This window comes from Paracoccus sp. (in: a-proteobacteria) (assembly GCF_039808215.1).
Taxonomy (GTDB): domain Bacteria; phylum Pseudomonadota; class Alphaproteobacteria; order Rhodobacterales; family Rhodobacteraceae; genus Paracoccus.
In genome coordinates this window covers 1-54,701 of sequence record NZ_JBDHSP010000014.1, presented here as the reverse complement: position 1 = coordinate 54,701, position 54,701 = coordinate 1, and the positions used below count along the sequence as shown (strand labels likewise).

Annotated in this window: 53 protein-coding genes (1 of these 53 running past the window's edge); 26 read left to right on the top strand and 27 right to left on the bottom strand. The window is 69.2% G+C overall.

All coding sequences use genetic code 11. The annotated features are described in order from the left end of the window. The 5 genes in view from tmk to WMK75_RS07300 are tightly spaced (at most 12 nt apart) and all read left to right on the top strand, a layout consistent with a single transcriptional unit that may run on beyond the window. Nucleotides 1-160, top strand: partial view of a dTMP kinase gene (gene tmk / locus WMK75_RS07320; RefSeq protein ID WP_347267015.1) — the 3' portion only. 440 nt of this gene lie to the left of the window's left edge; 160 of the gene's 600 nt are visible here — the last part of the coding sequence; its start codon lies beyond the left edge, outside the window; the stop codon is at nt 158-160. Next, nucleotides 157-1,239: a DNA polymerase III subunit delta' gene (locus tag WMK75_RS07315; protein WP_347267014.1), complete on the top strand. Its 1,083-nt coding sequence runs from the start codon at nt 157-159 to the stop codon at nt 1,237-1,239. Before tmk ends, WMK75_RS07315 begins: the two co-directional genes overlap by 4 nt. A gap of 12 nt (nt 1,240-1,251) precedes the next feature. Continuing rightward, nucleotides 1,252-2,049: a TatD family hydrolase gene (locus tag WMK75_RS07310; RefSeq protein WP_347267013.1), complete on the top strand. Its 798-nt coding sequence runs from the start codon at nt 1,252-1,254 to the stop codon at nt 2,047-2,049. Then, nucleotides 2,046-2,846 carry an MBL fold metallo-hydrolase gene (locus WMK75_RS07305; RefSeq protein WP_347267012.1) on the top strand — a complete coding sequence of 267 codons (801 nt, stop codon included), beginning with the start codon at nt 2,046-2,048 and terminating at the stop codon, nt 2,844-2,846. Before WMK75_RS07310 ends, WMK75_RS07305 begins: the two co-directional genes overlap by 4 nt. Continuing rightward, nucleotides 2,843-3,787 carry an AEC family transporter gene (locus tag WMK75_RS07300; protein WP_347267011.1) on the top strand — a complete coding sequence of 315 codons (945 nt, stop codon included), beginning with the start codon at nt 2,843-2,845 and terminating at the stop codon, nt 3,785-3,787. The genes WMK75_RS07305 and WMK75_RS07300 overlap by 4 nt, the downstream gene beginning before the upstream one ends. On the opposite strand, the gene WMK75_RS07295 is transcribed toward WMK75_RS07300, so the two are convergent. From WMK75_RS07295 to WMK75_RS07270, 6 genes are all read right to left on the bottom strand, one after another. Continuing rightward, complete coding sequence (locus tag WMK75_RS07295; RefSeq protein ID WP_347267010.1) at nt 3,784-4,737, bottom strand: ABC transporter permease; 954 nt, start codon at nt 4,735-4,737, stop codon at nt 3,784-3,786. The genes WMK75_RS07300 and WMK75_RS07295 overlap by 4 nt on opposite strands. A 4-nt stretch (nt 4,738-4,741) precedes the next feature. Continuing rightward, nucleotides 4,742-6,043 (bottom strand): ABC transporter permease, encoded by a 1,302-nt coding sequence (locus tag WMK75_RS07290; RefSeq protein ID WP_347267009.1) that lies wholly within the window; start codon nt 6,041-6,043, stop codon nt 4,742-4,744. 70 nt (nt 6,044-6,113) lie between these two features. Next, the gene (locus WMK75_RS07285; protein WP_347267008.1) at nt 6,114-7,196 is read right to left on the bottom strand and encodes an ABC transporter substrate-binding protein; all 1,083 of its coding nucleotides are present in this window, start codon (nt 7,194-7,196) and stop codon (nt 6,114-6,116) included. A 99-nt stretch (nt 7,197-7,295) separates the two neighbouring features. Then, entirely contained in the window at nt 7,296-8,378 is a 1,083-nt protein-coding gene (locus WMK75_RS07280) for an ABC transporter substrate-binding protein (protein ID WP_347267007.1), read from the bottom strand. Nucleotides 8,379-8,414: 36 nt separating this feature from the next. After that, nucleotides 8,415-9,557 (bottom strand): ABC transporter ATP-binding protein, encoded by a 1,143-nt coding sequence (locus tag WMK75_RS07275; protein ID WP_347267006.1) that lies wholly within the window; start codon nt 9,555-9,557, stop codon nt 8,415-8,417. A gap of 57 nt (nt 9,558-9,614) precedes the next feature. Next, nucleotides 9,615-10,058, bottom strand: a complete 444-nt coding sequence (locus WMK75_RS07270) for an Lrp/AsnC family transcriptional regulator (protein ID WP_347267005.1) — start codon at nt 10,056-10,058, stop codon at nt 9,615-9,617. A gap of 108 nt (nt 10,059-10,166) precedes the next feature. Here WMK75_RS07270 and rocF point away from each other — a divergent pair, with 108 nt between their 5' ends. Genes rocF through WMK75_RS07245 form a run of 5 tightly spaced genes read left to right on the top strand, consistent with a single transcriptional unit; the run spans nt 10,167 to nt 15,543 of the window. Further along, nucleotides 10,167-11,093 carry an arginase gene (gene rocF, locus WMK75_RS07265; protein WP_347267004.1) on the top strand — a complete coding sequence of 309 codons (927 nt, stop codon included), beginning with the start codon at nt 10,167-10,169 and terminating at the stop codon, nt 11,091-11,093. Between the two features lie 8 nt (nt 11,094-11,101). Continuing rightward, nucleotides 11,102-12,151 (top strand): ornithine cyclodeaminase, encoded by a 1,050-nt coding sequence (locus tag WMK75_RS07260; RefSeq protein WP_347267003.1) that lies wholly within the window; start codon nt 11,102-11,104, stop codon nt 12,149-12,151. A 60-nt stretch (nt 12,152-12,211) separates the two neighbouring features. Continuing rightward, the gene (gene menC / locus WMK75_RS07255; protein WP_347267002.1) at nt 12,212-13,339 is read left to right on the top strand and encodes an o-succinylbenzoate synthase; all 1,128 of its coding nucleotides are present in this window, start codon (nt 12,212-12,214) and stop codon (nt 13,337-13,339) included. Beyond that, nucleotides 13,336-14,040 carry a GNAT family N-acetyltransferase gene (locus WMK75_RS07250; RefSeq protein WP_347267001.1) on the top strand — a complete coding sequence of 235 codons (705 nt, stop codon included), beginning with the start codon at nt 13,336-13,338 and terminating at the stop codon, nt 14,038-14,040. The genes menC and WMK75_RS07250 overlap by 4 nt, the downstream gene beginning before the upstream one ends. Before the next feature lie 42 nt (nt 14,041-14,082). Beyond that, nucleotides 14,083-15,543: an amino acid permease gene (locus WMK75_RS07245; RefSeq protein WP_347267000.1), complete on the top strand. Its 1,461-nt coding sequence runs from the start codon at nt 14,083-14,085 to the stop codon at nt 15,541-15,543. On the opposite strand, the gene xylB is transcribed toward WMK75_RS07245, so the two are convergent. Then, complete coding sequence (xylB, locus tag WMK75_RS07240) at nt 15,540-16,994, bottom strand: xylulokinase (RefSeq protein ID WP_347266999.1); 1,455 nt, start codon at nt 16,992-16,994, stop codon at nt 15,540-15,542. The genes WMK75_RS07245 and xylB overlap by 4 nt on opposite strands. A 34-nt stretch (nt 16,995-17,028) precedes the next feature. Next, the gene (locus WMK75_RS07235) at nt 17,029-17,493 is read right to left on the bottom strand and encodes a GatB/YqeY domain-containing protein (protein WP_347266998.1); all 465 of its coding nucleotides are present in this window, start codon (nt 17,491-17,493) and stop codon (nt 17,029-17,031) included. A 152-nt stretch (nt 17,494-17,645) separates the two neighbouring features. Here WMK75_RS07235 and carA point away from each other — a divergent pair, with 152 nt between their 5' ends. Beyond that, nucleotides 17,646-18,794, top strand: coding sequence for a glutamine-hydrolyzing carbamoyl-phosphate synthase small subunit (carA, locus tag WMK75_RS07230; protein WP_347266997.1), 1,149 nt, complete (start codon nt 17,646-17,648; stop codon nt 18,792-18,794). A 30-nt stretch (nt 18,795-18,824) separates the two neighbouring features. Here the strand turns inward: carA and WMK75_RS07225 are convergent, their stop codons facing one another. Continuing rightward, nucleotides 18,825-19,661, bottom strand: a complete 837-nt coding sequence (locus WMK75_RS07225; protein ID WP_347266996.1) for an IS5 family transposase — start codon at nt 19,659-19,661, stop codon at nt 18,825-18,827. Between the two features lie 198 nt (nt 19,662-19,859). On the opposite strand from WMK75_RS07225, the gene WMK75_RS07220 reads away from it, so the two are divergent. After that, nucleotides 19,860-21,953 (top strand): glycosyltransferase, encoded by a 2,094-nt coding sequence (locus WMK75_RS07220; RefSeq protein WP_347266995.1) that lies wholly within the window; start codon nt 19,860-19,862, stop codon nt 21,951-21,953. Nucleotides 21,954-21,968: 15 nt separating this feature from the next. On the opposite strand, the gene WMK75_RS07215 is transcribed toward WMK75_RS07220, so the two are convergent. Further along, nucleotides 21,969-24,776 (bottom strand): glutamine-synthetase adenylyltransferase, encoded by a 2,808-nt coding sequence (locus WMK75_RS07215; protein WP_347266994.1) that lies wholly within the window; start codon nt 24,774-24,776, stop codon nt 21,969-21,971. Nucleotides 24,777-25,001: 225 nt separating this feature from the next. On the opposite strand from WMK75_RS07215, the gene WMK75_RS07210 reads away from it, so the two are divergent. The 3 genes from WMK75_RS07210 to ilvN all read left to right on the top strand — a co-directional run bounded on the left by WMK75_RS07210 (nt 25,002) and on the right by ilvN (nt 28,342). After that, a complete protein-coding gene (locus WMK75_RS07210) occupies nt 25,002-25,850 on the top strand; it encodes an arginyltransferase (protein WP_347266993.1) in 849 nt (282 codons plus the stop codon). A gap of 154 nt (nt 25,851-26,004) precedes the next feature. Further along, nucleotides 26,005-27,759: an acetolactate synthase 3 large subunit gene (locus WMK75_RS07205; protein ID WP_347266992.1), complete on the top strand. Its 1,755-nt coding sequence runs from the start codon at nt 26,005-26,007 to the stop codon at nt 27,757-27,759. Nucleotides 27,760-27,781: 22 nt separating this feature from the next. Then, nucleotides 27,782-28,342: an acetolactate synthase small subunit gene (gene ilvN / locus WMK75_RS07200; RefSeq protein WP_347266991.1), complete on the top strand. Its 561-nt coding sequence runs from the start codon at nt 27,782-27,784 to the stop codon at nt 28,340-28,342. A gap of 7 nt (nt 28,343-28,349) precedes the next feature. On the opposite strand, the gene WMK75_RS07195 is transcribed toward ilvN, so the two are convergent. Together WMK75_RS07195 and WMK75_RS07190 are read right to left on the bottom strand one after the other, a co-directional pair. Beyond that, a complete protein-coding gene (locus WMK75_RS07195; RefSeq protein ID WP_347266990.1) occupies nt 28,350-28,691 on the bottom strand; it encodes a hypothetical protein in 342 nt (113 codons plus the stop codon). A gap of 236 nt (nt 28,692-28,927) precedes the next feature. Then, nucleotides 28,928-29,656, bottom strand: a complete 729-nt coding sequence (locus tag WMK75_RS07190) for a M48 family metalloprotease (protein WP_347266989.1) — start codon at nt 29,654-29,656, stop codon at nt 28,928-28,930. Nucleotides 29,657-29,779: 123 nt separating this feature from the next. Between WMK75_RS07190 and WMK75_RS07185 the strand changes: the two genes are divergently transcribed. After that, nucleotides 29,780-30,031: a hypothetical protein gene (locus WMK75_RS07185; protein ID WP_347266988.1), complete on the top strand. Its 252-nt coding sequence runs from the start codon at nt 29,780-29,782 to the stop codon at nt 30,029-30,031. On the opposite strand, the gene WMK75_RS07180 is transcribed toward WMK75_RS07185, so the two are convergent. Next, nucleotides 30,028-30,279: a DUF167 domain-containing protein gene (locus tag WMK75_RS07180; RefSeq protein ID WP_347266987.1), complete on the bottom strand. Its 252-nt coding sequence runs from the start codon at nt 30,277-30,279 to the stop codon at nt 30,028-30,030. The genes WMK75_RS07185 and WMK75_RS07180 overlap by 4 nt on opposite strands. A gap of 98 nt (nt 30,280-30,377) precedes the next feature. Between WMK75_RS07180 and WMK75_RS07175 the strand changes: the two genes are divergently transcribed. Both WMK75_RS07175 and WMK75_RS07170 read left to right on the top strand, forming a co-directional pair. Then, on the top strand, nt 30,378-30,944 hold the full coding sequence (locus tag WMK75_RS07175) for a nitroreductase (RefSeq protein ID WP_347266986.1): 567 nt from the start codon (nt 30,378-30,380) through the stop codon (nt 30,942-30,944). Continuing rightward, complete coding sequence (locus WMK75_RS07170; RefSeq protein ID WP_347267025.1) at nt 30,944-31,630, top strand: EI24 domain-containing protein; 687 nt, start codon at nt 30,944-30,946, stop codon at nt 31,628-31,630. Before WMK75_RS07175 ends, WMK75_RS07170 begins: the two co-directional genes overlap by 1 nt. A gap of 70 nt (nt 31,631-31,700) precedes the next feature. Here WMK75_RS07170 and WMK75_RS07165 read toward each other — a convergent pair whose 3' ends face one another. The 6 genes from WMK75_RS07165 to WMK75_RS07140 all read right to left on the bottom strand — a co-directional run bounded on the left by WMK75_RS07165 (nt 31,701) and on the right by WMK75_RS07140 (nt 37,250). Beyond that, on the bottom strand, nt 31,701-32,735 hold the full coding sequence (locus tag WMK75_RS07165) for an SPOR domain-containing protein (RefSeq protein WP_347266985.1): 1,035 nt from the start codon (nt 32,733-32,735) through the stop codon (nt 31,701-31,703). Between the two features lie 70 nt (nt 32,736-32,805). Further along, nucleotides 32,806-33,438 carry a uracil phosphoribosyltransferase gene (gene upp, locus WMK75_RS07160; protein ID WP_347266984.1) on the bottom strand — a complete coding sequence of 211 codons (633 nt, stop codon included), beginning with the start codon at nt 33,436-33,438 and terminating at the stop codon, nt 32,806-32,808. Beyond that, on the bottom strand, nt 33,435-34,403 hold the full coding sequence (locus WMK75_RS07155; protein ID WP_347266983.1) for an adenosine deaminase: 969 nt from the start codon (nt 34,401-34,403) through the stop codon (nt 33,435-33,437). The genes upp and WMK75_RS07155 overlap by 4 nt, the downstream gene beginning before the upstream one ends. Next, nucleotides 34,400-35,584 carry a phosphopentomutase gene (locus tag WMK75_RS07150; RefSeq protein ID WP_347266982.1) on the bottom strand — a complete coding sequence of 395 codons (1,185 nt, stop codon included), beginning with the start codon at nt 35,582-35,584 and terminating at the stop codon, nt 34,400-34,402. The genes WMK75_RS07155 and WMK75_RS07150 overlap by 4 nt, the downstream gene beginning before the upstream one ends. After that, nucleotides 35,581-36,858 carry a thymidine phosphorylase gene (locus WMK75_RS07145; protein ID WP_347266981.1) on the bottom strand — a complete coding sequence of 426 codons (1,278 nt, stop codon included), beginning with the start codon at nt 36,856-36,858 and terminating at the stop codon, nt 35,581-35,583. Before WMK75_RS07145 ends, WMK75_RS07150 begins: the two co-directional genes overlap by 4 nt. Beyond that, nucleotides 36,855-37,250, bottom strand: a complete 396-nt coding sequence (locus tag WMK75_RS07140) for a cytidine deaminase (RefSeq protein WP_347266980.1) — start codon at nt 37,248-37,250, stop codon at nt 36,855-36,857. Before WMK75_RS07140 ends, WMK75_RS07145 begins: the two co-directional genes overlap by 4 nt. A 150-nt stretch (nt 37,251-37,400) precedes the next feature. Here WMK75_RS07140 and WMK75_RS07135 point away from each other — a divergent pair, with 150 nt between their 5' ends. Next, nucleotides 37,401-39,680, top strand: coding sequence for an NADP-dependent malic enzyme (locus WMK75_RS07135; RefSeq protein WP_347266979.1), 2,280 nt, complete (start codon nt 37,401-37,403; stop codon nt 39,678-39,680). A gap of 222 nt (nt 39,681-39,902) precedes the next feature. After that, nucleotides 39,903-41,816 carry a propionyl-CoA synthetase gene (locus WMK75_RS07130; protein WP_347266978.1) on the top strand — a complete coding sequence of 638 codons (1,914 nt, stop codon included), beginning with the start codon at nt 39,903-39,905 and terminating at the stop codon, nt 41,814-41,816. Nucleotides 41,817-41,895: 79 nt separating this feature from the next. Here WMK75_RS07130 and WMK75_RS07125 read toward each other — a convergent pair whose 3' ends face one another. Further along, nucleotides 41,896-42,321, bottom strand: coding sequence for a MarR family transcriptional regulator (locus WMK75_RS07125; RefSeq protein ID WP_347266977.1), 426 nt, complete (start codon nt 42,319-42,321; stop codon nt 41,896-41,898). A gap of 80 nt (nt 42,322-42,401) precedes the next feature. On the opposite strand from WMK75_RS07125, the gene WMK75_RS07120 reads away from it, so the two are divergent. Further along, nucleotides 42,402-42,854 (top strand): hypothetical protein, encoded by a 453-nt coding sequence (locus WMK75_RS07120; RefSeq protein WP_347266976.1) that lies wholly within the window; start codon nt 42,402-42,404, stop codon nt 42,852-42,854. Between the two features lie 384 nt (nt 42,855-43,238). Here WMK75_RS07120 and WMK75_RS07115 read toward each other — a convergent pair whose 3' ends face one another. Continuing rightward, nucleotides 43,239-45,278, bottom strand: coding sequence for an OmpA family protein (locus WMK75_RS07115; RefSeq protein ID WP_347266975.1), 2,040 nt, complete (start codon nt 45,276-45,278; stop codon nt 43,239-43,241). Between the two features lie 62 nt (nt 45,279-45,340). Then, nucleotides 45,341-46,297, bottom strand: coding sequence for a 4-hydroxybenzoate octaprenyltransferase (gene ubiA, locus WMK75_RS07110; protein WP_347266974.1), 957 nt, complete (start codon nt 46,295-46,297; stop codon nt 45,341-45,343). Between the two features lie 15 nt (nt 46,298-46,312). Between ubiA and WMK75_RS07105 the strand changes: the two genes are divergently transcribed. Beyond that, nucleotides 46,313-47,032, top strand: a complete 720-nt coding sequence (locus WMK75_RS07105) for a 16S rRNA (uracil(1498)-N(3))-methyltransferase (protein ID WP_347266973.1) — start codon at nt 46,313-46,315, stop codon at nt 47,030-47,032. A gap of 235 nt (nt 47,033-47,267) precedes the next feature. Beyond that, complete coding sequence (locus WMK75_RS07100; protein WP_347266972.1) at nt 47,268-47,462, top strand: DUF1127 domain-containing protein; 195 nt, start codon at nt 47,268-47,270, stop codon at nt 47,460-47,462. Nucleotides 47,463-47,592: 130 nt separating this feature from the next. Here the strand turns inward: WMK75_RS07100 and WMK75_RS07095 are convergent, their stop codons facing one another. Both WMK75_RS07095 and msrA read right to left on the bottom strand, forming a co-directional pair. Then, nucleotides 47,593-48,462, bottom strand: a complete 870-nt coding sequence (locus WMK75_RS07095; RefSeq protein WP_347266971.1) for a 50S ribosomal protein L11 methyltransferase — start codon at nt 48,460-48,462, stop codon at nt 47,593-47,595. Then, nucleotides 48,463-49,047, bottom strand: a complete 585-nt coding sequence (msrA, locus tag WMK75_RS07090; RefSeq protein WP_347266970.1) for a peptide-methionine (S)-S-oxide reductase MsrA — start codon at nt 49,045-49,047, stop codon at nt 48,463-48,465. It abuts the gene before it with no gap. A gap of 138 nt (nt 49,048-49,185) precedes the next feature. Between msrA and WMK75_RS07085 the strand changes: the two genes are divergently transcribed. Further along, nucleotides 49,186-50,169 (top strand): P1 family peptidase, encoded by a 984-nt coding sequence (locus tag WMK75_RS07085; RefSeq protein WP_347266969.1) that lies wholly within the window; start codon nt 49,186-49,188, stop codon nt 50,167-50,169. A gap of 253 nt (nt 50,170-50,422) precedes the next feature. Further along, nucleotides 50,423-51,895, top strand: a complete 1,473-nt coding sequence (locus tag WMK75_RS07080) for an NAD-dependent succinate-semialdehyde dehydrogenase (protein WP_347266968.1) — start codon at nt 50,423-50,425, stop codon at nt 51,893-51,895. 42 nt (nt 51,896-51,937) lie between these two features. Here WMK75_RS07080 and WMK75_RS07075 read toward each other — a convergent pair whose 3' ends face one another. After that, nucleotides 51,938-52,681, bottom strand: coding sequence for a cell cycle transcriptional regulator TrcR (locus WMK75_RS07075; protein WP_347266967.1), 744 nt, complete (start codon nt 52,679-52,681; stop codon nt 51,938-51,940). 309 nt (nt 52,682-52,990) lie between these two features. On the opposite strand from WMK75_RS07075, the gene WMK75_RS07070 reads away from it, so the two are divergent. Beyond that, a complete protein-coding gene (locus WMK75_RS07070) occupies nt 52,991-53,254 on the top strand; it encodes a hypothetical protein (protein WP_347266966.1) in 264 nt (87 codons plus the stop codon). A gap of 44 nt (nt 53,255-53,298) precedes the next feature. Here the strand turns inward: WMK75_RS07070 and WMK75_RS07065 are convergent, their stop codons facing one another. Further along, the gene (locus tag WMK75_RS07065) at nt 53,299-54,291 is read right to left on the bottom strand and encodes an NAD(P)H-quinone oxidoreductase (RefSeq protein WP_347266965.1); all 993 of its coding nucleotides are present in this window, start codon (nt 54,289-54,291) and stop codon (nt 53,299-53,301) included. Continuing rightward, on the bottom strand, nt 54,288-54,701 hold a 414-nt coding region (locus WMK75_RS07060; RefSeq protein ID WP_347266964.1), incomplete at its 5' end, for a COQ9 family protein. The genes WMK75_RS07065 and WMK75_RS07060, both read right to left, overlap by 4 nt.

Sequence of the window (54,701 nt, the reverse complement as noted above, 5' to 3'; positions counted from 1 at the left end):
CACCGAGCTGCGCTTCGAGACCATGGGGCTGGCGTTCCAGCGCCGGCTTCGTGACGGCTTTCTTGCGCTGGCCCGAGAATTCCCCGATCGTGTGCGGATCATCGACGGCAGCGGCAGCGAGGACAAGGTCGCCGCCCGCGTCCTTGCCGCCCTGCCATGAGCGACGCGTCCCTGCCCGAACCCGACCGCGTTCCCGGCGCCCCGCACCCGCGCGAGGCGGCGCGGGTGATCGGCCAGGACGCGGCGATTGCCGGTTTCCTGACCGCGGCGGCGGCGCAACGGCTGCATCACGCATGGCTGATCACCGGGCCGCGCGGCACCGGCAAGGCGACCCTGGCCTGGGGGATTGCCAAATGGCTGCTGGCCGGCGGCGGTCCCGACGATCTTGGCGTCGAGGCGGATCTTCCGGTGGTGCGTCGCATCCGCGCCCTGTCCGAACCGCGGCTCATGCTGATCCGGCGGCCGCTGGACGACAAGAGCCAGCGCCTGCGCGCCGAGATCACCGTGGACGAGATCCGCCGCCTGCAGGGCTTCTTTCACCTGAGCGCCGCCGAGGGCGGGCGGCGCGTCGCCATCATCGACGCCGCCGACGAGATGAACCCGGCCGCCGCCAATGCGCTGCTGAAACTGCTTGAGGAGCCGCCGGCGCAGGCGGTGATCCTGATGGTTGCGCATCAGCCGGCGGGACTTTTGCCCACCATCCGCTCGCGCTGCCGCGAGCTGCGCCTGCAGCCGCTGCAGGGCGACGACCTGGGCCGGGTGCTGGCCGATCTGGGGGTCGCGGCGGAAACGGACCAACTGGCCGCGCTCGCCCGCGGCTCGGTCGGCGAGGCGCTGCGCCTGGCCGGCCAGGACGGGCTTGCCGTCTATCGCCGCCTGCTGGCGCTGATGGCGGACTATCCCCGCCTGGACCGCCGCGCCATCGCGGAACTGGCAGAACTTGCCGGCGGCCGCCCCGGCGCCGAGGGCGATCCCTTCGATCTGGTCGTCACCCTGATCGACCGGCTGCTATCGCGCGCCGCCACGACCGGCCTGCTGGGCGCGCCCAGCCCGCAGGCCTCTGGCGACGAGGCGCAGATCCTGGCGCGGCTGGCGCCCGACGCCGCGGCGGCACGGCACTGGGCCGAGGCGCAGGCCCGGCTTTCCGCCTGCGCCCGCGCCGGACGAGCGGTCAACCTTGACCCTGCCGCGCTGGTCATGGATATGCTGATCGGACTTGCGAACCAGCCCGCGCCGTAACGGGATCCCGCCATGACCGACCGCCCCCTTCCTGCGCTGGTGGACAGCCACTGCCACCTCGACTTTCCGGATTTCGCCGGCGAGCAGGCCGATCTGGTCGCGCGCGCGCAGGCCGCCGGGGTCACGCGCATGGTCACCATCTGCACGCGGCTGCGGCTTGAGCCGGCGGTGCGTGCCATCGCCGAGGCGCATCCCGAGGTCTTCTACGCCGCCGGCACGCACCCCATGCACGCCGCCGAGGAGCCGCTGGCCACGGTCGAGGACCTGGTGGCGCTGGCCCGGCATCCGAAATTCGTCGGCATCGGCGAGAGCGGCCTTGACTATCACTACACCGCCGAAAGCGCGGCGATCCAGGCCGAGAGCCTGCGCATCCATATCGAGGCAGCGCGCCGGACCGGCCTGCCGCTGATCATCCACTCCCGCGACGCCGATGCCGACATGGCCCGCATCCTGCAGGGCGAACATGCGGCCGGGGCGTTTTCCTGCGTCATGCATTGCTATACCAGCGGCGCGCAACTGGCCCGCACCGCGCTGGACCTGGGGTTCTATTTGTCGATGTCGGGGATCGCGGTCTTTCCCCGCTCGGCCGAGATCCGCGAGATCTTTGCCGCCGCGCCGCGCGATCGCATCCTGGTCGAGACGGATGCCCCCTATCTGGCGCCGCCGCCGCATCGCGGCCGGCGCAACGAACCGGCCTATGTTGCCCAGACCGCGCGGCTGGGCGCCGAGGCCCTGGGCCTGCCCTTCGAGGAATTCGCCGCCCAGACCACCGCCAATTTCGACCGGCTGTTTTCCCGGGCCGCGGCATGATCCGCGCCACCATCCTGGGCTGCGGCTCCTCGGGCGGCGTGCCGCGCCTGGGCAACCGCTGGGGCGAATGCGACCCGCAGGACCCGCGCAACCGCCGCCGGCGCTGTTCGCTGCTGGTCGAACGCATCGGGGCGCAGGGCCGCACGCGGGCGCTGATCGACACCGGCCCGGACCTGGTGGCGCAGCTTCTGGATGCCGGGGTGGGCGAGCTGGACGCCGTGGCCTATACCCATGCCCATGCCGACCACATCCACGGCATCGACGACCTGCGCCAGATCGTCTTCAACATGCGCCGCATCATGCCGGTCTGCGCCGATGCGGCCACAGCCGCGGTGCTGTGCCGCCGTTTTGGCTATATCTTTGAAATGCCCGAAGGCTCCTCCTATCCTCCGGTCTGCGAGATCGTGCCGATCGAGGGACCCTTCGCGGTGAACGGTGCCGGCGGGACCATCGGCCTCAGCCCGTTCCGGGTCGAGCATGGCGACATCGACGCGCTGGGGTTTCGCATCTCGGGCGGCGGGGAGAGCCTGGTCTATCTGCCCGATGTCCGCCACATCCCGGCGCAGTCCTGGCCGGTGATCCAGGGCTGCGACGTGTTCATCTGCGACGCGTTGCGCCGCACGCCGCATCCCAGCCACGCGCATCTGGCGCTGACGCTGGACTGGATCGCACGCTCGGGCTGCCGGCTGGGCATCATCACCAACATGCATATCGACCTGGACTACAGCGACGTGATGCGGGAAACGCCTGCCAACGTCATCCCCGCCCATGACGGATTGCAGATCGAGCTTTCATGACCATCCTGTTCGAGGTCATCCTGCCGGTGTTCATCGTCATCGGCTTTGGCTATCTGGCGGTCTGGCGCAAGCTGTTCTCGGAGCTTGCGGTCGACGGGCTGATGCGCTTTGCGCAGAATTTCGCCGTGCCGGTGCTGCTGTTCGTCAATGTCGCGCGGCTGGATCTGGCCCAGGACATCAACCCCGGCATGTGGCTGGCCTTCTATGTCGGGGCCTTCCTGTCCTATGCCATCGGCTGGGCGCTGTCGCTATACTGGCTGCGCCGCCCGCCCGAGGATGCGGTGGCCATCGGTTTCGCCTGCCTGTTCTCGAACTCGCTGCTGCTGGGCGTGCCGATCATGGAGCGCGCCTATGGCAGCGCGGCGCTGGCGGGCAATATCGCCATCATCGCCATCCATTCGCCGCTGCTTTACACCTTCGGCATCACCATGATGGAGATCACCCGCGCGCGCGGCCAAAGCGTCCCGGCCGGGCGGGTAGCGCTGCGCGCGCTGTCGGGGGTGCTGCAGACGCCGCTGATCATCGGCATCCTTTGCGGCGCGGTGATGAACCTCGCGACGCGCGCCGGCCTGGTCATGCCCGAGGGATTCTGGGCCGCGGCAGACATGATGGCGCGCGCCGCCCTGCCGGCGGCGCTGTTCGGGCTGGGGGGCGTGCTGTGCCGCTATCGTCCCGAGGGCGACAGCACCGCCATCGCCGTCTGTTGCGCCTGTTCGCTGATCGTGCATCCGGTCACCACTTGGGGGCTGGGGCAGCTCTTGCAGTTGCCGGTGGCGCCGCTGCGCTCGGCGGTGATCACCGCCAGCATGGCGCCGGGGGTGAACGCCTATCTCTTTGCCGCGATCTATGGCGTGGCCATGCGCGTCACCGCCTCGGCGGTGCTGGTGGGCACGCTTGCCTCGATGCTGACGATCTGGTTCTGGATCTCGGTCCTGCCCTAGCGCGGGGTCAGCCCGCGCAGCCGTTCCGAGCGCCGGCGCAGCATCTCGACCGTGGTCAGCAGCGCCACCGAGAAGATCACCAGCAGCGTCGCCACCGCCAGGATCGCCGGCGAGATCTGTTCGCGGATGCCGTTCCACATCTGCCGCGGGATCGTCTGCTGGTCGGGGCCGGCGATGAACAGCACCGCCACCACCTCGTCGAAGGAGGTGACGAAGGCGAACAGCGCCCCCGAGATCACCCCGGGCAGGATCAGCGGCATGGTGACGCGAAAGAAGGTCGTGCGCGGATTGGCGCCCAAGCTGGCCGCCGCCCGGTTCAGCGACTGGTCAAAGCCGATCAGCGTCGCCGTCACCGTGATGATGACAAAGGGAATGCCCAGCGTGGCATGGGCCAGGATCACCCCCGGATAGGTGCCCGCCAGCCGGCCGCAGGACGGGTTCAGCCCGAACCAGGACAGCGGCTCGCAGGGGTTGGAATAGAAGAAGAACATCCCCGTGGCGGTGATGATGATCGGCACAATCATCGGCGAGATCAGCACCGCCATGATGATGCGCCGGTAGGGCATCTCGGAACGCGACAGGCCCAGCGCCGCCAGCGTGCCCAGCGTCGTGGCCAGGATGGTGGCCGAAATGCCGATGATCAGCGAGGATTTCGCCGCCTGCACCCATTTCGCATTGCGCCAGACATCCGCCCACCAGGCGCCGTCGCGCGGTGCGTCGGGCTGGGCCATGCCGAAGGTCAGCAGGCTGTCATACCAGCGCAGAGAATAGCCGTCGGGGTCGAAAGCCAGCATCTTTGGGGTGAAGGTGAAATAGGGCTCGGCGTTGAAGCTGAGCGGGATCACCACCACGATCGGCGCGATCAGGAAGAAGAAGATCGCGGCGCAGATCGCCAGATAGGCATAGTGCCAGGCCCGCTCAAGCCTTGAGGCATAGGTCGGAAGCGCCATGTGATCACCCCAGTTTCAGATTGTCGATGCCGACGAGACGGTCATAGACCCAGTAAAGGATCAGCACACCGCCCAGCAGCAGCGCCGCCAGCGCCGCCGCCATGGACCAGTTCAGCGTCTTGGTCATGTGCATGGCGATCATGTTCGAGATCAGCTGCCCCGAGGCGCCGCCGACCAGCGCCGGCGTGATGTAATAGCCGACCGCCAGGATGAACACCAAAAGCGCCCCCGCCCCCAGTCCGGGCAGGGTCTGCGGGAAATAGATGCGCCGGAAGGCGGTCCAGCTGGTCGCCCCCAGGCTGCGCGCCGCGCGCACATAGGACGGGTTGATCGTGCGCATCACCGAATAAAGCGGCAGGATCATGAAGGGCAGCAGGATATGGGTCATGGCGATGATGGTGCCGGTGCGGTTGAACATCATCTGCAGCCGCTGGTCGTTGCCGATCACCCCCAGCCAGACCAGGATGTCGTTCACCACCCCCTGCTGCTGCAGCAGCACCATCCAGGCGGTGGTTCTGACCAGCAGCGAGGTCCAGAACGGCAGCAGCACCAGGATCATCAGCAGGTTCGATTTCCGCATCGGCAGCGTCGCCAGCAGATGCGCGATCGGAAAGCCCAGCACGAAGGTGGTGGCGGTGATGACCAGCGACAGCCAGAAGGTGCGCATGAACAGCATCACATAGATGCGCTCGCCCTCGGGGGCGGCAACGATCCGGCCCTCGGCGTCGCGGCTGCGGTCCAGGGCGGCAAGGTAGAAGTTCGCGGTATATGGCGTCGAGGCCTCGCGCATCACCGACCACAGCCGCGGGTCTTCCCATTTCGGATCCATGGCGACGATCGCCTCGCGGTAGGGCGGGTCGATGCCGCCCTTGGCCTTGCGCCCGGCCGAGGTGAACAGCGAGCGCGTGCCCGGCATGTCATAGTTGATGCGCGTGCCGACCACGCCGATGGTGCGCGCCTCGGCCGAGGCGGTCAGGTCGGCGGCCAGCGCCCCCCAGGCGGCCTCGTCGGGTTCGGTGCCGCGCGGATTGGCCTCGAACCAGGCCGAAAGCTGCGGCATGTTGGCGGAAAAACCGTCGTTCTTGACCGAGCGCTGCAGCATCTGCCCGATCGGCACCACGAAGGTGATCAGCACGAACAGCAAGAGCGGCAGCACCAGCAGGAAGGCACGCCGCCGCGCCCGGCGCGAACTGCGCGCCAGCGCCCGGGCCAGGGGTTGCCCGTCGGCGGTGCGCAGCGTTCCCCGGGTCTCGACGCCGGCGGCTTCGGTGACGATGGCGGCATGGGGGTCCAGCGCATTTGACATGTCGGATCCTTCGTCGGTCAGGAGGCACGGCTTGCGCCCGCGGCCGGTCGGGCCGGCCGCAGGCAGGATGTCACGAGCCGGCCAGCCAGGCGTTGAAGCGCTCGTTCAGCTCGGCGTCATGGTCGGCCCAGAATACCGGATCGTCCATGACCGCGGTCTTCATATGCGCCTCGCTGGTAGGCATATGCGGCGCCATCTCGGTCTTGCCGTCCTGGAACAGCCCGACCAGCGCCGCGGAACTGCTGCGCGCCGGGCCATAGGCGATGTATTTCGCCTGGTCGGCCAACCGCTGCGTGTCGGTGGCGAATTTCAGATATTCCAGCGCCGCCTCGGGATTGGGCGAGCCCTTGGGAATGGCGAACATGTCCATGTCCATGTATTGCCCGTCCCAGATGATCTCGAAGGGCTTGCCCTCACCCACCATGGCGTCGAAGAAGCGGCCGTTATAGCCGGTGGCCATCACCACCTCGCCATCGGCCAGCAGCTGCACCGGCTGCGCGCCGGCCTCCCACCAGACGACATCGTTCTTGATCGCGTCCAGCCTGGCAAAGGCGCGGTCCACGCCTTCGGGGGTGGCCAGCGTCTCATAGATCTGGTCGGCGGGCACCCCGTCGGCGATCAGCGCCAGATACAGCGTGCGCTTGGGGTTCTTGGGCAGTCCGCGCTTGCCCGGAAATTTCGCCGTGTCGAAGAAATCCCTGGCCGTCGCGGGCTTTTCGCCGGGGTATTTGCTGGCGTCGAAGGCGATCACCGTGCCCCAGAAGATATTGGCCACCGCGCAATCCTGCAGCGCGCCGGGGATGAAATCCTTGGAAGCCGGCGTGCCGTCGGGCGCCGGCGGCAGCGTGTCGGGGTCGATCTGGACCAGCGCGCCCTCGTCGCACAGCCGGATGGCGTCCGACACCTCGATGTCAAAGACATCGCCGGTGATGTTGCCGGCCTCGATCTGCGCCTTCAAGGGCGTCGCCGGGTTGTCGGCGGCCAGCATGTTCACCTTGATGCCGGTCTGTTCGGAAAAGGGCGTGTTATAGGCCTCGATCTGGGATCTCTCATAGGCGCCACCCCATGAGACGACGTTGACCTCCTTGTTCTGCGCCTGGGCGGCCAGCCCCAGGCTGCACAGGGCCGAAGTCAGGATCAGGGTTGATCTCATCATGTTCTCCCGTTGGTGGTCCGGTGCGTTGACCGGTCGGCTGCCCGTTTTCGGGCTTGTGCCTGCCGCGGCGGGACCGGCCCGCCGCGGCGGATCGCATCAGTTCGCCGCCAGCCAGGCGGTGAAGCGCTCCTGCAGTTCCGAATCGTGATCGACCCAGAAATCGAGATTCGAGGCGAGCGCGTTCTTCATGTTGTCGGCAAAGGTGGGCAGGTTCGGCCCCATGGGCGTGTCGGTGCCCTCGATATTGCCGACCAGCGCCGCGGCCGATTTGCGCGGCGGGCCGTAGCTGATGAACTCGGCGGCGCGGGCCTGCTGCTCGGGCGCGGTCGAGAAGGTGATGAATTCCTTCGCGGCCTCGGCGTTCGGGGCGCCCTTGGGCATCACCCAGCCCTCCATCTCATAGATCTGCCCGTCCCAGGCGGTCTTGAAGGGCTTGCCCTCTTTCAGCGCCGCGTCGAAGATCCGGCCGTTGAAGGCGAAGGCCATGCTGACCTCGCCATCGGCGAGGAACTGCGGCGGCTGCGCGCCGGCCTCCCACCAGATCACGTCCTTCTTGATCTGGTCGAGTTTGGCAAAGGCGCGGTCCACGCCCTCGGGGGTGGCCAGCACCTCATAGACCTGGTCTGCGGGCACGCCATCGGCCATCAGCGCATATTCCAGGTTGAACTTGGCGCCCTTGCGCATGGTGCGCTTGCCGGGGAACTTGGCGGTGTCGAAGAAGTCCGCCGGGCCCGCGGGCTTGGCATCGGGGAACTTGCTGTCGTCATAGGCAAGGATCATCGAATAGACATCCGTCGCCACGAAACATTCCGTCACCGCACCGGGGATGAAGTCATCCGCGGCCGCGGCGCCGTCGGGGGCGGCGGCCAGGATCGCCGGGTCGATGGTTTCCAGCAGACCCTCGTCGCACAGCCGCACCGCGTCGGCATATTCGACCGAGGCCACGTCGACCGAGACATTGCCGGCCTCGACCTGGGCCTTGACCGGGGTCGCCGGGTTGTCGGCATCCGAGACCGAGACCTTGATGCCGGTCTTTTCCTCGAAGGGCCGGGCATAGGCCTGCACCTGGCTGGCGCCATAGGCGCCGCCCCAGCTGAGCAGGTTCAGCTGCTTGTCCTGCGCCTGGGCCACCGTCGCCACGGCAATCAGCGCCGTGGACAGGATCAACATGCGTTTCATCTTCACTCCCTGGTTTGTCGTTCTTGGTTGCGGTCTTCAGACCGGATCGAGGGCGCGGGCATCCTCGGGATGCCAGCCGATCCGGATCGTCTGGCCGGGCGACAGTTTCACCTGGCCAAGCGTATTGCGGTATTTCATCACGAAATCGTCCTGGCCCGCGACATGCAGCCGGGCGCGCAGGATGTCGCCCATGTAGATCACGTCGCGCACCCTGGCCTCGATCGTATGGGCGTCGCGCGGCATCAGCTCGGGCTTGAACTCGACGCGCTCGGGCCGGATCGAGACCGTGGTCTGCTGCCCGCTTTCGCGGATGTTGACGGCGGTGGCGTCGATCAGATCGCCATTGCCCAGCCGCACCAGCGCCTTGTCGCCCTGCAGCTGCTCGATCGAGCCCCGCAGCGCGTTGTTCTCGCCGATGAAGCCGGCGACAAAGCTGTTTTCGGGCTGTTCATACAGGACCGGCGGCGGCGCCAGCTGCTGGATGCGGCCGTCGTTGAACACCGCGACGCGGTCCGACATGGTCAGCGCCTCGCCCTGGTCGTGGGTGACATAGACCACGGTGATGCCCAGCCGGTCGTGCAGCGCCTTGATCTCGAACTGCATGTGCTCGCGCAGCTGCTTGTCCAGCGCGCCCAGCGGCTCATCCATCAGCACCAGCTTGGGGTCGAAGACCAGCGCCCGGGCCAGCGCGATGCGCTGCTGCTGCCCGCCCGACATCTGCGCCGGCCGGCGGCTGCGGAACTTGCCCATCTGCACCATGTCGAGCGCACGCATGATGCGCTCCTCGCGCTCGGCCTTGCCCATGCCGCGCACTTCCAGCGGAAAGGACAGGTTCTCGCCCACGCTCATATGCGGGAAAAGCGCATAGTTCTGGAACACCATGCCGATGCCGCGCTTGTGCGGCGGCACGTCGTTGATGTTGCTGCCGTCAAGGCGGATCTCGCCATGGGTCGCGGTTTCGAATCCCGCCAGCATCATCAGGCAGGTGGTCTTGCCCGACCCCGAGGGGCCGAGCATGGTCAGAAACTCGCCCTTGCCGATGACAAGGTTCAGGTCCTTGACCACAAGTGTCTGACCGTCATAGCTTTTCTGGACATGGTCAAAGACTACGAACGCGTCGTCGCCGGGGTCTGCTGTCACGATGCGGGCTCCCTGTAACTGTCGGTTCTTGTTCCGCATCCTCAGTTAATCGGCGCCCGCGCACGATTGCAACTGGCGAGTTGCGGCAGGGCCCGATCAGGCCGCGCCCCGCCGGCCCCCGGCGCGCCGGGTCGAGAGCAGGAGACTGGTTTCCGATGTCATCACCCCCTCCATGTTGCGGATGCGGCGGATGACCTCGTCCAGATCGGCCAACGAGCCGGTGGCCAGTTCGACGATCAGATCCCAGCGGCCATTGGTCGAATGCACCGCGACCACCGCCGGGATGCCGGTCAGCCGTGCCATGATGCGCTCGCCGCCCCGGCCCTCGATGCCGATCATCATCAGCCCGCGCACCGGCGCCTCGGACACATCGGCGCGGGTCAGCACGCTGAAGCCCGCGATCTCGCCCGCGGCCTGCAGCCGCTCGAGCCGGGCGCGCACGGTGGCGCGGCTGACGCGCAGCCGTGCAGCCAGGTCCGAGATTGCGGCGCGGCCGTCGCGGCGCAGCTCGGCGATCAGCCCCAGATCGAGATCGTCCATAATGGTGGATCCATTGATCAATTTGCGCGAGATCCTGCCCATTTTAGTCAGTCACGCGCTTGCAGTCACCACAAATCGGCATGACCCTGCAGCATGAAGGAGATGAAGATGAGCAAAGTTTCCCTTATCGGCGCCCCGGTCGACTCCGGCCAGCGCCGCCCGGGCTGCCTGATGGGGCCGGCGGCCTATCGCGTCGCCGGCATCGCCCAGAGCCTGCGCGATCTCGGCCATCAGGTCGCGGATCTGGGCGATGTCGAGCCGCGGGCGCAGGCAGCGGCCAGCTGCGCCAATCCCGCCGTCGACCAGCTTGACGCCACGCGCGGCTGGACCGCGGCGCTGCGCGCCGGCGTCGCGGAGGCGCTGGATGCGGGCGCCATGCCGGTGGTGCTGGGCGGCGACCACAGCCTGGCGCTGGGCTCGGTCGCAGGTGCCGCGGAACATGCGGCGCGCGCCGGCCGGCCGCTGTTCCTGCTGTGGCTGGACGCGCATAGCGACTTTCACACACCGCTGACCACCGAGACCGGCAATCTGCACGGCACCCCGGTGGCCTATGTCGCCGGGCGCGAGGGTTTCGACGCCTTCCCGCCCTTCCCCGGCCCGCTGCCGGCCGAGCGCATCTGCCTGTTCGGCATCCGCAGCGTGGACGGCGCGGAACATGCGGCGCTGCTGCGCTATGACATCGCGATGAACGACATGCGCGTGCTGGACGAACGCGGCGTCATCGCGCCCTTGCGCGAATTCCTTGACCGGGTGCGCGCGGCGGGCGGCATGCTGCATGTCAGCCTGGACGTGGATTTCCTCGACCCCTCGATCGCGCCGGCGGTCGGCACCACGGTGCCGGGTGGCGCCACCTTCCGCGAGGCGCATCTGGTCTGCGAGCTTTTGCACGAATCCGGGCTGATGACCTCGCTTGATCTGGTCGAGTTGAACCCGTTCCTGGACGATCGCGGGCGCACGGCGCGGCTGATGGTCGATCTGGCCGGCTCGCTGTTCGGCAAGAAGGTCTTCGATCGCCCGACCCGCAGCTTTCAATGAGTGACGCCATGCAAAAACCCTCGCAGACCGCCCTCGTCCCCTTTGTCAGCGTCGAGAACATGATGCGCCTGGTGCTGCATGTCGGCATCGAGCGGCTGCTGGTCGAACTGGCGGCCGAGATCGAGGCGGATTTCGCCCGCTGGCCGAAATTCGACAAGACGCCGCGCCTGGCCAGCCATTCCGACATCGGGGTGATCGAGCTGATGCCGACCTCGGACGGCGAAACCTATGGCTTCAAATATGTCAACGGCCATCCCGCGAACATGCGCAAGGGGCTGCAGACGGTGACCGCCTTCGGCCTGCTGGCCGATGTCGCCACCGGCTATCCGCTGATGCTGTCGGAAATGACCATCCTGACCGCGCTGCGCACTGCGGCGACCAGCGCCATGGCGTCGAAATGGCTGGCGCCCAGCGGCGCAAGCGTGATGGCGATGATCGGCAACGGCGCCCAGGCCGAGTTCCAGGCCCTGGCCTTCAAGGCGATCTGCGGCATTGCAGAGGTGCGGCTTTTCGACATCGACCCGGCCGCGACCGAGAAATGCGCCCGCAACCTTGCGGGCCGCGGGCTGAACGTCGTGCCCTGCAAAACCGCCGAAGCGGCGATCCTTGGCGCAGAGGTCATCACCACCTGCACCGCCGACAAGCAATATGCCACCATCCTGAGCGACAACATGGTGGGCGCGGGCGTGCATATCAACGCCGTCGGCGGCGACTGCCCGGGCAAGACCGAACTGCATCCGGGCATCCTGAGGCGCGCCGGCATCTTTGTCGAATACACCCCCCAGACCCGCATCGAGGGCGAGATCCAGCAGCTTTCCCCCGACCATCCGGTGACCGAGCTGTGGCAGGTGATCGCAGGCCAGGCGCCGGGACGGCGGGACGGCCGCGAAATCACCCTGTTCGACAGCGTGGGCTTTGCCATCGAGGATTTCAGCGCGCTGCGCTATGTGCATTCGCGGCTGCGCCCCTCGGGGCTGTTCCAGGATCTGGACATGATCGCCGATCCCGACGATCCGCGCGACCTTTTCGGCATGATCCTGCGCGCCGAAACCGTCTGAAGGGGGTTGCAGCCGGGGCACGTTCGCCGCAAACCCCGCGCCGAACCACCGGAGACCCCCATGCCCGCCCTGTTTCCCGGCATCCGCATCGAGGCGGCCGAGCTGCGCATCGTCCGCCTGCCGCTGCTGACGCCCTTTGTCATCTCGACCGGCACCATGGCCGAGAAGGTGTTTCCGCTCTTGACGCTGAAGGCCGAGGGGCTGGAGGGCTACGGCGAGGGCGTCATGGACCTGCTGCCCGACTATCTCGAGGAGACCCAGGCCGCCGCCCTGCCCTTCCTGCGCCAGGCGGTGTTGCCGCAACTGCTGGGCCGGTGCCTTGCCGCTCCGGCGGAGCTGGCCGCGATCCTTGCCCCCTGGCGCGGGCATCGCATGGCCAAGGCCATGGTCGAGATGGCGCTGTGGGATCTCTGGGCCAAGGCGCTGCGCCTGCCGCTTTCGGCGCTGCTGGGCGGAGTGCGCGACGCGGTCGAGGTCGGCGTCAGCCTGGGCATCGCCGATGTCGCGACCACGCTGACGCGCGTCGCCGCCGCCGAGGCCGAAGGCTATCGCCGCATCAAGCTGAAGATCCGCCGCGGCCACGACCTGGACCTGCTGGCCGCGGTGCGGGCCCAGTTTCCGAACGCCAGGCTGACGGTGGACGCCAATACCGACTATCGGCTGGGGGACATGGCGCGGCTTCGGGCGATGGACGGCTTTGGGCTGGACTATATCGAACAGCCGCTGGCGCATGACGACATCCTGGACCACGCGCAGGTGCAGGCGCAGCTGGCGACGGCGATCTGCCTTGACGAAAGCATCCGCTCGGCCGTGGATGCGCGCAAGGCGCTGGTTGCCGGGGCGGCAAGGGTCATCAACATCAAGGTCGGCCGCGTCGGCGGCTTTGCCGAGGCGCGCGCCATCCACGACCTCTGCGCCGCCTTCGATGTGCCGGTCTGGTGCGGCGGCATGCTGGAATCGGGCATCGGCCGGGCGCAGAACATCCATCTTGCGACGCTGCCGAATTTCTGCAGGCCGGGCGACACCTCCTCGGCCAGCCGCTATTTCGCCCGCGACATCATCCAGGAACCGCTCGAGGCCGAGGCCGGGCTGATGGCGGTGCCCCGGCACGGGCCCGGACTTGGCGTGACGCTGGACCGCGGCTTTCTGGACCGCGTCACCGCCAGTTGCGAAAGCCTGCGCGCATGAAGGACGTGATCCTGCGCGAATTGCGCGGCCTTGACGAGCTGCGCCACGCAGAGGCGCTGCAGCGCGCGGTCTGGGGCCAGGACGATCCGGCCGACAATGCCGACCTGATGCTGGCCATCCAGCACGAGGGCGGGCTGGTCGCCGGCGCCTTTCGGGACGGGCACATGCTGGGCTTTCTGCTGGCCTTTCCCAGCGCCACGCCCGGGGTGCAGCATTCGCACCGCCTGGGCATCGTGCCGCAGGCGCAGGGCATGCGGCTGGGGCTGGCGCTGAAATGGTTCCAGCGCGACTGGTGCCTGGCGCGCGCCATCACGCATGTGCGCTGGACCTTTGACCCGCTGCGCGCCGTCAATGCCGGCCTGAACGTCGCGGCGCTGGGCGGGGTCGCGAACCGCTACCTGCCGGATTTCTATGGCCCGATGGCGGGGATCAACGCCGGCCTGGCCTCGGACCGGATCGTGCTGGACTGGCATCTGCGCGATGCCGGCGTCGCCGCCCGCGCCGCCGGCCAGCCGCCCGCACCGCCCCCGGCCGGGCCCGGGGTGGCGATCCCGCGCGACATCGCCGCGCTCATGCGCGACGACCCCGCCGCGGCCCGCGCCGCGCGCATGGCGCTGCGCCACGACTTGCAGGCCGCCTTCGCCCGCGGGCAAAGGATCGCCGGTTTCGACCGCGCCCGCGCCCGCTACCTGCTGGCCTGAGGCACGAATTTCACCAACACGCACATGACCACAGGACCCGACATGAACAGCGCGCCCAGCCTTGGCCAGCGCATCCTGCGCAGAAAACCCCTGGAAGATTTCGCCTGCCCCGCGCGCGGTGACGGCGCGCCGCGCCTGCAGCGCTCGCTCAGCCTGTTTCAGCTGACCATGTTCGGCGTCGGCGCCACCATCGGCACCGGCATCTTCTTTGTGCTGGCCGAACAGGTGCCGGTGGCGGGCCCGGCGGTGCTGGTCTCGTTCCTGATCGCCGGCGTGGCCGCCGGGCTGACCGCGCTGTGCTATGCCGAGATGAGCTCGATGATCCCGGTCTCGGGTTCGAGCTATTCCTATGCCTATGCCACGCTGGGCGAAGGCGTGGCCTTTCTGGTCGCGGCCTGCCTGATCATGGAATACGGCGTCTCGGCCGGCGCCGTCGCCGTGGGCTGGAGCGAATATCTGCACAACCTGCTTCTGACCACCACCGGGCTTGAGCTGCCGCGCGCGCTTCTGGTGGCGCCGCTGGTGGCCGAGGGCTATTCGCTGCACCCTGGCGGCGAGGGGCTGATCAACCTGCCCGCCGCGGTCCTGGTGTTTCTGTGCTGCATCCTGCTTTTGCGCGGCCCGCGCGAATCGGCGCGCGCCAATGGCATCATCGTGGTGCTGAAGCTTGCGGTGCTGGCGATCTTTGTCGCCCTGGCACTGACCGCTTTCGACAGCGGCAATTTCGCCCCCTTCTCGCCCAACGGGCTGGCGGGGATCAGCGCCGCCGCGGGGTCGATCTTCTTCACCTTCATCGGGCTCGACACGGTTTCGACCGCAGCCGAGGAAATCGAGGACCCGCGCCGCAACCTGCCGCGCGCCATCATCCTGGCGCTGCTGATCGTGCTGGGCTTTTATGTGCTGGTGGCGGTGGCGGCGCTGGGCGCGCAGTCGCAGGGCATGTTCGAGGGCCAGGAGGCCGGGCTGGCGGTGATCCTGCACAATGTCACCGGATCGCACCTGCCCTCGGTGATCCTGTCGGCGGGAGCGGTGATCTCGGTGTTCTCGGTGACGCTGGTGGTGCTTTACGGCCAGACGCGGGTGCTGTTCGCGATGGCGCGCGACGGCATGCTGCCGGGGATCTTCTGCCGGGTGAACCCGCGCAGCATGACGCCGACCGCGAACACGCTGATCGTGTCCTGCGCCGTCGCGGCCATCGCCGCCTTCATGCCCTCGGACGTGCTGTGGGACCTGACCAGCATGGGCACGCTGGTTGCCTTCTCGGTGGTCTCGGCCGGGGTGATCATCCTGCGTTATCGCCAGCCCGAGGCGCCGCGCGGCTTTCGCGTGCCGCTGTTTCCGCTGCTGCCGGTGCTCAGCATCCTCGCCTGCCTCTACCTGATCTCCAGCCTGTCGCTGATCGTGTTCAAGCTGGCGGGGATCTGGGCCTTCCTGGCGGCGGTGATGTATCTGTCCTATTCCGCGCGCAATTCGGCGCTGGAGCGCGGCCGGGCAGGCGCCTAGCGCCGCGCGAGGCCGCGCAGCGCCGGCCAGGCGGCGCGATATGCGGCGTGGCGTTCGGCGTAGCGCGCCGCCAGCGCCGGGTCGGGCGCGATCTCGGCCGAGATCCGCGGCGGCGCGAATGTCCGCGCCGACAGATCGCCGCTGACGCAGGCCGCCGCCAGCCGCGCCGCGCCCAGCGCCGCACCCGGCGCCTCGCCCTCGGGTTCCAGCAGCGTGATGCCGCTGGCCGAGGCGATGATCGAGAGCCAGGCGCGCGAGGCCGCGCCCCCGCCGGTGGCCCAGGCCGCGTCAAGCCGCGTGCCGGCACGGGCCAGGGCCTGGGCGCAATCGGCGAAACCCATGGCCACGCCCTCCATCACCGCCCGCGCCAGATCGGCCAGGCCGACGCCACGGCGCAGGCCGAGGAAGGCGCCGCAGGCATCGGGATCGTTCAGCGGCGTGCGCTCGCCCGAGAGATAGGGCAGGAACGTCACCGGCGCGGGCACGGGTGCGCCCTCGGCCACCATCGTCGCCAGTTCCGGCACCTGGCGGCCGCTGATTTCCGAGAGCCACACCATGCTGTCGCTGGCCGAGAGGATCACCCCCATCTGGTGCCACCGGCCCGGCACGGCATGGCAGAAGGCGTGCACGGCCTCGGCGGTGTTCGGGGCATGGCGGTCGGTGGCGGCGAACAGCACCCCCGAGGTGCCCAGCGACAGAAAACCCGTGCCCGGCGCCATCACCCCCATGCCGCAGGCGGTGGCGGCATTGTCGCCCGCGCCCCCCGCCACCGGCACCCGCGCCACGCCCCAGCGCGCCGCCAGATCGGCGCGCAGCCGGCCCGAGACCGCGCTGCCCTCGACCAGCGCCGGCATCTGCGCGCGCGACAGCCCGGTCGCGGCCAGCAGGGTATCTGACCAGTCGCGCCGGGCCACGTCCAGCCACAGCGTCCCCGCCGCGTCCGACATGTCCGAGACATGCTCGCCGGTCAGCCACAGCCGCAGGTAATCCTTGGGCAGCAGCACCCGCGCCGTGGCGGCAAAGACCTGCGGCTCGTGACGGGCAAGCCAGGCCAGCTTGGGCGCGGTAAAGCCCGCCATCACCAGATTGCCGGCGATGCCGCGGAAATCCGCCCGCGCCTCCAGCGCGTGACATTCGGCGCCGGCGCGGCCGTCGTTCCACAGGATGCAGGGGCGCAGCACCCGGTCGCCGCCGTCCAGCAGCACCGCCCCGTGCATCTGCCCCGAAAGGCCGATGGCGCCCAGCCGTGCCATCGGGCCGGGATGCGCGCGCGCCAGCGCCTCGATTGCCGTCGTGGCGGTGCGGATCCAGTCGGCGGGGTCCTGTTCGGACCAGCCCGGCTGCGGCCGGCTGATGCCAAGGGGCGCATGCGCGCTGCCGACCGGGGCCAGCCCCGCATCCAGAAGCAGCGCCTTGACACCCGAGGTTCCCAGATCAAGTCCCAGATACATGACGCCCCCGCCCAGGTGCCCCGCCCCGCTGCAGTCACTTCATCAGCCGTTCCTTGACCACCGGACCGACGGCGCCGAAATCCATCTGCCCGGCGTGGCGGGCGCGCAGCTCGGCCATGACCCGGCCCATGTCGCGGATCGAGGCGGCGCCAAGGTCGGCGATGGCGCGCTCGATGGCGGCGCCGGTCTCGGCCGCGTCGAGCTGGCGCGGCAGATAGGACTGGATCAGCACGATCTCGTCCTGCTCGCGCTCGGCCAGTTCCAGCCGGCCGCCCTCTTCATAGGCGCGGGCGGATTCCTGGCGCTGCTTGACCATGCGCGACAGGATGGCGACCAGATCGACCTCGCTCAGCCCGGTCTCGTCGCCGCTTTCGGTGCGGGCGGCGATCTCGCGGTCCTTGATCGCGGCCGAGATCAGCCGCAGCGTCGACAGCCGGGCCGCCTCGCGGGCCTTCATCGCCTCCTTGATGTCCGCCAGAATGCGTTCGCGCAGTCCCATCCGATCCTTGCCTCCCAGATTCGGCGCCGCCGTGGCCGCGCGCCAGGGTCAAGACTTGCGCCGGCGATCAAGTTTGCGCAACCCCCCGGTTCGCGCCTTGACGCGCGCTCCCCCTTTACCTAGTTTCCCGCCGATTTACCCGGAGAGTCGCTATGTCCCAGAAACCGACCGCATGCCTTGCGCTTGCTGACGGCACCGTTTTTCATGGCCAGGGTTTCGGCGCGACCGGAGAAGTGGTGGCGGAACTGGTCTTCAACACCGCGATGACCGGCTATCAGGAGATCATGACCGACCCCTCATATGCCAGCCAGGTCGTCACCTTCACCTTCCCCCATATCGGCAATACCGGCGTCACCCTGCAGGATGACGAGGCGCCTGAACCCGTCGCCCCCGGCATCGTGGTGAAATGGGATCCGACCGAGCCCTCGAACTGGCGCGCCAGTTCCGATCTGGTCGAATGGATGGAAAAGCGCGGCCGCATCGGCATCGGCGGCGTCGACACCCGTCGCCTGACCCGCGCCATCCGCCAGCAGGGCGCGCCGCATGTGGTGCTGGCCCATGACCCGCAGGGCAATTTCGACATTGCCGCCATGGTGGCGCGCGCACGCGACTGGCAGGGGCTGGTCGGGCTCGACCTCGCGCGCGAGGTCAGCACCCGGCAAAGCTATCGCTGGGACGAGGGCATGTGGTGCTGGCCCGGCGAATTCGCCCGGCCCGAGCACAAGAAGCCCTTCCGCGTCGTGGCGCTGGATTACGGCGCCAAGCGCAACATCCTGCGCTCGCTGGTGCAAAGCGGCGCCGAGGTGGTGGTGCTGCCCGCCACCGCCACCGCCGAGGAGGTGCTGGCGCATGACCCCGAGGGCGTGTTCCTGTCCAACGGCCCCGGCGATCCGGCGGCGACCGGCGAATATGCGGTGCCGATGATCCGCGAGTTGCTGGCGCGCGAGCTGCCGATCTTCGGCATCTGCCTTGGCCATCAGATGCTGGCGCTGGCGCTTGGCGCGCAGACGGTCAAGATGAACCACGGCCATCACGGCGCCAACCATCCGGTCAAGGATCTGGAAAGCGGCAAGGTCGAGATCACCTCGATGAACCACGGCTTTGCCGTCGATGCCCAGACCCTGCCCGAGGGCGTGATCGAGACCCATGTCAGCCTGTTCGACGGCTCGAACTGCGGGTTGCGGCTGGCGGGCAAACCGGTGTTCTCGGTGCAGTATCACCCCGAGGCCAGCCCCGGCCCGCATGACAGCGACTATCTGTTCGAGCGCTTCACCGACGCGATGCGCGCGCGCCGCGCCTGAGAGCGGGGCCTGAGAGCCCGACTCGAAACTCTACGCGACATAGCAATACCTTGCGAGGCGCCGCGTCAGGAGGCGGATGTGGGCGACAAAGATCCATGCCTCGGCCGATGCGATGGATTTCTCCCAGTCCTTGGCCAGTCGGCGGCAGCGTCCGAGCCATGCGAAGGTGTGCTCGACCACCCAGCGCCGCGGCAACAGCTCGAAGCCCTTGGCCGTGTCGGAGCGCTTGACGATCTCGAGCGTCCAGTCGCCGATGCGTCGCAGGGCTCGTTCGAGCTTCGGGCCGGCATAGCCGCCGTCGGCGAAGACGTGGCGCAACCAGAGCCAGCGGGCGCGGATTGACTGCAGCGCCTCGAGCGCGCCGTCACGGTCCTGGACGCCAGCCGCATGCACCACCAGGCCGACCATCAGCCCGAGCGTGTCGGTGACGATGTGCCGTTTGCGACCCTTGACCTTCTTGCCGGCGTCGAAGCCGCAAACCCCGCCGCTCTCGGTGGTTTTCACGCTTTGGCTGTCGATGACGTCTGCGGTCGGGCTCGCCTCCCGACCCTCCAGTTCGCACGCTTCCATGACCAGATTGTTGCTGATCGTCCCCCACAGCCCGCTGTCGCGCCAATCGTAGAAGTAGCGCTGCACCGTCGAGGCCGGCGGCAGATCCTTCGGCAGCATCCGCCACTGGCAGCCGGTCGAGGCCATGTAGAGGATCGCGTTCACCACCTCCCGCAGATCCGCCGTCCGGGGACGCCCGACCGGTCGCGGCGAAGGGAGAAAAGGCGCGATCAGCACCCATTCTCGATCGGTCAGATCGCTTGCATAACGCGGCGACCGGCGAGCATAGTCGCACCGAGCGGTATCATCCCAGGGCATCGTGCCTCCGTCTGTTCATCCAAACCGACGTGAATCACAACCATCTGATATCGCTCAACTCGTTTCGGGTCCAGCTCTGAGAGCCGGACCCGAAGGCCGGGCCGCAAGGCCCGCCGTCCCCTGCGTGCGCAGCGGTTAACCCGTCCTTAATCTTCGCCGTGCAAGGAATGGGCATCCGACGCAGGACAGGATTCGCGCATGGCCGTCCCCGCCCGCATCAAGCCTCGCCCGGAGCGCATCGAGCCCGCCTGGCTGGCCGAGGCCCCACCGCCGGCCGGCGAGGTGATCGGCGGGCGCGATCTGCGGCCCTTGGGCCAGATCCTGATCGAGGATGGCGCGGTGCTGCCCCGCGACCTGCTGCGGGCGGTGGTGATGCGCCGCCGCCAGTCGGCGCCCCTGGGCGAGATCTTGCTGAGCAACGGCTGGGTGCGCGAGGACGCCCTGCTGCGCGCCCTGTCCCGGCAGTGGCGATCGAGCGCCGTGGACCTGGCCGCGCTGCCGCCGGACCCGCGCCTGATCGACGCGCTGGGCGCCACGCTGTGTCTGGCCGAGGCCGCGGTTCCCTGGCGGCGCATCGGCGGCGTCACCTATGTCGCCACCGCCCGGCCCGAGGAATTCGCCGCGCTCTGCGCGCGGCTGCCGGCGGATTTCGGCACGGTGCGCATGCTGCTCTGCTCCGAGCGCGCAGCGCGCGACGCGGTGCTGGCGCAGCGCCGCACCTCGCTGATCCGCCAGGCCGAGTTGCGCGTGCCGGCCGGCGAAAGCTGCCGCAGCCGCAACGAACGCCGCACCCGGCGCATCGCGCTGGCGCTCATCGCGCTGGCGGTCCTCGGGCTGCTGGCCAGGCCGCTGGCGGTGATCGCCCTGCTGACCGCCTGGGCGGTGCTGACGCTCCTGGCCACCACCACGCTCAAGGCGCTGTCCTTTGCCGCCATCCTGCGCCAGAACGCGCGCAAGGGTCGGCGCGACCCAGCCCCTGCCGCCGGCGCGGGTCCCGAGATCCCGCTGCCCGTCATCTCGGTCATGGTGCCGCTGCTGGGCGAGGCCGAACTGGCCGACAGGCTGATCGGCCGGCTGGCGCGCCTCGACTACCCGCGCGAGCTGATGGATATCCTGCTGGTGGTCGAGGCCTCAGACCGGATCACCTGCGCCGCGCTGGAAGGCGTGCAGCTGCCGCGCTGGCTGCGCGTGGTCACGGTGCCGGACGGGCCGATCCGCACCAAGCCGCGGGCGCTGAACTATGCGCTGAACTTCTGCCGCGGCACGATCATCGGCATCTGGGACGCCGAGGACCGGCCCGAACCCGACCAGCTGCACAAGGTGGCGCGCGGATTTCACGATGCGCCGCCCGAGGTGACCTGCCTGCAGGGTGTGCTCGATTATTACAACCCGTGCACGAACTGGCTGTCCCGCGCCTTCACCATCGAATATGCGTCCTGGTTCCGGGGCACGCTGGCGGGCGCGGCGGCGCTGGATCTGGTGGTGCCGCTGGGCGGCACGACGCTGTTCATGCGCCGCGACAGGCTTGAGGAAATCGGCGGCTGGGACGCCTGGAACGTCACCGAGGACGCGGATCTGGGCGTGCGCCTGACGCGGCGCGGCTATCGCACGCGCATGCTGGACACCGTCACCCACGAAGAGGCGAACTGCCGTCTGCTGCCCTGGATCCGCCAGCGCTCCCGCTGGCTCAAGGGCTTTGCCATGACCTGGGGGGTGCATATGCGCGACCCGGCGGCGCTGTGGCGCGACCTGGGACCCCGGCGGTTCATCGCGCTGCAGGTGCAGCTTTTCGCCTCGGTGTCGCATTACCTGCTTGCCCCCGTGCTCTGGAGCTTCTGGCTGCTCAGCCTCGGTCTGCCCCATCCCATGCGGCCACTGCTGGCGGAGTCGCTGGGCGGCAACGCCATCGCGGCGCTTTTCGGCCTGTTCGTGTTTTCGGAACTGCTCTCCATCGCCATCGGCATCTGGGCGGTGCGCGGGCGCCAGCATCGGCATCTGGCTGTCTGGGTGCCGACGCTGCACCTGTATTTCCCGCTCGGCTGCCTTGCGGCGCTGAAGGCGATGTATGAGGTGCTGGCCCGCCCCTTCTATTGGGACAAGACCCAGCACGGCATCCATGACGCCGCCGAGGACGAGGCCACCGCGCCGCCGCCCGCCGAGGCCGCGGTCGCGGCGCTGATCCCGCTGCACCCGGCGCCGGCGGCGGGTGGCGCCGCACCGCGGGGACGCAGCGCCGCCGGACCGGGCCGGCCGGCAGCGGCGGCCATGCCGGTTCTGGGCCGCATCGGCTGAGCCCGGGGGTGCGGCTCAGGGCGTCCCCTCGTGGACATCGAACGGCGTGAGGGCTGCGTCTATGCCGGCGCCGGCCTCCTCGACCACGGCGGCAAGTCGCCCGGCCAGCTGCTCGAGCGTTCCCGCCCCGGTCTCGCGCAGCAGGAAGGCCTGGCCACCCTTGCCGACCGCCTCGAGGTTGAGCGGCGTCTCGGCCAGAAGCCGCGTGGCGCATTGCAGGTTCCACAGGAAGCGCCGCGCCGAGGCCAGCGCATCCGCCCTCTCGCGCGAGACCAGACCGGCGCGCTGGCCGGCGCGCAACTGCGCCAGGACGGCGCGGGCGGGCGATCCGGCGCGCAGCGCGAAGGATTGCGCCAGCAGCTCGATGTCCTGCAGCCGGCCGCGACCGGTCTTGGCCTCCCAAGCGCCGTCGGCGGGTCTTGCGGCAAAGATGCGGGCGCGCATCTCGGCCAGGTCGGGCAGCACGCGAGGATCGGCGCCGCGCAGGCGCAGCACCTCGACGCGCAGCGCCTCGACCTGCTCGCCCAGGGCATCGACATCGGCGCCGCAGCCGCCGATCACCCGCGCGCGCGACAGCGCCAGATGTTCCCATGTCCAGGCCTCGGTCATCTGGTAGTCGCGAAAGCCCTGCACCGAGGTGGCCACCGGCCCCTGCCGCCCCGAGGGGCGCAGCCGCATGTCCACCTCATAAAGCCGCCCGGCCGAGGTCGGCGCCGCCAGCCCGGTGATCATCGCCTGGGTCAGGCGCGAATAATAGGCGCGCGCCGCCAGGGGCTTGGCCCCGCGCGAGGCCTCCTCTCCGGCGGCGTCATAGATCACGATCAGGTCGAGGTCCGAGCCGGCATTCAGCTGCCGCGCCCCGAGCGAGCCCATGCCCAGCACCACCGCGCCGCGCCCGGGCGGTGGTCCGTGCCGGCGGGCGAATTCGGCCGCCACGACCGGAAACAGCTCGGCCACGGCGGCATCGGCGATGTCGGCATATTGGGTCCCGGCCTCCTCGGCGCCGATCAGCCCGCGCAGGTGATGCACGCCGCTGCGGAACTGCCATTCATGCGCCCAGCGCCGCGCCGCATCCAGCGCGCGTTCATAACCTCCGTCCGGTCCCGCCAGCACCTGCGCCATCTGCGCCCCGAGGTCGCGGCGCAGGGCCGGCGCCCCCGGCCAGTCCGAAAAGAAGCTGCCGCCCAGCACCGCCTCGAGCACCTCGGGGTGGCGCGCCAGATAGGCAGCCAGCCCGGGCGCGGTGCCGCAGATGTCGGCGATCAGGTCGACCAGCTGCGGATTGGCCTCGAACAGGGAAAAGATCTGCACCCCGGCGGGCAGGCGGGCCAGGAAGGCGTCGAAGCGCTGCAGCGCCTCCTCGGCATGGGCGACGGCGGTCAGCCGGGTCAGCAACTCGGGCTCGATGCGGGCGAAAAGCTGGCGCGCGCGCTGCGAGCGCAGCGCCGGATAGGCGCGCCAGCCCTCGACCCGCGCCTCGGCCTCGGGGGACAGCTGCGGGCGGCTGCTGGCCGAGGCGGGGGTGAAGAAATCGCCGGTCAGCGCCTCGACCCGGGAAAGGCGCGCCGCCAGCCGCGCCGACCAGGCGGCGGCATCAGGCTCGCCCATCATATGCGCGATCAGCGCCACCCCCTCGGGCGAGCCGGGCACGCGATGCGTCTGGGCGTCGTTGACCATCTGGATGCGGTGCTCGATCTCGCGGTGCTGGCGGTAGTGCCCGGTCAGTTCTGCGGCGACCTCGGCCGGGGCCCAGCCCTTTTCGGCCAGCCGCGCCAGCGCCTCGACGGTGCCGCGCACCCGCAGCTCGGGATCGCGCCCGCCCGAGATCAGCTGCCGGGTCTGGGTGAAGAACTCGATCTCGCGGATGCCGCCCTGGCCCAGCTTCATGTCATGGCCCGCGACCTCGATGCGGCCGTGCAGCCCCTTGTGGTCACGGATGCGGCGGCGCATGTCGTCCGTGTCCTGGATGGTGGCGAAATCGAGGTGCCGGCGCCAGACGAAAGGGCGCAATTCGCGCAGGAACCGCTCGCCCGCGGCCAGGTTGCCGGCGCAGGGTCGCGCCTTGATATAGGCGCCGCGTTCCCAGGTGCGGCCCTCGGCCTCGTAATAGGCCAGGGCCGCCGCGATCGAGATGCAGACCGGCGTCACCGCCGCATCCGGACGCAGCCGCAGGTCGGTACGAAAGACATAGCCCTGGTCGGTATTGTCCGAGATCGTCGCCGCCGCGCGGCGGGTGGCGCGGATCAGGCTGGCACGGGCCTCGTGCTGGTCGTCGCGGCCGAAAGCGGTCTCGTCGTAAAGCACGATCAGGTCGATGTCCGAGGAATAGTTCAGCTCATGCGCGCCCATCTTGCCCATGGCCAGGGCGACGATGCCGCCGGCATCGGCCGAGGTCGCCGGCAGCTTGCCGCGCGCGATCTCGGCCGCGACATGGGCGCGCAGCGCCAGATCGGCGGCGCGGTCGGCCAGCGCGGTCAACGCCGCGGTCACCTGTTCCAGCGCCCAGACCCCGCCCAGATCGGCGAGCGCCGCAAACAGCGCCACCCGCCGCTTGGCCCGGCGCAGCGCCGGCCCGAGCGCCTCGGCCGAGAGATCGTCAAGCCCCGCCGTCTCGCGCGCGACGACATCCTCATGGGACAGCGCGTCCTGCAGCCAGTCGGCCTCGCGCGCGATCAACCCGGCAAGATAGGGGCTGCAGCCGGCGGCGCCCCGGACCAGCCCGGCCAGGCGCGGCTCGGCGATGCCGCTGGCCTCAAGCGCGGTCTGGCCGCGGCCGGGGTCGAAGGGGATGGGCTGGCGGGTGATGCGGGCGGCGAAATCCATGCCGCAAAGCCTAGCCGGCGCCGGGCCGAGGTCAATGGCCCCGCCCGCCCCCGGGTCCGAAACTGCGTCGAATGCCGCCTGATCAGTGCTTGGCGCAGGCCGGATCTGTTGCTAGGCTTTTGCCCATCAGCAACCGGACCGCGAAGCCGAACCCCTGTCGATGCGCGCAACAGCCTTTTCACCCCTGGAAAATCCGCCCCGCCTGAGCCCGGGGGGGCGCGGCTGATGCGTCACAGCCTGCCGCATGCGCCGCAATTCTATGTGACGGCGCCGCAGCCCTGCCCCTATCTGCACGGCCGAGCCGAGCGCAAGCTGTTCACCGCGCTGGCCGGCGACTCGGCCAACGAGCTGAACAACGCCCTGTCGCGGCAGGGCTTTCGCCGCTCGCAGAACGTGCTTTACCGGCCCAGCTGCGAAAGCTGCGTCGCTTGCATGTCGGCGCGCATCCGCGTGGCCGAATTCAAGCCCTCGCGCAGCCAGCGCCGGATCACCCGGCGCAACGCACATCTGCGCCGCCTGGCGACCAGCGCCTGGGCGACCGAGGAACAATACGAGCTGTTCCGCGCCTATCTGGACGCGCGCCATGCCGAGGGCGGCATGGCGGACATGGACATCTTCGAATTCGCCGCGATGATCGAGGAAACCCCGGTGCGCACCCGTGTCATCGAATACCGCAGCCATCCGGGCGAGGCCAGCCCGCCGCCGCCGGGCGCAGACCGGCTGGTGGCGGTGTGCCTGACCGATGTGCTGGATGACGGGCTGAGCCTTGTCTACAGTTTTTACGACCCGGCGCTGGAGGCGAACAGTCTCGGGACCCATATCATCCTTGACCATGTCGAACTGGCGGCCAGCGCCGGGCTGCCCTTCGTCTATCTGGGCTATTGGGTACCGGGCAGCCGCAAGATGGATTACAAGGCGCGGTTCGCGGCGCTGGAGATCTACAAGGGTGGCGTCTGGCAGCCGATCGGCGACCCGGCGCAGCACAGTTCCGACATCCATCCGCTGTCCGTCGATCCGATCGTCGAGCAGGTGGCGCGCATCAACCTGCCGTTGGGACGGCAAAATTACCCATAGCCCGCATTTTCGGCAAGATAATTTCAAGAACCTGCCGCCTTCGGTCATTTTCTTGGACAATCGCCATTGACCCTGCCGCCCGAGGCCCCTAGTTTCCGCGTCGCAGCAAGGGCAACCGCCCGGCCGCGACGTGATTCAGCGATGGAGAATGGGCATGTCCCGAAACATGACCGGTGCAAGGATGGTTATCGAGGCTCTGCGCGATCAGGGCGTCGATACGGTATTCGGCTATCCCGGCGGGGCGGTGCTACCCATCTATGACGAGATCTTTCAGCAAAATGACATCAAGCACGTCCTCGTGCGCCACGAACAGGGCGCCGTGCACATGGCCGAGGGCTATGCCCGCTCGACCGGCAAGCCCGGCGTGGTGCTGGTCACCTCGGGGCCGGGGGCGACGAATGCGGTCACCGGGCTGACGGATGCGCTGATGGATTCCATCCCGCTGGTGGTGCTGACCGGGCAGGTCCCGACCTTTCTGGTCGGCACCGACGCCTTCCAGGAGGCCGACACCATCGGCATCACCCGCCCCTGCACCAAGCACAACTGGCTGGTGAAGGACACCGACCAGCTGGCCGCGACCATCCACAAGGCCTTTCACATCGCCGTCTCGGGCCGGCCCGGGCCGGTGCTGATCGACATCCCCAAGGACGTGCAATTCGCCACCGGCGACTATGTCGGCCCCAAACAGATCGAGACGCCCAGCTATCAGCCGGCGAAGAAGGGCGATCTGGCCGCGATCACCCGACTGGTCGAGCTGATGGAGCGCGCCGAACGCCCGATCCTTTACACCGGCGGCGGGGTCATCAACTCGGGTCCCGGCGCCAGCCAGCTGCTGCGCGACCTGGCCGAGGCGACTGGATTTCCGGTGACCTCGACGCTGATGGGCCTGGGCGCCTATCCGGCCTCGGGCGGCAAATGGATCGGCATGCTGGGCATGCACGGGCTTTACGAGGCCAATATGGCCATGCATGACTGCGACCTGATGATCGCGGTCGGCGCGCGGTTCGACGACCGCATCACCGGCCGTGTCGCCGATTTCAGCCCCGGCTCGTTCAAGGTGCAGATCGACATCGACCCCAGCTCGATCAACAAGGTGATCCGCGTCGACCTGCCCATCGTCGGCGATGTCGGCCATGTGCTTGAGGACATGCTGAAGGTCTGGAAGGCCCGCGGGCGCAAGACCAACGCCGCCGCACTGCAGCAATGGTGGGTGCAGATCGAGCAGTGGAAGACGCGAAACTGCCTTGCCTATCGCAACTCGGACAAGGTGATCAAGCCGCAATACGCGCTGCAGCGCCTGCAGGCGCTGACCGCCGGCCGCAACCCCTATGTCACTACCGAGGTGGGCCAGCACCAGATGTGGGCGGCGCAGTTCCTGCATTTCGAGGATCCGAACCACTGGATGACCTCGGGGGGGCTGGGGACCATGGGCTATGGCCTGCCGGCCTCGATCGGGGTGCAGGTCGCCCATCCCGAGGCGCTGGTCATCAATGTCGCCGGCGAGGCGAGCTGGCTGATGAACATGCAGGAAATGGGCACGGCGGTGCAATTCCGCGCGCCCGTGAAGCAGTTCATCCTGAACAATGAGCGCCTGGGCATGGTGCGGCAATGGCAGCAGCTGCTGCATGGCGAGCGTTACAGCCAGAGCTGGTCCGAAAGCCTGCCCGATTTCGTGAAGCTGGCCGAGGCCTTCGGCTGCGGCGGCCGCGCGGTCTCGGACCCGGCCGATCTGGACGCCGCCATCCAGGAGATGATCGATCACGACGGCCCGTTCATCCTGGATGTGCTGGTCGAAAGGCACGAGAACTGCTTCCCGATGATCCCCTCGGGCAAGCCGCATAACGAGATGCTGCTGGGCGAGGCCGCCACCGAAGGCGCGATCACCGGCGCCGGCGGGGCATTGGTCTGAGATTGAGGAAAGCGAGACGAACATGGCGGCACTGAACATCCAGAAGGGCGCATCCAGCCATTCGGCCTATGAGCTGCGCGACCCGCATTCCCAGGCCATCGAAGGCCATACCCTGGCCGTGCTGGTCGAGAACGAACCCGGCGTGCTGGCGCGCGTCATCGGGCTGTTTTCCGGACGCGGCTACAATATCGACAGCCTGACCGTGGCCGAGGTGGATCACACCGGACATCGCTCGCGCATCACCATCGTGACGCGCGGCACGCCGGCGGTGATCGAGCAGATCAAGGCGCAGCTGGGTCGCATCGTACCGGTGCACGAGGTCCACGACCTGACCGTGGAGGGCCCCAGCGTCGAGCGCGAACTGGGCCTGTTCAAGGTCTCGGGCAAGGGCGAGAAGCGTGTCGAATCGCTGCGTATCGCCGAGATTTTCCGCGCCAGCGTGGTCGATTCCACACTGGAGAGCTTTGTCTTCGAGATCACCGGCACGCCCGAGAAGCTGGACGCCTTCGCCGATCTGATGCGGCCGCTGGGCCTGTCCGACCAGGCGCGCACCGGCGTCGCCGCACTGGCGCGCGGCGCCTGAGCAGCCTTCAGATGGCGGCCGCCAGCCTTGGCGGCTGCTCGGGCCGCTGCGGCCCGTCATTGGCGATCACCCGCAGGACCGGCGGGCCGCAGCGCGGCCTGTCGCCGATCTCGCGCAAGAGCACGGGCAGTTCCGAACGCGCGCCGCCCGAGACCAGCGCGACCTGGCGGGCATGGCGCAGATCGTCGATTTCCTCGACCTCAAGCTCGACCAGATCGCCCGCCTGCGGCCAGTTGGCCGGAAAGGCCAGGCTTTCGCATCCTTGCATATAGGCCAGGGCGCCATGGTCCTCACACCAGATCACGGCCTTTTCCCTGGCCGGACTGCTCCACAGAATAACCCCGATCATGAAAGCTCCTGAAAGAAACGCGCCCCAAGAATCTGAGCGAAATACAACTGAGTCCGGAAGCTATCGGCAATATCTTGCCTATGGAAGCAAATTCTTGTGAGCGGTGCGGCATTGTCGGCAATCGCCGGTGGCAGCAGGTCCTGCGGGCCGTGCGGACTGGCCTAACGCCTGCCCTGGCAAGGATTCACCGCCCCGCCCGGTCAGCCGGGCGGTGCAGAAATGCCGCAGGTGCTGACCTATTGCGCGCGCCCGCTACGGAAGTCAGCCACCGCGCGCGTCACCTGTTCCATGCGGGCGGCGCGCGAGGGATGGGTGCCCAGGATCTTGTCGCCGGGATCGGGGATGCGGGCAAAGAACTGCGCGCCATTCCCGGGGTCATAACCCGCGATCAGGGTGATGATCGCGCCCAGATAGTCGGCCTCGAGTTCCCAGTTCTTGGAATAATAGCGCGCGCCGAATTCGGCGCCGAAGTCCTGGGCCGATCTGATGGTCTCGGGATTGCCGCCATAGGCGCTGGCCAGTCCGCCCAGGATCACCGCGCCCATGGTGGCGGCGCTGGTCTTGCGGTTGATGTGGCCAAGGATGTGGTGGCTGGCCTCGTGTCCGACGACGAAGGCCAGTTCGTCCATGTTGCGCGCCTCGCCGATCAGCGACAGGGTAAAGCCGATGATCGGCCGCCCGCTGGCGTCCACGGTCTGGAAAGCGTTGGGTTCAAGCCCCGGGCGGTCATCGACGACGAACAGGAAGTCGCAGCTGATCGGCTGCGTGCGCCGCTGCAGGCATTCGCGCTCGACCGCGGGCTCCATCCGGCTGATGACGGCGACGAAGGCGCGCGCCGATTCCCGCGGCCCGGCGGCAATCTCGGCCGAGGGCGCCGGCAGGGGCCCCGGCATCGGTTCGGGCATCGGCGTGACCGCGCAACCCGCAAGGGCCAGCACCACCGCCGCCCGCCACATCATGCCCATTCCGAACCCCGCGCCCTCGTTTGCGTCACCTTAGCCGCGCGCGCCGCCCCGCGCCAAGCCCCGGCCTTGCCCTGTCCTGCCTATCACGCGATTGTTGAGAAACACTGAACCGGAGGGGACGTGATGTTCACCATCGAGCATGATTTCGACGCCACCGTGATCACCCTGATCGACGAACTGCCCGAATCCAGGACCGGCAGCCGGCCGCTGAACGAGGATGTGGTGATCCAGAGCTTTGACGACCGTGTGGTCATCGAGCAGTTCGACCCCGACACCGGCGAGCTGGCGCAGATCCTGCTGACCATCGAGCAACTGGACGAGCTGCGCGCCGCGCTGAACCTGCCCGAGGGCAACTATCGCCTGGAACGCCGCTAGGGAAGGATGCGAAACAGCTTGTCGCGGCCGCTGGCGCCGCGCACCAGTTCAAGCCGGCTCTTGGCCACGCCCAGCGCCCTGGCCAGCAGCTTGATGACGGCGGCATTGGCCTTGCCGTCCTCGGGCACGGCGGTGACGGTGACGCGCAGCATGTCGCCATCGAGGATCACGGCATTGCGCGCGGCGCGCGGCGTCACGCGCACCGCGATCTCGGCCCCGGGAAGGGCAAGGTGACTGAGGTCGCTCATGCCCCGTTGAAGCGCCCACGGCGGCAAAAGGCAAGCGCCTCTGGCACATCCCCCGCCCCGCCGCTATGAGGACGCAGCCGCAACCTCAGGAGGACAGCATGCCCCAGCCCGATACCGCCACGCTTGCCTTCATGGGCTGCCGCCGCTCGCATCCGGCCAAGCTGCTGACCGGACCGGCACCGACGCGCGCGGAACTGGCGCGGTTGCTGGAACTGGCGGTGCGCGTCCCCGACCACGGCAAGCTCGAGCCCTGGCGCTTCGTGGTGCTGGAGCGCGCGACGCTGGACCGGCTGGCGCCGGTGCTGGCGGCGCATGTCGCGGCCCAGGGCGGCGACGCGGTGGTGATCGAGAAGGCGCGCTCGGGCTTTGCCTCGCCAGTGATCGTGGCGGTGGTCTCGACCCCCGCGGCCAATCCCAAGATCCCGGAATGGGAGCAGTTCCTTTCGGCCGGTGCGGTCTGTCTGGAATTGCTGAACGCGGCGCTGGCCTCGGGCCTTGGCGCCGCGTGGCTGACCGGGCCGGCGACTGATCCCGCCTTCGCCCGCGCGCATCTGGGCATTGCCGAGGGCGAGCGCATCGCCGGCCTGATCCATATCGGCCAGAGCGGCGCCGCACCCTCGGACCGGCCGCGCCCGGACGTGGCGGCCAAGACCACCTATCTGTGATGGTGCTGCGCGCGCTGCTGCTGGCCTGCGGCGATCTCATGCGGCCGCGGGTGTTTTCGGTCCTGGTCTGGGGCGTGCTGCTGACGCTGCTGCTGTTTGCGCTGCTGCAGGCGGCAGCCTTCTGGGCGATCCGCGGCCTCGCCCCCGAATCGCTGCTGCTGCCCTGGGTCGGAGAACTGCCGGTGGCGCCGACCCTGTCCTGGGGCTCGCTGCTGCTGTTTCCGCTGATGAGCATCTTTCTCATGGCGCCGGTGGCGGCGGGCTTTGCCGGGCTGTTCGCCGAGCGCGTGGCCGAAACGGTCGAGGACATCCACTATCCCGCCGAAAAGGGCCTGCCGGTGGATTTCCGGACGGGGCTGGGCGAATCGCTGGCGGTCATGGGCGCGGTGATCGCGGTGACCCTGCTGACGCTGCTGCTGACGCCCTTTCTGGGGCCGCTGGCGCCGGTGCTGCTTTACGGCGGCAACGGCTGGCTGCTGGGGCGCGAATTCTTCCAGATGGCGGCGCGGCGCCACCTGCACCCGCCGCAGGCGGTGGCGCTGCGGCACGAGCGCCAGCTGCAGGCTACGGCGCTGGGGGTGCTGATCGCTCTGCTGCTGACCGTGCCGGTGCTGAACGTGCTGGTGCCAGTGCTAGCCGCGGCGGGCTTCACGCACCTGTTCCACCTGGCGCTGCGCCGGTCCTGAGCGCGGGCGCGTTGCCGAAGCCGGCCCCGGGGCCATGGACCCGCGGGCCGGCCCGGTTCTGGAAGCTGGATCACCGCCGGGGCACGGCCGCATGGCCGGCCTGGCGCAGCGCATGCAGGGCGCGCACGATCGCCTCGCGGCTGTCGAACGGACCGGCAAGCGCCACGGGCACCTGCCGCCCCCCGGAGTTGCTGCGAGCGGGCCGGACCGGCAAGCCCAGGCTGGCGGCATGGCGCGCCGCGCGTGCGGCCGCCGCCGGATCGGGGAAGGGGCCCATCTGCAGAAAGCGCGCGCCGGCCGGGATCATGTCCGCCGCCGCCTCGGCCGGTGCCGCTCGGCTGCGGCTGGCTTGCCGGGCGGGCGCGCGTCCGGCCGCCGTGGCCGTCGCCGCGGCGCGGTGCGGGCTGTCCTGCCGCATCCGCGGCGGCGGGGCACCATCCGCAGCAGGCGCCGCCTCGGGCAGGGTGACGATCGGACCGCCCAGAGGACGGGCAAAGCTGAGCCGAGCCAGATCCAGTTCGGAGAGCGAATCGCAAAACCCCTGCGTCGGATCCTGGCCCGTGCGCCCGGACCTGGCACCGGCGTCATGACCCAGAAGCGCGCAAAGCCGGCGGTTCGGCTGCAGGGCGCCCGCCATGTCCCGGCGCAGCGCCGGCGCCGCCGCCACCGCGGCCTTCAGCGCCTCGCCCGGGGCAGTCGAGCCCGGCTCGGGGCCAAGATCGGGCAGCTTCTCCATCGGCCGGGGATCGCTGGTCAGCTCGCCCGGGCGCAGGTTGGTGATCACGCTTTCCGACAGCGCCCGTTCCAGACGTTCGGCCCGGCTGCGGCCGGCGTCCGGGTCCAGCGCCACGAGCCGCGGCCTGCCGTTCAGTCCCCGAATCGAGGACGAGGGCGGATAGCCGCAGATCTGCGTGCCGTCGCGCGCCAGCCGCGCCTGCCAGCGATCCGAACCGTCGCGCCAAAACACGCAGCCGCGGCTGTCGACATATTGCCGGGCGGTGAAATCCGCGGGCGGCACCTCGGCCGGGACGGCGGATTGCGCCAGCGCTGCCGACGGCGCCGCGACCAGCATCAGCATCAGCATCTTGCACCAAGCGCGCAGCATTCCCGCCCTTCCGAATCGCATCCCGCGACCGGGATAGCGCGCAAGCCCTGAAGGCCGGGTTAACGGCCGGTCATTTCGTGCCGAACATGCGGTCGCCCGCGTCGCCCAGGCCGGGCACGATATAGCCGCGCTCGTCCAGACGCTCGTCCAGCGCAGCGGTGATGATCGGCACGTCGGGATGGGCGGCGGCCATGCGCGCCACGCCCTCGGGCGCGGCCAGCAGGCACAGGAAGCGCAGGTTCCGGGCCCCGGCCCGCTTCAGCAGGTCGATGGCCGCGACCGAGGAATTGCCCGTGGCCAGCATCGGATCGACCACGATGGTCATGCGCGCCTCCAGCGCATGCGGAACCTTGGAATAATACTGCACCGGCTGCAGGGTCTCGGGGTCGCGGTAAAGCCCGATAAAGCCCACGCGCGCGCCGGGGATCAGCTCCAGAATGCCGTCCAGCAGCCCGTTACCCGCCCGCAAGATCGAGATCAGCGCCAGTTTCTTGCCCCCGAGCGTGGGCGCATCCATGCCGCACAGCGGGGTTTCGACACGGATCGTGGTCATTTCCAGCTCGCGCGTGACCTCATAGGCCAGAAGCAGGCTGATCTCGCGCAGTAGCCGGCGAAAGCCGGCGGTCGAGGTGGACTTGTCGCGCATCAGCGTCAGCTTGTGCTGCACCAGGGGATGGGTGACGACGGTCAGGTGCTGGCTCATCTCAGGTCCTTTCGCAGGCGTGTCCTTGTGGTCTCGTCGCAGAAGGCCGCATCGACGGCCCAGAGGTTCATCTGCCGGAACTCATCCTCGGCCCAGCCGAAAGCGTCGGCAAGCATCTGGTATTCATGGCAAAGCGAGGTGGCGAAGAATGGCGGATCGTCGGTCGAGACGGTCACCCGCACCCCCGCGTCGGCGAGCCGCGCAATGGGATGGCTGCCCCAGTCCGGCACCAGCCCCAGCGCGATGTTCGAGCCGGGGCAGATCTCCAGCGTGACCTGCCGCTCGGCCAGGTCGCGCAGCAGCGCCGGTTCCTCGACGGCGCGGATCCCGTGGCCGATGCGCGTGACGCCCAAGCCCAGCGCGTCGCGCACCGACTGCGGCCCGCGCCACTCGCCGGCATGGGCGGTCAGGCCCAGCCCGGCCTCGCGCGCGCAGTCGAAGGCCCAGGCGAAATCGCGCGCCTCGCCCACCTCCTCGGCCCCGGCCATGCCGAGGCCGGCGACCCAGTCGCCCGAGGTCTCGGCGGCGCAGATCGCGCTTGCCCGCGCCCGGTCCGGGCCCAGATGGCGGATGACGGTGACGATGGCGCGGCTGGCGATGCCCTCGCGCCCGGCCGAGGCGGCGGCCTCGGTCATGGCGGCCAGATGGTCGCGCCAGGCGGCAAGCTCGGCGCCGCCGCAGAATTCGGGCGAGACGAAAAGCTCGGCATAGATCGCGCCCTGTTCGGCGCATTGGCCCAGCACCTCGCCGACCAGCCGCGCGTAATCGGCAGGCGTGGTCAGCACCGAACAGGCGGCCTCATAGACGCGCAGGAAATCCCGAAAGCCGCGAAACGCGTAATTGCCCTGCGCGTCGAAAATGCCCGAGAGGTCGTGGCGCTTTTCAGCTGCCAGCGCGCGGATGAAGCCCGGCGGCGCGGCGCCCTCGAGATGCAGGTGCAGTTCGATCTTTTTCAGCGATCTCACAGGAAGGACCTCCCCGGCCCGACGGCGGGCAGGCCCAGATGCGCCGCGACCGAGGCGCCGATATCGGCAAAACCGACCAGACCGACCCCGCGCGGGCCATAACCCCAACCCAGCACCGGCACGCGTTCGCGCGTGTGGTCGGTGCCGTGCCAGCTGGGGTCGTTGCCGTGGTCGGCGGTGAAGATCGCCAGATCGCCCGGGCGCAGCCGCGCCAGCAGGTCCCCGGCGACGCCATCGAACCATTCCAGCGCCGCGCCGTAGCCCGCGATGTCGCGGCGATGGCCGTAGAGGCTGTCGAATTCGACGAAATTGGCAAAGGTCAGGCTGCCGGGCTCTGCCTGATCGCCGAGCCGCAGCAGGTGTTCGGCCAGATCCGCGTCCGAGCGGCCCTTGTGCAGCTGCGTGATGCCGCGATGCGAGAAGATGTCGCCGATCTTGCCGATCGCATGGGTGACACGCCCCGCGCCCTCGGCCACGTCCAGCAGCGTTTCCCCCGGCGGGTCGATGGCAAAATCGCGCCGGTTCGGGGTGCGGGCGAAACTGCCCTCGGCGCCCAGGAAGGGCCGCGCGATCACCCGTCCCACGCGCATCGGATGCACGATGGCGGCGACATCGCGGCACAGGCGGTAGAGCCGCTCAAGGCCGAAGGCCTCTTCATGCGCGGCGATCTGCAGCACGCTGTCCACCGAGGTGTAGCAGATCGGCCAGCCCCTGCGCAGATGCTCGGCCCCCAGCCGGGCGATCACCTCGGTCCCCGAGGCATGTTCGTCGCCCAGGATGCCCTCGGTGCCGGCGGCGCGGGCGATGGCCCGGGACAGGTCGGGCGGAAAGGCCGGGCGGGTGTTCGGGAAACAGTGCCAGTCCCAGGGCACCGGCACGCCCGCGATCTCCCAGTGACCAGAGGGGGTGTCCTTGCCGCGCGAGACCTCGCTCGCCGCCCCCCAGAGGCCCTGCGGCACGGCGCCCAGTCCCGGCGCCTCGGCGCCGCTGGCCAGGCGCAGGGCGGCGCCAAGGCCCAGCGCGTCCAGATGCGGCATGCGCAGGGGCCGGGCGCGGGCGATATGGGCCAGGGTATTGGCGCCGGTATCGGGCCGGCCGTCGTTGAAATAGGCGCCGGCATCGGGCGCACCGCCGATGCCGAGGGAATCCATCACCACCAGAAAGGCGCGTGCGTCGCTCATGTCACCTCGTTGCGCACCAGGGGGCCGGGGCCCGGCCCGTCACCCAGCAGATAGGCCGACTGCACCGTGGCCACAGCCGCCTCGGCCGCCGGCCCGGATGCGGCATGGACAAAGGCCAGCGGGCGGTCCGTCCCGGCCTCATCCCCGATGCGCAAGAGCCGGTCAAGGCCCACGCGCGGGTCGATGCGGTCCCCGGCCTTCAGCCGCCCGCCGCCCAGCGCCACCACGACATGGCCCAGCGCCTCGGTGTCGATGGCAGCGACGCGGCCCCGGCCGGGCACCGGGCGGATGACCGGCGCGCGCGGCAGGTGGCGGTCGGGATGTTCCAGCAGATCCGCCGGCCCGCCCTGCGCCGCCACCATGCGGGCAAAGCGCTCGGCCGCCCGACCCGAGGCCAGTGCCGCCCCTGCCCCGGAAAGCCCGGCCAGATCCAGACAGGCCGCGGCCAGCGCCAGCGTCAGATCGCGCAGCGCCCCCTGCCCGCCTGTCAGCACTGCGATCGCGGCGCGCATCTCGAGCGCATTGCCGGCGGCGCTGGCCAGCGGCTGGTCCATATCGGTGACCAGCGCCCGGGCGCGGCAGCCGGCGGCGCCGGCGGTCGCCACCAGGGCCCGCGCCAGCGCCAAAGCCGCCTGCGGTGTGCGCAAAAAGGCGCCGCTGCCCTGTTTCACATCCAGCACCAGCCCGTCGAGCCCCTCCGCCAGTTTCTTGGACAGGATCGAGGCGGTGATCAGGTCGAGCGAGCCCACCGTCGCGCTTTCATCGCGGATGGCGTAAAGCCGCGCATCGGCCGGGGCCAGATCCGGCCCGGCGGCGACGATGGCGCAGCCCGCCTCGGCCACCACGCGGCGCAACCCGGCCTCGGGCAGCGCGCTGCGCAAACCCGGAATGGCCTCGAGCTTGTCCAGCGTGCCGCCGGTATGGCCCAGCCCCCGCCCCGAGATCATCGGAACGTAAGCCCCGCAGGCCGCCAGCAGCGGCGCAAGCACCAGGCTGACCGCATCGCCGATGCCGCCGGTCGAATGCTTGTCCAGCACCGGCCCCGGCAGGTCCCAGCGCAGCACCTTGCCCGAATCGCGCATGGCCTGCGTCAGCGCCAGCCGGCCGGCATCGTCCAGGCCGCGGGTCAGCACCGCCATGGCAAAGGCGCCGGCCTGGGCATCGCTCAGCCCGCCGTCGGCCAGGCCGCGCGCGATCAGCCGTGCGCCCGCCGCATCCAGCCCCTGCCCGTCGCGCAGGGCGGCGATCACCGGACGCGGGTCGGCAGGGGTCATTCCACGCCCGACATATGGCTGATCTCGAAACGGCCCGGCAGCAGTTCGCCGATGGTGGTCGACAGCGTGTGCCCGTCCAGGGTGGCCAGCAGCACCGGCGTGTCGGGGCGGCCGAATTCGGCCAGCTTCTGCCGGCAGCCGCCGCAGGGCGGCACCGGGCCGGGGCTGTCGGCGATGACCGCGACCTCGATCAGCTCGGTCTCGCCGCTGGCCACCATCAGCGCGATGGCGCCGGCCTCGGCGCAGGTGCCCTCGGGAAAGGCCACGTTCTCGACATTGCAGCCGCGATAGACCGCGCCCGAGGCCCCGCGCACCGCCGCCCCCACCTTGAAGCGGGAATAGGGCGCATAGGCCCGCTCGCGCACCTCGCGCGCCGCATCCAGAAGCGTCATCGCGCCACCTTTCCTGCCAGCCCAAGAACGCCCCGAGATTGCGCCCGGCCCCGCCGCGATGCAAGGCCGCTGCCGCCCCGCGATGCCCCCTGTTCCCCGCCCGGAAAATAGTTTAACGCTGAACCATATTCACGAGGAGGGGGTCTGGCCATGGATGAACGCCGGCACGACAACGCCAGACAGGCGGCACTTGATTATCACGAATTCCCGCGTCCGGGCAAACTGGAGGTGCGGGCGACCAAGCCCCTGGCCAACGGCCGCGACCTGAGTCGCGCCTATTCGCCGGGCGTCGCCGAGGCCTGCCTCGAGATCAAGGCCGATCCGGCCGCCGCGGCGCGCTATACCTCGCGCGGCAATCTGGTCGCGGTGGTCTCGAACGGCACGGCGGTGCTGGGCCTGGGCAATATCGGCGCCATCGCCTCGAAGCCGGTGATGGAGGGCAAGGCGGTCCTGTTCAAGAAATTCGCCAATATCGACTGTTTCGACATCGAGCTGAACGAAGCCGACCCCGAAAAGCTGGCTGACATCGTCTGCGCGCTGGAGCCGACCTTCGGCGCCATCAACCTCGAGGACATCAAGGCCCCCGACTGTTTCATCGTCGAGAAGCTCTGCCGCGAGCGGATGAACATTCCGGTGTTCCATGACGACCAGCACGGCACCGCCATCGTTGTCGGCGCCGCCGCGACCAATGCCATGCATATCGCCCACAAGCGATTCGAGGACATCAAGGTGGTCTCGACCGGCGGCGGCGCCGCCGGCATCGCCTGCCTCAACATGCTGCTGAAGCTGGGCGTCAAGCGCGAGAACGTCTGGCTGTGCGACATCGCCGGCCTCGTGCATGAGGGCCGGACCGAGGAGATGACGCCGCAGAAGGCCGCCTTCGCGCAGAAATCCGACCTGCGCACACTGGATCAGGTGATCGAGGGCGCCGACCTGTTTCTGGGCCTCTCGGGTCCCGGGGTGCTGAAGCCCGAGATGGTCGCGAAGATGGCCCGGCGCCCGGTCATCTTTGCGCTCGCCAACCCGACGCCGGAGATCCTGCCCGAGGACGCGCGCGCCGTGGCGCCCGACGCGATCATCGCCACCGGCCGCTCGGACTATCCCAACCAGGTGAACAACGTCCTGTGCTTTCCGTTCATCTTCCGCGGCGCGCTGGACGTGGGCGCGACCACGATCAACGACGAGATGGAACTGGCCTGCATCGAGGGCATCGCGGCGCTGGCCCGCGCCACCACCTCGGCCGAGGCCGCCATGGCCTATCGCGGCGAGACCCTGACCTTCGGCGCCGATTACCTGATCCCGAAGCCTTTCGATCCGCGGCTGATCGGTGTCGTCTCCTCGGCGGTGGCCAAGGCCGCGATGGATACCGGCGTCGCCGCCCGGCCGCTGCCCGACATCGGCCTTTACAAGCGCACGCTTGACGGCTCGGTGTTCCGCTCGGCGATGATCATGCGCCCGGTGTTCGAGGCCGCCGCCACCACCAAGCGCCGCATCGTCTTTACCGAGGGCGAGGACGAGCGCGTGCTGCGCACCGCCAATGCCATGCTCGAGGAGACCACCGACGTGCCGATCCTGATCGGCCGCCCCGAGGTCATCGCGACCCGCGCCGAACGCGCCGGCCTGCCGATCCGTCCCGGCCGCGATTTCGAGATCGTGAACCCGGAAAACGACCCGCGCTATCGCGACTACTGGGGCACCTATCACGAGCTGATGGCGCGCCGCGGCGTCACCCCCGACATCGCCCGTGCCATCATGCGCACCAATACCACCGCCATCGGCGCGGTCATGGTGCACCGCAAGGAGGCCGAGAGCATGATCTGCGGCACCTTCGGGCAATACAGCTGGCACCTGAACTATGTCTGCCAGATCCTGGAACGGGACGGGCTGCGGCCGCAGGGCGCGCTGTCCTTGATGATCCTCGAGGACGGGCCGCTGTTCATCGCCGACACCCAGGTTCACCATTCGCCCACCCCCGAGCAGGTCGCCGATGCCGCGGTCAGCGCCGCCCGGCACGTGCGCCGCTTTGGCGTCACGCCCAAGGTGGCGCTGTGCAGCCATTCGCAATTCGGCAACCTCGAGACCGAGACCGGGCGCAAGATGCGCACCGCCATGGACATCCTCGAGGCGCGCGGCGTCGATTTCATCTTCGACGGCGAGATGCATGTCGATTCCGCGCTGGATCCGGCGATCCGCGAAAGGCTGATGCCGCGTTCGCGCATCGAGGGCGCGGCGAACACGCTGATCTTCTCGGGCACCGATTCGGCCTCGGGGGTCAGGAACGCGCTCAAGCTCAAGGCCAGCGGCATTGAGGTCGGGCCGATCCTGATGGGCATGGGCAACCGCGCCCATATCGTCACCCCCTCGATCACCCCGCGCGGGCTGCTGAACATGTGCGCGATCGCCGGCACACCGGTCGGGCATTACCGCTGATTCTGCGGGGCACGAGGACCTAGGACGGCGCGGCGTTTGCAAAACGTCGCGCCGTTTGCATTTATCCGCAAAATGTCCCCGGCGCTGCAAAATGCAAAGCTCGCCGCGGGTGCGGGCGGGCATGATTCTGCATTGCAGCAGCGCTGTCAGGCGTTAACAGGCTTGCCCGGGTGGCACCGGCGCGACTAACTCCCAAGTATAGCTTTGGAGGAGGGCTGTTTCATGGGTTACCGGGACATCTATTCCGCCTGGCAGGCCGATCCGGAGGGCTTCTGGATGCAGGCGGCCGAGGCCATCGACTGGCAGCAGAAGCCCTCGAAGGCGCTGTTCGACGACAAGGCCCCGATCTATGAATGGTTCTCCGACGGGATGGTGAACACCTGCTGGAACGCCGTGGACCGCCATGTGCTGGCCGGGCGCGGCGACCAGATCGCCATCATGCATGAAAGCCCGATCACCCTTTCCACCAAGGGCATCACCTATCGCCAACTGCGCGACCGCGTCGCCTCGCTGGCCGGGGCGCTGCGCATGCGCGGCATCGAGAAGGGCGACCGCGTCATCATCTACATGCCGATGATCCCCGAGGCGCTGGAGGCGATGCTGGCCTGCGCCCGGCTGGGCGCCATCCATTCCGTGGTCTTCGGCGGCTTCGCCGCCAGCGAGCTGGCGGTCAGGATCGACGACTGCCAGCCCAAGGCGATCATCGCCGCCTCCTGCGGGCTGGAGCCGAACCGGGTGGTGCATTACAAGCCGCTTCTGGACGACGCCATCGACATGGCCGCGCACAAGCCCGAGTTCTGCGTGATCTTCCAGCGCGAACAGGAGGTCGCGAAGCTGGTCGAGGGACGCGATTTCAGCTGGCACGGCTTTCAATATGGCGTGCGCCCTGCCGAATGCGTGCCGGTCGAGGGCAACCACCCCGCCTATATCCTTTACACCTCGGGCACCACCGGCCAGCCCAAAGGCGTGGTGCGCCACACCGCCGGCCATCTGGTCGCCCTGCAATGGTCGATGAAGAACATCTACAACATCGAGGCCGGCGACCGCTTCTGGGCCGCCTCGGACGTGGGCTGGGTCGTCGGCCACAGCTATATCTGCTATGGCCCGCTGATCGCCGGCGCCACCACCGTGGTCTTCGAGGGCAAGCCCGTCGGCACCCCGCATCCCGGCGTGTTCTGGCGCATCATCCAGAACCACCGCATCAAGAGCTTCTTCACCGCCCCGACCGCGCTGCGCGCCATCCGCCGCGAGGATCCGAACGGCGACTGGATCCGCCGCTACAAGCTGCACGACCTGCAGGCTCTGTTCCTGGCCGGAGAGCGCGCCGATCCCGACACGGTGAAGTGGGCGCAGGAACAGCTGGGCGTGCCGGTGGTCGATCACTGGTGGCAGACCGAGACCGGCTGGGCCATCGCCGCCAACCCGATCGGCATCGAGACCTTGCCCACCAAGCTGGGCAGCCCCTCGGTTCCCATGCCCGGCTATGACGTGCAGGTGCTTGACGACGAGGGTAACCCCGTCGCCCCCGGCACGCTGGGCGCCATCGCCGTCAAGCTGCCCCTGCCCCCCGGCACGCTGCCGACGCTGTGGAACGCCGAACCGCGCTTTCGCAAATCCTATCTCGAGCATTTCCCAGGCTATTACGAGACCGGCGATGCCGGCTATGTGGACGAGGACGGCTATCTGTTCATCATGGCGCGCACCGATGACGTGATCAACGTCGCCGGCCACCGCCTGTCCACCGGCGCCATGGAGGAGGTGCTGGCCAGCCATCCCGCGGTCGCCGAATGCGCGGTGATCGGCGTGGCGGACAGTCTCAAGGGCCAGTCGCCGCTGGGCTTCCTGTGCCTGAAGGCCGGAGTGGCCACCGCACCCGAACAGGTGGTCCGCGAGGTCGTGACCCTGGTGCGCGACCGCATCGGCCCGGTCGCGGCCTTCAAGTCGGCCTGCGTGGTGGACCGTCTGCCCAAGACCCGCTCGGGCAAGATCCTGCGCGCGACCATGGCCAAGATCGCCGACGGCGAGCCCTTCAAGGCGCCCGCCACCATCGACGACCCGGCCATCCTCGACGAGATCCGCTTGGCGCTGGCGGGGTTGGGCTATCCGGAAACCGACAAGGCCAGCGCCACCGGCTGATCCCCGGTTGCCGCGACCCGCGGCGATCCGGCCCTGCCCCTGCGGCAGGGCCGCCGCGGCCATGGGCCACCTCGTCGCATCACTGCTGGCCTGAAATGATCTTCTGCATCAGCCTGATGAACTGATGCCGGTCGTCCGGCCCGAGACCGGCCAGCAATGAGGCGTTCACGGCGGTTGCCGCCTCGATCGCCGGCGCTTGCAGCCTGCGGGCGCGTTCGGTCAGGAAGATGTGCTGCATGCGGCGGTCGGCCTCGGCACGCTGGCGGGTAATCAGCCCGTCGCGCTCCATCCGCGCCAGGGTGTTGGCCATGGTCGCCTGCTCGATGTCGAGGCGTTCGACCAGCTGCTTCTGGGTCAGCCCGTCCTGTTGCCACAGTTCCAGCAAGGCGGGAAATGTGCCGGTGGTCAGTCCGAATGGCCGGACCGCCTCGGTAAGGCCGCGTGCGAACAGGCGCGCGACGTGATTGACGAGATAGCCCGCCGACTGGTCTTTCCAATGTTTCATCTGCACCCCGGGTTATTGCATAGCTGACTATGTTATATTATATAGCCAACTATGTGATGATTCCATCATGGAGCAAGGCGATGACCCGGACCATCCATCCCGTTGCAGGCGGCGTTGCACTACTGATGATCATGAGTTTCTGGCTCGCGACCGCGATCTCGGAGCTGTTTGCCGGCGCGGCCACTGTCACCACGGTCAAGACACTGATCCCCTGGGGGTTCATCATCCTGATCCCGGCGCTGGCGACGGTCGGCGGATCGGGCATGCGCATGGGCCGCAAGATGCGCGGGCCGCTGATCGGTGCCAAGAAAAAGCGCATGCCCTTCATTGCCGCGAATGGCATCCTGATCCTGATCCCGGCGGCGCTCTATCTGGCCGCCAAGGCGCGCGCCGGAGAGTTCGATACCATTTTCTATATGGTGCAGGGCCTTGAGCTGGTCGCCGGGGCGGCCAATATCGCGCTGCTGGGCCTCAACATGCGTGACGGGCTGCGCTTGCGCGACCAGCGCCAAAGTCGCGCACAGGCTGCCTGATCGCCCTCGCCCGCCGAGGCCGTCGACCACCTGCCGGCCTCGGCAGGGGCCAATGAAACCGCGGCGCATGAGAGGTTTCGCGCATGGGCCTGGTGCTTTGGCCGTGGCGGACGCGACCTCTGGCAAGACCCGCCCGCATGGCGCAGGCCGGTGGATCGGGTCCAGCACCCCCTCGGACACTGACAAGAGGGGCAGGCTGGCATGGCGCATTGCAGGCTGTCCTGGCAGACGTTCCCGACAGAGGCGCTGAATCGCCTCCGCTGCAAGCCACGGCACGATGCGCGTCAAAACCCGCATCACAATGCGCAATCCGTTGAAGCTACAGGAGATCCTGCCACATTCCTGCCGGCCCCGGCCTTTTCCGACCTCCTGCGGTCATCCGTGTCAATCGGCAGCGGCAGCGGGCGGCGGCAGCGGCCGCAACTCGGGCAGGATCGCGCCGGGCAGTCCGGCTGCCACCCCGGGCGCCAGCACCGGCGCCACCGCCCCGGTCGCGGCGGCGCGGGCGGCCGCCTGGCGGCGCTGCGCCACCGCCTCGGGATCCGCGGTCACGCCCTCAAGGCTCGGGGCGGGTGCGGGCTCTGCCTCGGCCAGAGGTTCTTCGCCGAGCAGGGTGAACTCGATGCGCCGGTTCGCCTCGCGCCCTTCGTCGCTGTCGTTCTCGGCCATCGGCCGGCTGGCGCCATAGCCGCGCGCCGTCAGATGCCGGGTGGCGATGCCGGCCCCGGCCATCGCATCATGGATCGCCTGCGCGCGCAGGCGCGAGAGTTCGGCATTCACCGCCTCCGAGCCCCGGGAATCGGTATGGCCACCGATCTCGATGCGATAGTCGCCGCATTGGCGCATGATTTCCCCGAGGCGCGCCAGGGTCGGCGCCGGATCGCCGGCGATGACCGCCTTGCCCGGCTCGAAGCCGATCTCGGATTCCGCCATCGCCGCATTCAGCCGGTCCACGCAGTCGATGCCCGAGGGCAACTGCAGCAGCGGGTCCAGTCGTCGGTCATAGCCGATCTCCAGCGCGTAACGCGCGCCGGCGCCCAGCCGTTCGGAAAGCCGCGCCACCGCCAGGTCCGAGGCCCCGCGGCTGCCCGAGACCCCGCGCAGCCGGATCAGATCCGGCGTCACCGCGACCGAGCCGCGCGCCAGCCCGTCCAGCGCCTCGAGCGCGGCAATGGCGCGCAGCGTCCAGCCCTCGGGCAGGTCGCCATCCACCTGCAGCCGCGATTGCACGGCACCAAGGCGCGACCGCGCCAGGCTTTCGACCGCGGCGCGCATGCGCTCGCTGGCGATGCGGCCGTCAAGCGTGACCCCGCGCGGGGTCAGCGTGGCGGAAAAGGCCGGCGGCGGCGCGACGGCGGCATCGCCGGTCTCATGATCAGCGGTCAGGGTGAACCCCTCGGGCAGCGCGGCCTTCAGGCTGGCGGCGGCCGCGTCGACCCGCGCCGCGGCGACCGAAGGCGGTGCCAGCAGCGCCACATCGCCGTCCGAGATGGTGACCGAGCCCGCGTCCAGCGCCCCGAGCGCCGCGATCGCCGCCACTGCGGCATCGGCCCAGCGCGCATTGGGGGCACCAAGGCCCAGCGGGCATTGCGCCTCCTGCGTCAGCCCGGCCTGCTGCGCGGCGGCCAGGATGCGCGCGCGCGCCGCCTCGCTGTCGGCGGCGCAGGGGTCAAGGCGCGTGCCCTGCGCATCCTTGACCAGACGCAGCGCGAAAGGGGCGATGACCGGCCGCGGCGCGGTGATCTCGGCCTCAAGCGTGACCCCGTCCGGGCGGGCGCGTTCCAGCAGCAGCTCGAACTCGGCCTTCTGGCGCGGGCTGTCGGCGATGGCGCGCACCGCCACCCTGCCCGGCGCCACCGAGACCTTGGCGCGCGGCGCCAGCGCCGCCGCCTTCAGGCCCAGCGCCAGTGCGGCGTCCCAGCCCTCGGGCACCGGGTAATCGGCGCTCTCCATCAGGTCGGCCACCTGCGTGGCGCCGGTCTGGCGCCTGATCTGCGCCAGCAGCGCCTTGCGGTCCAGGCTGGCCGGCGCAAGGCCGATGAAGGAGATGCCGTCCTCGTTGCGCAAAAGCTCGATGGCGAAATCCGGCGTGGCCAGGCGGGCGCTGGCGGCGACCTGCATGGCGTCCAGCACCCGGCCGGGATCGACCACGCTTTCCGCCCGGGCGCGGGCACGAAAGCGCTGCACCTCGTCAGGGGCGATGCCCTCGAGCCGCACCTGCAGCCCGTCGGTGGAAAAGCTGAGCCAGTCGATGCCGGCCAGGGCCTGGGTCAGGTCGGCGCGGCTGCGCGCCTCGATGAAATCGGCGGCCATGCGGGCGCCCAGAAAGGACAGGCCGGCGGCGGCGGCAAGGGCGATCAGGCTGGCGGCGGCCCTGGTGCGCCGGCGCGCGGGGCGCCGGCCGGGCGGCAGGGAATTGGCCATCAGGGGGACCTTGGGGCTGTTTCCGACCTGCCGCATGTAGGGGCTGCGGGCCAAATCCGCAATCAGGCCAGCCCGGCCAGGGCAAGAAACAGCGCAAGGATCAGCCCGGCATCGCGGTTCGAGCGAAAGATCCGCAGGCAATTGCCGCTGTCACCCATGTCGAAGTGCCAGAGCTGCCAGGCCAGATGCAAGGCAAATCCCGCCAGGCCAAGCCACGCCAGCAGCGCCGCGATGCCCGCGGGCGCCAGGACCAGCAGCGCCAGCGCCAAGAGCAGCACTGCGCCGGCGCCAAAACCCGCCAGCCAGCGCCGGGTATCCTGCCCGAACAGCCGCGCCGTGGACTTGACGCCGATCAGCGCATCGTCCTCGGCATCCTGATGGGCATAGATGGTGTCATAGAAGATCGTCCAGCAGATGCCGCCCAGATAGGCCAGCACCGGCGCCGGCGCCAGGCCGCCCGCATGCGCCGCCCAGGCCAGCAGCACCCCCCAGTTGAAGGCCAGCCCCAGGAAGGCCTGCGGCCACCAGGTAAAACGCTTGGCAAAGGGATAGATCGCCACCAGCGCCAGCGAGGCGACGCCCAGCGCGATCGCCGCCGGCCCGAGCGTCAACAGGATGGCGAAACCGGCCAGCGCCTGCGCCACCAGCCAGACCAGCGCCCCGCGCACCGTCACCTGCCCCGAGGGGATCGGGCGCAGGCGCGTGCGCGCTACCCGGCCGTCGATGTCGCGGTCTGTGATGTCGTTCCAGGTGCAGCCCGCGCCGCGCATCAGCACCGAGCCCAGCGCGCAGGCCAGCACGATCCACAGGTCGCGCCAGCCGGGCTGATGCGCGATCATCGCCAGCCCCACGCCCCACCAGCAGGGCAGCAGCAGCAGCCAGGTGCCGATCGGCCGGTCGGCGCGCGACAGCCGCAGCCAGGGCCGCCAGCCCGGCGGGGCGTGACGGTCCACCCAGTTGTCGGGTGGCGCATCGGCGACGATGCGATGTGCCTCTGGCGCCGGGCCGCCGATCTGCATTACCTTGCCCCCAAGATGGCGAAAATCAGACTGTTCATAGATCAGCCTCTGGCCGCGGGACAAGAGATCGCGCTGCACCAGGACCAGGCGCATTACCTGTTCGCGGTCATGCGCCTGACCCCGGGCGCGGCGATCCTGGTCTTCAACGGCCGCGACGGCGAATGGCTGGCGCGGATCGCCCGGCTGGACCGGCGCGGCGGCACGCTGAACCCCGAGGCGCAGCGCGCGCCGCAGATGGACCCGCCGGACCTGTGGCTGGTCTTTGCCCCGATCAAGAAGGCGCGCACCGATTTCATCGTGGAAAAGGCCGCCGAGATGGGCGCCGCCCGCATCCTGCCGGTGCAGACCGAGCACACCAATTCCGAGCGCATCCGCCAGGACCGGCTGCAGGCCCATGCCGTCGAGGCCGCCGAGCAATGCGGCGGCACCTTCGTCCCCGAGGTTGCAGGGCTTGTGCCCCTGCCGCGGCTGCTGGACGGCTGGGACGGGCGGCGGCGCATCCTCTGGGCGGACGAGGCACTGGCCGGGCCCGCCGCGACCCTGGCCGGCCTGCCGCGCGGCCCCTGGGCGATCCTGATCGGCCCCGAGGGCGGCTGGTCCGATTCGGAGCGTCGCCGCCTGGCCGGCATGGATTGCGTCACGCGCATCTCTCTGGGGCCTCGGATCCTGCGCGCGGACACCGCCGCCGTCGCGTCACTTGCACTGTGGCAAGCCGCTTTGGGCGACTGGGAATAAGGCGACAAAGCCATATCCCGCAATGTTCGGCCGGAATCCAGGACATGCGCCGTCGAATCTTGCGTTGCGACATCGCAAAGCACCATACTCCGCAAAAATCAAGTGAAAACGGCCCCTTATGCCCACGCTGCATGGCAGCATTGCGGGCGCGGACGTGGTTTTCCACAGGGGCCCGGGCTATATGGGGACCATCAACGGAACGCCCGATAACCGGGCACATGACAAGGTGAAGAAAATGTCTGCGATCGACACGAACCGCATCCACACTGGCACGGCCTCTTTCGGCTTCGGTTCGAAACTCTGGGCTGCGATCTCGGCCTGGAACGATGCGCGCATGACCCGCAACGCGCTGTGCCGCCTGACGGATCGCGAGCTGGACGATATCGGCCTGACCCGCGGCGACATCGAATACATCTCGCGCGCCCGCTGAGCCGCGAGACCTCCCAGGAAAGCGGCAGGCGGGCATCCGCCCGGCCGATTTCCCGCCCGCAGGGGCATGATGAACAGGCGGCCCGTCAAGGCCGCCTTCAGTATTGCCGGCAGGCGCCTCGCCCTGCGCCTCAGCTGCGCTGGACGACCAGCGTGGACCATTCCCCGAAATCGTCGCGCCGCAGCAGGGCAAAGCCGCCGGCCAGATATGCGCCGGCAACCTCCTCGGCCTGGGTGGTCAGGATCCCCGAGAGGATCGCCGCGCCCCCGGGCGCGATGCGCCGCGCCATGTCCGGCACCAGGTCGATCAGCGGCTGCTTGAGGATATTGGCAAGGACCAGATCGAACGGCGCCGCACCCTCGATCAGCGGGTGGTGAAAGCCCATGGCCTCGACGCATTCCACCCGCCCGTCCAGCCCGTTGGCGATGACATTGGCCCGCGCCACGTCCACCGCCTGCGGGTCGATGTCGCCGGCCAGCACGATCACCGGAAAGCTGCGCGCCGCCGCCATCGCCAGCACCGCGGTGCCACAGCCGATGTCGACGATGCGCCGGGGGTCGGCGCCGTCAGTGATCATGCGGTCCAGCGCCAGCAGGCAGCCGCGCGTCGTGGCGTGATGGCCGGTGCCGAAGGCCATGGCCGCCTCGATCAGCAGCGATTCGGCGCCCGCCGGCACCTTGTCGGCGTCGTGGCTGCCATGGACGAAAAAGCGCCCGGCCTCGACCGGCGACAGTTCGCGCCGGACATGCGCCACCCAGTCCACCTCGGGCAGTTCCGAGACGGTGAAGGGCGCGGCATCGAAAGCCGCGGCCAGCAGCGCCAGCGCGACCTCGTCGGGGGATTCGGTGAAATACAGGCCCACCTCCCAGCAGTCGCTGCCGTCCTCGATCTCGAAGACGCCGCTGCCGACGGGTTCGGGGGTCAGGTCCTCGCCGGCCTCGGCCAGCGCCTCGGCGGCCGTGCGGCCCCGGGTCACGCTCAGTGCAGTCCAGGTCGCCATTCAATATCCCTCGGCTATGTCGGTCAGGGGCGCTTTGACACCGGTGCCGCGCAGGCCGCAATAGCCGCCGGGGTTGCGGTCCAGATATTGCTGGTGATCCTCTTCGGCGCGCCAGAAGGCGGCGGCGGGCAGGATCTGGGTGGTGATGTCGGGATAGCCGCCCACCGCCAGCCGGTTGCCGTAATCGGCCCGCGACAGTTCCGCCGCCGCGCGCTGGCTGTCGCAGAAATACATGATGAGCGAGCGGTATTGCGCGCCGACATCATTGCCCTGGCGGTTGCCCTGGGTGGGATTGTGGTTTTCCCAGAACAGCTGCAGCAGGCGTTCATAGCTGATGCGCGAACTGTCAAAGACCAGCCGCACCACCTCGGCATGGCCGGTGCCGCCGGCGCAGACCTGCCGGTAGCTGGGCGCGTCCAGCGTGCCGCCGGCGAATCCCACCTCGGTCAGCCAGATGCCGTCCTGCTGCCAGAACAGTCGTTCGACCCCCCAGTAGCAACCCATGCCGAAGATCGCCTGGTCAAAGCCCCTGGGCATCTCGGCATCCAGCGGCCGGTTGTAGATCCGGTGAAGCGGGGCATCCATGATCGCGTCCTTTCCTTGCCGTGCCGCATTCAGTTAGGCGCGGCGGGGCCAGCTTGCAACGCCGCAGGGCCGGGCCGGGTTGCACGCAGGGGCCAGGATCGGCCAGTGTAGGGCATGACGCCGCCAGCAAGAGAGCCGATGCGCCCCGGAACCCGCAATCTGATCACCGATATCGCCGGCCTGCGCGTCGGCAATGCCCGCGACGCGCGGCTGCGCTCGGGGGTCACCGTGCTCTTGGCCGAGGCGCCGCTGGCCTGCGGCGTCAGCGTCATGGGCGGCGCCCCCGGCACGCGCGAGACCGAGCTGCTGGCCCCCGACAAGCTGGTGTCGGCGGTGGATGCGCTGGTGCTGGCGGGGGGCTCGGCCTTTGGGTTGGCGGCCTGCGACGGCGTCAGCGATGGGCTGCGCGCCATGGGCCGCGGCTTTGCCGTCGGGCCGGTGCGGGTGCCGATCGTGCCCGGCGCCATCGTCTTCGACCTGCTGAACGGCGGCGACAAGGACTGGCAGGCCAATCCCTATCCGGCGCTTGGCCGCGCGGCGCTGGCGGCGGCGGGCATGGATTTCGCCCTGGGCAGCGTTGGCGCCGGCACCGGGGCGCTGACGCATGAGCTGAAGGGCGGGCTCGGCTCGGCCTCGACGGTGCTCGATTGCGGCATCCGCGTGGGGGCGCTGGTGGTGGTGAATGCGCTGGGCTCGGTGACGCGGCCCGGCAGCCGGCAGTTCTGGGCCGCGCCCTGGGAAATCGGGGACGAGTTCGGCGGTCTCGGCCTGACTGGCCCCTTTGCCCCCGCGGCCATGCCCGACCCGGCAAAGCGCCTGGGCGAGGCCACGACCATCGCCATCCTTGCCACCGATGCGGCGCTGGACAAGGCCGGGCTGACGCGGCTGGCCTGGGCGGCCCAGGACGGCATGGCGCGCGCCGTCGTCCCCAGCCATACGCCTTTCGACGGCGATCTGGTCTTTGCCGTCTCGACCGGGGCAAGGCCGCTTGCCGATCCGCTGCTGACGCCGTTCCAGCTGGGCCATGCCGCCGCCTGCACGCTGGCCCGCGCCATCGCCCGCGGCGTGCATGCGGCAAGCCCGCAGCCGGGCGATCTGCAGCCCTGCTGGTCGCAGCCTTGATGGGGGCATTTCTCCCGCGCGTTCCGCGCCCCCCAGGATATTTGGGCAAGAAAGAAGGGGGCGGACGCCCGTGGGCGGTGCCGCCCCAGTCCTGCACGCCAAGAGGGAAGACCTGACTGCAAAAACAGGAACGCCGCATCGCCCCGCAGCGCTGCATCACATCTGCGCGACAGAGACAGCGGACCGGCATTGCCTTGCGTTGATCTGGTAAAAGCGCAAGCCTGCATCCAGCTGCAAGGGAAGGAGCCCGGCGATGAACAGACATGCAACGGATCTGGGGATGCTGCTGCAGGACCCCTCACTGCTGGAAACCCGCGCCTATGTTGCGGGGGAATGGATCGCGGCCGATGACGGGCGCACCTTTCCGGTGCTGAACCCGGCGCGTGGCGACGTGATCGCCGAGGTGGCCGATCTGTCCCGGGCCGAGACCGCGCGCGCCATCGCCGCCGCAGCCGCGGCGATGAAGGCCTGGGCCGCGCGCAGCGCCAAGGAGCGCGCGCGGGTGCTGCGCCGCTGGTTCGACCTGATGATGGAAAACCAGGACGATCTCGGTCGCATCCTGACCGCCGAGATGGGCAAGCCCCTGCCCGAGGCGAAGGGCGAGATCGCTTATGGCGCCAGTTTCATCGAATGGTTCGGCGAGGAGGCGAAGCGCATCTATGGCGAGACCATCCCCGGCCACCTGCCCGACAAGCGCCTGACGGTGATCCGCCAGCCGGTCGGGGTCGTGGCCTCGATCACGCCGTGGAACTTTCCGAATGCGATGATCGCGCGCAAATGCGCCCCGGCGCTGGCCGCCGGCTGCGGCTTTGTCGGCCGTCCCGCCGCAGAAACCCCGCTCTCGGCCCTGGCCATGGCGGTGCTTGCCGAACGCGCCGGCGTGCCCGCAGGGCTGTTCAACATCGTCACCTCGTCGCGATCCTCGGAGATCGGTCGCGAGTTTTGCGAGAATGCGCAGGTGCGCAAGCTGACCTTCACCGGCTCGACCGAGGTCGGGCGCATCCTGCTGCGCCAGGCCGCCGACCAGGTGCTGAAATGCAGCATGGAACTGGGCGGCAACGCGCCCTTCATCGTCTTTGACGACGCGGATCTCGATGCCGCGGTCGAGGGCGCCATGGCGTCGAAATTCCGCAACAACGGCCAGACCTGCGTCTGCGCCAACCGCATCTATGTGCAGGCCGGGGTTTACGATGCCTTTGCCGAAAAGCTGGCAGCGGCGGTCGGGCGGCTGAAGGTCGGCGACGGCCTGGCCGAGGGCGTCACCACCGGCCCGCTGATCAATGCCGCCGCGGTGGAAAAGGTCAGCGAACATATCGCGGACGCGCTGGCCGGCGGCGCCCGCGTCGTCACCGGCGGCAAGCCGATGCAGGGGCTGTTTTATGAACCCACGGTGCTGACCGGCATCCACCAGGGCATGAAGGTGGCCAGCGAGGAGACCTTCGGTCCGGTGGCGCCGCTGTTTCGCTTCGAAACCGAGGACGAGGTCATCGCCCAGGCGAATGCCACGATCTTTGGCCTTGCGTCCTATTTCTATGCCCGCGACATCGGCCGCATCACCCGCGTGCAGGAGGCGCTGGAATACGGCATCGTCGGCGTGAACACCGGGCTGATCTCGACCGAGGTGGCGCCTTTCGGCGGCGTCAAGCAGTCCGGCCTTGGCCGCGAGGGCTCGCGCCACGGAATCGAGGATTATCTCGAGCTGAAATACATCTGCCTCTCGGTCTGAGGCAGTGAAAAGACCCCGGGGCGATGCTCCGGGGTCTCGTGCTCAGCGATCTTCGTCCTCGTCGTCGTCGTGATCATCGGGGAGGTTGAAGAAGCTGTCGGCGTCCAGATCCTTCGCGGGCTTTTCCTCGTCCTTGCCGAGGCTGAAATTCTCGAGCCCGGCGATCGAGCTGGGCAGGCGCGGCTCGTCCGGCAGCGCCAGCGAGCTTTCGGTGGACAGCAGCTTGCGGCGGTCGTCATCGGTCATGGCGCCGCCCTCGGCCGCCTTGTGCTTGGCCGCCTTCTGCACGACGGCGTCCAGTTCCGACTGCCGGCACAGGCCCAGCGCCACCGGGTCGATGGGCTGCATGTTCTGGATGTTCCAATGCGTGCGCTCGCGGATCGAGGCGATGGTGGGCTTGGTGGTGCCGACCAGCCGGGCGATCTGCGCATCTGCCAGTTCCGGGTGGAACTTGACCAGCCACAGGATGGCGTTCGGCCGGTCCTGGCGCTTGGACAGCGGCGTATAGCGCGGGCCGCGGCGCTTTTCCTCGCCCTCGGCGGCGGGGTTGTGCTTGAGCTTCAGGCGATAGAGCGGGTTTTTCTGGCCCTTCTCGATCTCGTCGGGGTCAAGCTGATTCGAGCCGATGGGATCAAAGCCCTTCACGCCCGCGGCGACATCGCCATCGGCGATGCCCTGCACCTCCAGCTCGTGCATGCCGCAGAAATCGGCGATCTGCTTGAAGCTGAGGGTCGTGTTGTCAACCAGCCAGACAGCGGTGGCCTTGGCCATCAGCGGCTTGTTCATCACCTTCTCCTTAACAATATCTCTTCCGGCCGGGGAAAACGGCTTTCGGCGGGGTGCCATTCCATTTTCGGGGGATTGCCGGGCTGTATATGCGCATGAAGGTCGAAAATAAAGCCCGAAATTCATGGCGCGCCCGAGCGTTCACGCCTGGGCTCGCGCCATGAAAACCCTTGCGCCGATCGCCTGCCTGCTTGTCGCCGCGCCCGCCCTTGCCGGCGATGCCGCGGGGCGTTTCGACCATTACCTGCTGTCGCTCAGCTGATCTCCCTGCTGGTGTCGGTCCGGAAACCGGGCCGCCGAGGCCGAGCAATGCGTGCCGCGGCAGCCACGATCACGCTGCCCGAGACGCATGTGCACCCGAGCCGTGACCTGACCCTGCCCGCCAGCACCATCGAGACCGACTGCATCACCGCCAATCCCGGCCGGCGCCCGGAGAGCGTCACCGTCACCTGCCGCGCCGGCGCGCTGCAGGAAGTGCGCATCTGCCTGACGCGCGATCTTCAACCCCGCGCCCGCGCCGCCGATACGCGCCGCGATTGCACCGGCACCCCGCTGATGCCTGCGCCACACTGACGGCAACGCCGGAGGCACCTGCCATCGCCAGCGGGCCGAATGGTTCAGTCCTCGGCCGCAACCTGCAACAGGATCTTGCCGACATGACCGCTGCTTTCCATGCGTCGATGCGCCTCGACCGCGTCGCGCAGCGCGAAGGTGCTGTCGATCAGCGGCCGCACTGCGCCGGCCTCGACCAGCGGCCAGAGCCGCGCGCGCAGATCCCGGGCGATGGCAGCCTTGCCGCGGTCCGACTGCGGCCGCAGGGTCGAGCCGGTGACCGTCAGGCGCCGCGCCATGATCTGGGCGAAGTTGATTTCGGCCCTGGGTCCCGACAGGAAGGCGATCATCACCAGCCGCCCGTCATCCGCAAGGCAGCGGATGTTGCGGGCGATATAGTCGCCGCCCACCATGTCGAGGATCAGGTCGGCGCCACCGGCCTGGCGCAGCACGGTGACGAAATCCTCTTCGTGGTAGTTGATCGCAGTCGCGCCCAACTGCCGGCAGGCAGCGCATTTGCCTTCCGAGCCGGCGGTGGTCCAGACCCGCGCGCCCAGCGCCCGCGCGATCTGGATCGCCATGGTGCCGATGCCCGAGGATCCGCCATGCACCAGAAAGCGCTCGCCGGATTGCAGGCCGCCGCGCAGCACCACGTTCGACCAGACGGTATAGGCGGTCTCGGGCAGGGCCGCGGCCTCGCGCAGCGCCAGCCCCTTGGGAAGGTGCAGCGCGTGATCGGCCGGGCAGGCGGCATATTCGGCATAGCCGCCACCGGGCAGTAGCGCGCAGACCGGATCGCCGACCCGCCAGCGGCTGACGCCGGGGCCGATGCCGACCACGGTGCCCGAACATTCCAGCCCCGGCAAGTCCGAGGCCCCGGGCGGTGGCGCATAGGCCCCGGCGCGCTGCAGCACGTCCGGGCGGTTCACCCCCGCCCAGACGACGCGGATCAGGATCTGGCCGTGGCCGGCGACCGGCACCGGCCGGATCACCGGGCGCAGCACCTCGGCGCCGCCGGGGGCCGAGATCTCGACGGCCTGCATGACATCGGGGATCATGCGTCGCCCCCGTGGCCGTGACCCTGCGGACGCGGATGCAAGGCGCCGGGGGCGGCGCGCCCCTGCGGCCGGACGATCCAGCCGGTGGCAAGCCGCGCCAGGGCCGCCGCGCCCGGCAGCTTGCCGATCTGGCCCTTGACGCCTTCAAAACGCATTACCCCGTCGATGCGGCGCCCAAGAAAGGCGCGGGTCTCGGCCAGATCGTCCGAATCGTCGCCCAGCCAGTAAAGCACCGTCGCGCCATAGACCGCCGACAGCGTCGCGCGCTTGGAATACCAGTTCACGTCCTGCGAGCTATCGCCCAGGCCCTGCCAGATCGCGTCGGCAGTGTCCCAGACCAGGCGCGCGCCCAGCGTCGCGTGTTGCGGCAGCGCCAGGATCGCCGCCCCGGCCCGCGCCATCTGCCGGTC

What these genes read in the sequence shown, in the direction of transcription:
- WMK75_RS07315 (WP_347267014.1), top strand. Translation starts at nt 157, where the DNA reads ATGAGCGACGCGTCCCTGCCCGAACCCGACCGCGTTCCCGGCGCCCCG.
- WMK75_RS07310 (WP_347267013.1), top strand. Translation starts at nt 1,252, where the DNA reads ATGACCGACCGCCCCCTTCCTGCGCTGGTGGACAGCCACTGCCACCTC.
- WMK75_RS07305 (WP_347267012.1), top strand. Translation starts at nt 2,046, where the DNA reads ATGATCCGCGCCACCATCCTGGGCTGCGGCTCCTCGGGCGGCGTGCCG.
- WMK75_RS07300 (WP_347267011.1), top strand. Translation starts at nt 2,843, where the DNA reads ATGACCATCCTGTTCGAGGTCATCCTGCCGGTGTTCATCGTCATCGGC.
- WMK75_RS07295 (WP_347267010.1), bottom strand. Translation starts at nt 4,737, where the DNA reads ATGGCGCTTCCGACCTATGCCTCAAGGCTTGAGCGGGCCTGGCACTAT.
- WMK75_RS07290 (WP_347267009.1), bottom strand. Translation starts at nt 6,043, where the DNA reads ATGTCAAATGCGCTGGACCCCCATGCCGCCATCGTCACCGAAGCCGCC.
- WMK75_RS07285 (WP_347267008.1), bottom strand. Translation starts at nt 7,196, where the DNA reads ATGAGATCAACCCTGATCCTGACTTCGGCCCTGTGCAGCCTGGGGCTG.
- WMK75_RS07280 (WP_347267007.1), bottom strand. Translation starts at nt 8,378, where the DNA reads ATGAAACGCATGTTGATCCTGTCCACGGCGCTGATTGCCGTGGCGACG.
- WMK75_RS07275 (WP_347267006.1), bottom strand. Translation starts at nt 9,557, where the DNA reads ATGCGGAACAAGAACCGACAGTTACAGGGAGCCCGCATCGTGACAGCA.
- WMK75_RS07270 (WP_347267005.1), bottom strand. Translation starts at nt 10,058, where the DNA reads ATGGACGATCTCGATCTGGGGCTGATCGCCGAGCTGCGCCGCGACGGC.
- rocF (WP_347267004.1), top strand. Translation starts at nt 10,167, where the DNA reads ATGAGCAAAGTTTCCCTTATCGGCGCCCCGGTCGACTCCGGCCAGCGC.
- WMK75_RS07260 (WP_347267003.1), top strand. Translation starts at nt 11,102, where the DNA reads ATGCAAAAACCCTCGCAGACCGCCCTCGTCCCCTTTGTCAGCGTCGAG.
- menC (WP_347267002.1), top strand. Translation starts at nt 12,212, where the DNA reads ATGCCCGCCCTGTTTCCCGGCATCCGCATCGAGGCGGCCGAGCTGCGC.
- WMK75_RS07250 (WP_347267001.1), top strand. Translation starts at nt 13,336, where the DNA reads ATGAAGGACGTGATCCTGCGCGAATTGCGCGGCCTTGACGAGCTGCGC.
- WMK75_RS07245 (WP_347267000.1), top strand. Translation starts at nt 14,083, where the DNA reads ATGAACAGCGCGCCCAGCCTTGGCCAGCGCATCCTGCGCAGAAAACCC.
- xylB (WP_347266999.1), bottom strand. Translation starts at nt 16,994, where the DNA reads ATGTATCTGGGACTTGATCTGGGAACCTCGGGTGTCAAGGCGCTGCTT.
- WMK75_RS07235 (WP_347266998.1), bottom strand. Translation starts at nt 17,493, where the DNA reads ATGGGACTGCGCGAACGCATTCTGGCGGACATCAAGGAGGCGATGAAG.
- carA (WP_347266997.1), top strand. Translation starts at nt 17,646, where the DNA reads ATGTCCCAGAAACCGACCGCATGCCTTGCGCTTGCTGACGGCACCGTT.
- WMK75_RS07225 (WP_347266996.1), bottom strand. Translation starts at nt 19,661, where the DNA reads ATGCCCTGGGATGATACCGCTCGGTGCGACTATGCTCGCCGGTCGCCG.
- WMK75_RS07220 (WP_347266995.1), top strand. Translation starts at nt 19,860, where the DNA reads ATGGCCGTCCCCGCCCGCATCAAGCCTCGCCCGGAGCGCATCGAGCCC.
- WMK75_RS07215 (WP_347266994.1), bottom strand. Translation starts at nt 24,776, where the DNA reads ATGGATTTCGCCGCCCGCATCACCCGCCAGCCCATCCCCTTCGACCCC.
- WMK75_RS07210 (WP_347266993.1), top strand. Translation starts at nt 25,002, where the DNA reads ATGCGTCACAGCCTGCCGCATGCGCCGCAATTCTATGTGACGGCGCCG.
- WMK75_RS07205 (WP_347266992.1), top strand. Translation starts at nt 26,005, where the DNA reads ATGTCCCGAAACATGACCGGTGCAAGGATGGTTATCGAGGCTCTGCGC.
- ilvN (WP_347266991.1), top strand. Translation starts at nt 27,782, where the DNA reads ATGGCGGCACTGAACATCCAGAAGGGCGCATCCAGCCATTCGGCCTAT.
- WMK75_RS07195 (WP_347266990.1), bottom strand. Translation starts at nt 28,691, where the DNA reads ATGATCGGGGTTATTCTGTGGAGCAGTCCGGCCAGGGAAAAGGCCGTG.
- WMK75_RS07190 (WP_347266989.1), bottom strand. Translation starts at nt 29,656, where the DNA reads ATGGGCATGATGTGGCGGGCGGCGGTGGTGCTGGCCCTTGCGGGTTGC.
- WMK75_RS07185 (WP_347266988.1), top strand. Translation starts at nt 29,780, where the DNA reads ATGTTCACCATCGAGCATGATTTCGACGCCACCGTGATCACCCTGATC.
- WMK75_RS07180 (WP_347266987.1), bottom strand. Translation starts at nt 30,279, where the DNA reads ATGAGCGACCTCAGTCACCTTGCCCTTCCCGGGGCCGAGATCGCGGTG.
- WMK75_RS07175 (WP_347266986.1), top strand. Translation starts at nt 30,378, where the DNA reads ATGCCCCAGCCCGATACCGCCACGCTTGCCTTCATGGGCTGCCGCCGC.
- WMK75_RS07170 (WP_347267025.1), top strand. Translation starts at nt 30,944, where the DNA reads ATGGTGCTGCGCGCGCTGCTGCTGGCCTGCGGCGATCTCATGCGGCCG.
- WMK75_RS07165 (WP_347266985.1), bottom strand. Translation starts at nt 32,735, where the DNA reads ATGCTGCGCGCTTGGTGCAAGATGCTGATGCTGATGCTGGTCGCGGCG.
- upp (WP_347266984.1), bottom strand. Translation starts at nt 33,438, where the DNA reads ATGAGCCAGCACCTGACCGTCGTCACCCATCCCCTGGTGCAGCACAAG.
- WMK75_RS07150 (WP_347266982.1), bottom strand. Translation starts at nt 35,584, where the DNA reads ATGAGCGACGCACGCGCCTTTCTGGTGGTGATGGATTCCCTCGGCATC.
- WMK75_RS07145 (WP_347266981.1), bottom strand. Translation starts at nt 36,858, where the DNA reads ATGACCCCTGCCGACCCGCGTCCGGTGATCGCCGCCCTGCGCGACGGG.
- WMK75_RS07140 (WP_347266980.1), bottom strand. Translation starts at nt 37,250, where the DNA reads ATGACGCTTCTGGATGCGGCGCGCGAGGTGCGCGAGCGGGCCTATGCG.
- WMK75_RS07135 (WP_347266979.1), top strand. Translation starts at nt 37,401, where the DNA reads ATGGATGAACGCCGGCACGACAACGCCAGACAGGCGGCACTTGATTAT.
- WMK75_RS07130 (WP_347266978.1), top strand. Translation starts at nt 39,903, where the DNA reads ATGGGTTACCGGGACATCTATTCCGCCTGGCAGGCCGATCCGGAGGGC.
- WMK75_RS07125 (WP_347266977.1), bottom strand. Translation starts at nt 42,321, where the DNA reads ATGAAACATTGGAAAGACCAGTCGGCGGGCTATCTCGTCAATCACGTC.
- WMK75_RS07120 (WP_347266976.1), top strand. Translation starts at nt 42,402, where the DNA reads ATGACCCGGACCATCCATCCCGTTGCAGGCGGCGTTGCACTACTGATG.
- WMK75_RS07115 (WP_347266975.1), bottom strand. Translation starts at nt 45,278, where the DNA reads ATGGCCAATTCCCTGCCGCCCGGCCGGCGCCCCGCGCGCCGGCGCACC.
- ubiA (WP_347266974.1), bottom strand. Translation starts at nt 46,297, where the DNA reads ATGCAGATCGGCGGCCCGGCGCCAGAGGCACATCGCATCGTCGCCGAT.
- WMK75_RS07105 (WP_347266973.1), top strand. Translation starts at nt 46,313, where the DNA reads ATGGCGAAAATCAGACTGTTCATAGATCAGCCTCTGGCCGCGGGACAA.
- WMK75_RS07100 (WP_347266972.1), top strand. Translation starts at nt 47,268, where the DNA reads ATGTCTGCGATCGACACGAACCGCATCCACACTGGCACGGCCTCTTTC.
- WMK75_RS07095 (WP_347266971.1), bottom strand. Translation starts at nt 48,462, where the DNA reads ATGGCGACCTGGACTGCACTGAGCGTGACCCGGGGCCGCACGGCCGCC.
- msrA (WP_347266970.1), bottom strand. Translation starts at nt 49,047, where the DNA reads ATGGATGCCCCGCTTCACCGGATCTACAACCGGCCGCTGGATGCCGAG.
- WMK75_RS07085 (WP_347266969.1), top strand. Translation starts at nt 49,186, where the DNA reads ATGCGCCCCGGAACCCGCAATCTGATCACCGATATCGCCGGCCTGCGC.
- WMK75_RS07080 (WP_347266968.1), top strand. Translation starts at nt 50,423, where the DNA reads ATGAACAGACATGCAACGGATCTGGGGATGCTGCTGCAGGACCCCTCA.
- WMK75_RS07075 (WP_347266967.1), bottom strand. Translation starts at nt 52,681, where the DNA reads ATGAACAAGCCGCTGATGGCCAAGGCCACCGCTGTCTGGCTGGTTGAC.
- WMK75_RS07070 (WP_347266966.1), top strand. Translation starts at nt 52,991, where the DNA reads ATGCGTGCCGCGGCAGCCACGATCACGCTGCCCGAGACGCATGTGCAC.
- WMK75_RS07065 (WP_347266965.1), bottom strand. Translation starts at nt 54,291, where the DNA reads ATGATCCCCGATGTCATGCAGGCCGTCGAGATCTCGGCCCCCGGCGGC.